The 56,005-nt window shown below is 71.1% G+C and carries 51 protein-coding genes, 1 tRNA gene and 1 pseudogene (1 of these 53 only partly in view); 22 read left to right on the top strand and 31 right to left on the bottom strand.

Annotated elements, in window-relative coordinates; genetic code table 11:
- The coding region (locus GA0111570_RS18255; protein ID WP_092607059.1) for a DUF4082 domain-containing protein at positions 1-3,791 on the bottom strand (3,791 nt) is incomplete at its 3' end.
- A gap of 622 nt (positions 3,792-4,413) precedes the next feature.
- On the opposite strand from GA0111570_RS18255, the gene GA0111570_RS04805 reads away from it, so the two are divergent.
- Complete coding sequence (locus tag GA0111570_RS04805) at positions 4,414-4,905, top strand: HEAT repeat domain-containing protein (RefSeq protein WP_092607056.1); 492 nt, start codon at positions 4,414-4,416, stop codon at positions 4,903-4,905.
- Positions 4,906-4,977: 72 nt separating this feature from the next.
- Here GA0111570_RS04805 and GA0111570_RS04800 read toward each other — a convergent pair whose 3' ends face one another.
- The 3 genes from GA0111570_RS04800 to GA0111570_RS04790 all read right to left on the bottom strand — a co-directional run bounded on the left by GA0111570_RS04800 (position 4,978) and on the right by GA0111570_RS04790 (position 7,844).
- The gene (locus tag GA0111570_RS04800; protein WP_092607053.1) at positions 4,978-5,853 is read right to left on the bottom strand and encodes a DMT family transporter; all 876 of its coding nucleotides are present in this window, start codon (positions 5,851-5,853) and stop codon (positions 4,978-4,980) included.
- A 68-nt stretch (positions 5,854-5,921) separates the two neighbouring features.
- Complete coding sequence (locus GA0111570_RS04795) at positions 5,922-6,824, bottom strand: AEC family transporter (protein ID WP_217634015.1); 903 nt, start codon at positions 6,822-6,824, stop codon at positions 5,922-5,924.
- Positions 6,825-7,040: 216 nt separating this feature from the next.
- Positions 7,041-7,844, bottom strand: a complete 804-nt coding sequence (locus tag GA0111570_RS04790; RefSeq protein ID WP_139283147.1) for a glycosyltransferase — start codon at positions 7,842-7,844, stop codon at positions 7,041-7,043.
- Between the two features lie 53 nt (positions 7,845-7,897).
- Between GA0111570_RS04790 and GA0111570_RS04785 the strand changes: the two genes are divergently transcribed.
- Positions 7,898-9,055: an MFS transporter gene (locus tag GA0111570_RS04785; protein ID WP_139283146.1), complete on the top strand. Its 1,158-nt coding sequence runs from the start codon at positions 7,898-7,900 to the stop codon at positions 9,053-9,055.
- A 249-nt stretch (positions 9,056-9,304) separates the two neighbouring features.
- Here GA0111570_RS04785 and GA0111570_RS04780 read toward each other — a convergent pair whose 3' ends face one another.
- The 3 genes from GA0111570_RS04780 to GA0111570_RS18010 all read right to left on the bottom strand — a co-directional run bounded on the left by GA0111570_RS04780 (position 9,305) and on the right by GA0111570_RS18010 (position 11,856).
- A complete protein-coding gene (locus GA0111570_RS04780) occupies positions 9,305-10,363 on the bottom strand; it encodes a Gfo/Idh/MocA family protein (RefSeq protein WP_092607044.1) in 1,059 nt (352 codons plus the stop codon).
- Positions 10,364-10,474: 111 nt separating this feature from the next.
- Complete coding sequence (locus tag GA0111570_RS04775; RefSeq protein ID WP_092607041.1) at positions 10,475-11,644, bottom strand: sensor histidine kinase; 1,170 nt, start codon at positions 11,642-11,644, stop codon at positions 10,475-10,477.
- Positions 11,645-11,676: 32 nt separating this feature from the next.
- Positions 11,677-11,856, bottom strand: coding sequence for a hypothetical protein (locus tag GA0111570_RS18010; protein WP_245703019.1), 180 nt, complete (start codon positions 11,854-11,856; stop codon positions 11,677-11,679).
- Between the two features lie 95 nt (positions 11,857-11,951).
- Here GA0111570_RS18010 and GA0111570_RS04770 point away from each other — a divergent pair, with 95 nt between their 5' ends.
- The gene (locus GA0111570_RS04770) at positions 11,952-12,647 is read left to right on the top strand and encodes a response regulator (protein ID WP_245703017.1); all 696 of its coding nucleotides are present in this window, start codon (positions 11,952-11,954) and stop codon (positions 12,645-12,647) included.
- Between the two features lie 64 nt (positions 12,648-12,711).
- On the opposite strand, the gene GA0111570_RS04765 is transcribed toward GA0111570_RS04770, so the two are convergent.
- The 5 genes from GA0111570_RS04765 to GA0111570_RS04745 all read right to left on the bottom strand — a co-directional run bounded on the left by GA0111570_RS04765 (position 12,712) and on the right by GA0111570_RS04745 (position 16,092).
- Positions 12,712-12,785: transfer RNA gene (locus GA0111570_RS04765), tRNA-Gly, on the bottom strand.
- 69 nt (positions 12,786-12,854) lie between these two features.
- Positions 12,855-13,691: an inositol monophosphatase family protein gene (locus GA0111570_RS04760; RefSeq protein ID WP_092607038.1), complete on the bottom strand. Its 837-nt coding sequence runs from the start codon at positions 13,689-13,691 to the stop codon at positions 12,855-12,857.
- Position 13,692: 1 nt separating this feature from the next.
- Positions 13,693-14,532, bottom strand: a complete 840-nt coding sequence (gene surE, locus GA0111570_RS04755) for a 5'/3'-nucleotidase SurE (RefSeq protein ID WP_092607035.1) — start codon at positions 14,530-14,532, stop codon at positions 13,693-13,695.
- Between the two features lie 38 nt (positions 14,533-14,570).
- On the bottom strand, positions 14,571-15,260 hold the full coding sequence (locus tag GA0111570_RS04750) for an IMPACT family protein (protein ID WP_092607032.1): 690 nt from the start codon (positions 15,258-15,260) through the stop codon (positions 14,571-14,573).
- A 16-nt stretch (positions 15,261-15,276) separates the two neighbouring features.
- Entirely contained in the window at positions 15,277-16,092 is an 816-nt protein-coding gene (locus tag GA0111570_RS04745) for an aldo/keto reductase (RefSeq protein WP_092607029.1), read from the bottom strand.
- Positions 16,093-16,204: 112 nt separating this feature from the next.
- Here GA0111570_RS04745 and argS point away from each other — a divergent pair, with 112 nt between their 5' ends.
- Complete coding sequence (argS, locus tag GA0111570_RS04740; RefSeq protein ID WP_092607025.1) at positions 16,205-17,845, top strand: arginine--tRNA ligase; 1,641 nt, start codon at positions 16,205-16,207, stop codon at positions 17,843-17,845.
- Positions 17,846-18,064: 219 nt separating this feature from the next.
- Here the strand turns inward: argS and ppgK are convergent.
- The 9 genes and pseudogenes from ppgK to pgi form a co-directional block, all read right to left on the bottom strand.
- Positions 18,065-18,865 (bottom strand): annotated as a pseudogene (ppgK, locus tag GA0111570_RS04735) (polyphosphate--glucose phosphotransferase); the annotation flags it as partial.
- 9 nt (positions 18,866-18,874) lie between these two features.
- Complete coding sequence (locus GA0111570_RS04730) at positions 18,875-20,383, bottom strand: PH domain-containing protein (RefSeq protein WP_139283145.1); 1,509 nt, start codon at positions 20,381-20,383, stop codon at positions 18,875-18,877.
- Positions 20,380-20,901: a PH domain-containing protein gene (locus tag GA0111570_RS04725; protein WP_092607016.1), complete on the bottom strand. Its 522-nt coding sequence runs from the start codon at positions 20,899-20,901 to the stop codon at positions 20,380-20,382. Before GA0111570_RS04725 ends, GA0111570_RS04730 begins: the two co-directional genes overlap by 4 nt.
- Positions 20,885-21,532 (bottom strand): DUF1707 SHOCT-like domain-containing protein, encoded by a 648-nt coding sequence (locus GA0111570_RS04720; RefSeq protein ID WP_092607012.1) that lies wholly within the window; start codon positions 21,530-21,532, stop codon positions 20,885-20,887. Before GA0111570_RS04720 ends, GA0111570_RS04725 begins: the two co-directional genes overlap by 17 nt.
- A 118-nt stretch (positions 21,533-21,650) precedes the next feature.
- Complete coding sequence (locus GA0111570_RS04715) at positions 21,651-22,274, bottom strand: type II toxin-antitoxin system PemK/MazF family toxin (RefSeq protein WP_092607009.1); 624 nt, start codon at positions 22,272-22,274, stop codon at positions 21,651-21,653.
- Between the two features lie 215 nt (positions 22,275-22,489).
- A complete protein-coding gene (locus tag GA0111570_RS17265) occupies positions 22,490-22,645 on the bottom strand; it encodes a Flp family type IVb pilin (RefSeq protein WP_139283144.1) in 156 nt (51 codons plus the stop codon).
- A gap of 55 nt (positions 22,646-22,700) precedes the next feature.
- Complete coding sequence (locus GA0111570_RS04710) at positions 22,701-23,360, bottom strand: SanA/YdcF family protein (RefSeq protein ID WP_092607006.1); 660 nt, start codon at positions 23,358-23,360, stop codon at positions 22,701-22,703.
- On the bottom strand, positions 23,341-24,738 hold the full coding sequence (locus GA0111570_RS04705) for a uracil-xanthine permease family protein (protein ID WP_092607003.1): 1,398 nt from the start codon (positions 24,736-24,738) through the stop codon (positions 23,341-23,343). Before GA0111570_RS04705 ends, GA0111570_RS04710 begins: the two co-directional genes overlap by 20 nt.
- Before the next feature lie 272 nt (positions 24,739-25,010).
- Positions 25,011-26,681 carry a glucose-6-phosphate isomerase gene (gene pgi, locus GA0111570_RS04700; protein ID WP_092607000.1) on the bottom strand — a complete coding sequence of 557 codons (1,671 nt, stop codon included), beginning with the start codon at positions 26,679-26,681 and terminating at the stop codon, positions 25,011-25,013.
- Between the two features lie 145 nt (positions 26,682-26,826).
- Here pgi and GA0111570_RS04695 point away from each other — a divergent pair, with 145 nt between their 5' ends.
- From GA0111570_RS04695 to GA0111570_RS04655, 9 genes are all read left to right on the top strand, one after another.
- Positions 26,827-27,744: a D-hexose-6-phosphate mutarotase gene (locus tag GA0111570_RS04695; RefSeq protein ID WP_092606997.1), complete on the top strand. Its 918-nt coding sequence runs from the start codon at positions 26,827-26,829 to the stop codon at positions 27,742-27,744.
- Between the two features lie 2 nt (positions 27,745-27,746).
- Positions 27,747-29,348 (top strand): deoxyguanosinetriphosphate triphosphohydrolase family protein, encoded by a 1,602-nt coding sequence (locus GA0111570_RS04690; protein WP_092606994.1) that lies wholly within the window; start codon positions 27,747-27,749, stop codon positions 29,346-29,348.
- Positions 29,349-29,466: 118 nt separating this feature from the next.
- Positions 29,467-30,675: a thiolase family protein gene (locus GA0111570_RS04685; RefSeq protein WP_092606991.1), complete on the top strand. Its 1,209-nt coding sequence runs from the start codon at positions 29,467-29,469 to the stop codon at positions 30,673-30,675.
- Positions 30,676-30,677: 2 nt separating this feature from the next.
- Positions 30,678-31,478, top strand: a complete 801-nt coding sequence (locus GA0111570_RS04680) for an enoyl-CoA hydratase/isomerase family protein (protein WP_092606988.1) — start codon at positions 30,678-30,680, stop codon at positions 31,476-31,478.
- Between the two features lie 17 nt (positions 31,479-31,495).
- On the top strand, positions 31,496-32,389 hold the full coding sequence (locus GA0111570_RS04675) for a 3-hydroxyacyl-CoA dehydrogenase family protein (protein WP_217634014.1): 894 nt from the start codon (positions 31,496-31,498) through the stop codon (positions 32,387-32,389).
- 13 nt (positions 32,390-32,402) lie between these two features.
- Entirely contained in the window at positions 32,403-32,876 is a 474-nt protein-coding gene (locus GA0111570_RS04670) for a PaaI family thioesterase (RefSeq protein WP_092606985.1), read from the top strand.
- Positions 32,877-32,995: 119 nt separating this feature from the next.
- Complete coding sequence (locus GA0111570_RS04665; RefSeq protein WP_092606981.1) at positions 32,996-33,460, top strand: DUF6328 family protein; 465 nt, start codon at positions 32,996-32,998, stop codon at positions 33,458-33,460.
- Between the two features lie 149 nt (positions 33,461-33,609).
- Positions 33,610-35,682, top strand: a complete 2,073-nt coding sequence (gene paaZ, locus GA0111570_RS04660) for a phenylacetic acid degradation bifunctional protein PaaZ (RefSeq protein ID WP_092606978.1) — start codon at positions 33,610-33,612, stop codon at positions 35,680-35,682.
- 496 nt (positions 35,683-36,178) lie between these two features.
- On the top strand, positions 36,179-37,222 hold the full coding sequence (locus GA0111570_RS04655; RefSeq protein WP_139283143.1) for a hypothetical protein: 1,044 nt from the start codon (positions 36,179-36,181) through the stop codon (positions 37,220-37,222).
- Positions 37,223-37,427: 205 nt separating this feature from the next.
- Here GA0111570_RS04655 and GA0111570_RS04650 read toward each other — a convergent pair whose 3' ends face one another.
- From GA0111570_RS04650 to GA0111570_RS04640, 3 genes are all read right to left on the bottom strand, one after another.
- Complete coding sequence (locus GA0111570_RS04650; protein WP_092606972.1) at positions 37,428-38,129, bottom strand: TetR/AcrR family transcriptional regulator; 702 nt, start codon at positions 38,127-38,129, stop codon at positions 37,428-37,430.
- A gap of 118 nt (positions 38,130-38,247) precedes the next feature.
- Positions 38,248-39,600: an AMP-binding protein gene (locus GA0111570_RS04645; protein ID WP_092606969.1), complete on the bottom strand. Its 1,353-nt coding sequence runs from the start codon at positions 39,598-39,600 to the stop codon at positions 38,248-38,250.
- A 1-nt stretch (position 39,601) separates the two neighbouring features.
- The gene (locus GA0111570_RS04640) at positions 39,602-40,021 is read right to left on the bottom strand and encodes a PaaI family thioesterase (protein WP_092606966.1); all 420 of its coding nucleotides are present in this window, start codon (positions 40,019-40,021) and stop codon (positions 39,602-39,604) included.
- Positions 40,022-40,362: 341 nt separating this feature from the next.
- Between GA0111570_RS04640 and paaA the strand changes: the two genes are divergently transcribed.
- The 6 genes from paaA to GA0111570_RS04610 all read left to right on the top strand — a co-directional run bounded on the left by paaA (position 40,363) and on the right by GA0111570_RS04610 (position 45,111).
- Positions 40,363-41,355, top strand: coding sequence for a 1,2-phenylacetyl-CoA epoxidase subunit PaaA (gene paaA / locus GA0111570_RS04635; protein ID WP_092606963.1), 993 nt, complete (start codon positions 40,363-40,365; stop codon positions 41,353-41,355).
- Between the two features lie 3 nt (positions 41,356-41,358).
- Positions 41,359-41,676, top strand: coding sequence for a 1,2-phenylacetyl-CoA epoxidase subunit PaaB (gene paaB / locus GA0111570_RS04630; RefSeq protein ID WP_092606960.1), 318 nt, complete (start codon positions 41,359-41,361; stop codon positions 41,674-41,676).
- A complete protein-coding gene (gene paaC / locus GA0111570_RS04625) occupies positions 41,673-42,515 on the top strand; it encodes a 1,2-phenylacetyl-CoA epoxidase subunit PaaC (protein ID WP_092606957.1) in 843 nt (280 codons plus the stop codon). Before paaB ends, paaC begins: the two co-directional genes overlap by 4 nt.
- Before the next feature lie 13 nt (positions 42,516-42,528).
- A complete protein-coding gene (gene paaD, locus GA0111570_RS04620) occupies positions 42,529-43,095 on the top strand; it encodes a 1,2-phenylacetyl-CoA epoxidase subunit PaaD (protein ID WP_092606954.1) in 567 nt (188 codons plus the stop codon).
- A complete protein-coding gene (gene paaE / locus GA0111570_RS04615) occupies positions 43,095-44,249 on the top strand; it encodes a 1,2-phenylacetyl-CoA epoxidase subunit PaaE (protein WP_092606951.1) in 1,155 nt (384 codons plus the stop codon). The genes paaD and paaE overlap by 1 nt, the downstream gene beginning before the upstream one ends.
- A gap of 82 nt (positions 44,250-44,331) precedes the next feature.
- Positions 44,332-45,111: an enoyl-CoA hydratase/isomerase family protein gene (locus tag GA0111570_RS04610; RefSeq protein ID WP_217634013.1), complete on the top strand. Its 780-nt coding sequence runs from the start codon at positions 44,332-44,334 to the stop codon at positions 45,109-45,111.
- A 200-nt stretch (positions 45,112-45,311) separates the two neighbouring features.
- Here the strand turns inward: GA0111570_RS04610 and GA0111570_RS04605 are convergent, their stop codons facing one another.
- The 3 genes from GA0111570_RS04605 to GA0111570_RS04595 all read right to left on the bottom strand — a co-directional run bounded on the left by GA0111570_RS04605 (position 45,312) and on the right by GA0111570_RS04595 (position 48,275).
- Positions 45,312-45,704: a PaaI family thioesterase gene (locus GA0111570_RS04605; RefSeq protein ID WP_092606948.1), complete on the bottom strand. Its 393-nt coding sequence runs from the start codon at positions 45,702-45,704 to the stop codon at positions 45,312-45,314.
- A 65-nt stretch (positions 45,705-45,769) separates the two neighbouring features.
- On the bottom strand, positions 45,770-46,327 hold the full coding sequence (locus GA0111570_RS04600; RefSeq protein ID WP_092606945.1) for a TetR/AcrR family transcriptional regulator: 558 nt from the start codon (positions 46,325-46,327) through the stop codon (positions 45,770-45,772).
- Complete coding sequence (locus GA0111570_RS04595) at positions 46,320-48,275, bottom strand: MFS transporter (protein WP_217634012.1); 1,956 nt, start codon at positions 48,273-48,275, stop codon at positions 46,320-46,322. Before GA0111570_RS04595 ends, GA0111570_RS04600 begins: the two co-directional genes overlap by 8 nt.
- A gap of 151 nt (positions 48,276-48,426) precedes the next feature.
- Between GA0111570_RS04595 and GA0111570_RS04590 the strand changes: the two genes are divergently transcribed.
- A complete protein-coding gene (locus GA0111570_RS04590) occupies positions 48,427-49,149 on the top strand; it encodes a M50 family metallopeptidase (protein ID WP_092606942.1) in 723 nt (240 codons plus the stop codon).
- A gap of 10 nt (positions 49,150-49,159) precedes the next feature.
- The gene (locus GA0111570_RS04585) at positions 49,160-49,531 is read left to right on the top strand and encodes an FKBP-type peptidyl-prolyl cis-trans isomerase (protein WP_092606939.1); all 372 of its coding nucleotides are present in this window, start codon (positions 49,160-49,162) and stop codon (positions 49,529-49,531) included.
- A gap of 108 nt (positions 49,532-49,639) precedes the next feature.
- On the opposite strand, the gene GA0111570_RS04580 is transcribed toward GA0111570_RS04585, so the two are convergent.
- The 3 genes from GA0111570_RS04580 to GA0111570_RS04570 all read right to left on the bottom strand — a co-directional run bounded on the left by GA0111570_RS04580 (position 49,640) and on the right by GA0111570_RS04570 (position 53,882).
- The gene (locus GA0111570_RS04580; protein ID WP_092606936.1) at positions 49,640-50,509 is read right to left on the bottom strand and encodes a VldE C-terminal domain-containing protein; all 870 of its coding nucleotides are present in this window, start codon (positions 50,507-50,509) and stop codon (positions 49,640-49,642) included.
- Positions 50,510-50,740: 231 nt separating this feature from the next.
- Positions 50,741-53,293, bottom strand: a complete 2,553-nt coding sequence (locus tag GA0111570_RS04575) for a DEAD/DEAH box helicase (protein ID WP_092607167.1) — start codon at positions 53,291-53,293, stop codon at positions 50,741-50,743.
- A 274-nt stretch (positions 53,294-53,567) separates the two neighbouring features.
- On the bottom strand, positions 53,568-53,882 hold the full coding sequence (locus GA0111570_RS04570; RefSeq protein WP_139283142.1) for a hypothetical protein: 315 nt from the start codon (positions 53,880-53,882) through the stop codon (positions 53,568-53,570).
- Between GA0111570_RS04570 and GA0111570_RS04565 the strand changes: the two genes are divergently transcribed.
- A complete protein-coding gene (locus GA0111570_RS04565) occupies positions 53,869-54,057 on the top strand; it encodes an LPXTG cell wall anchor domain-containing protein (RefSeq protein ID WP_092606931.1) in 189 nt (62 codons plus the stop codon). The two genes, GA0111570_RS04570 and GA0111570_RS04565, sit on opposite strands and share 14 nt — an antisense overlap.
- 85 nt (positions 54,058-54,142) lie before the next feature.
- Here the strand turns inward: GA0111570_RS04565 and GA0111570_RS04560 are convergent, their stop codons facing one another.
- Positions 54,143-56,005, bottom strand: the 3' portion of a protein-coding gene (locus tag GA0111570_RS04560) for a heavy metal translocating P-type ATPase (protein ID WP_425438607.1). It continues 633 nt past the right edge of the window; 1,863 of the gene's 2,496 nt are visible here — the last part of the coding sequence; the start codon falls outside the window, past its right edge; it ends in the stop codon at positions 54,143-54,145.

Below are 56,005 nucleotides of genomic sequence, written 5' to 3'. Positions count from 1 at the left end.
AACACCGTCGAGGACGACACCGTCGCCGGATCAATCGCCTCATCGAACACCGCCGACACCCCAGACGACACACCCACCCCCGTCGCACCCGACACCGGACTCACCGACACCACCTTCGGCGCCGTCGTGTCCGCCACGGGGGCGCCGGTGTCCAGCACGACGTCCACCCAGTAGTTGCTGGAGCGCCAGGTCTGCGTCGGGAAGGTGCTCGTCGAGCTGTAGGCATAGACCCCGTCGGCGCCGTCGAGGCCGTCGCGCAGGGCGTGCAGCGGAGGGTTGTCGACGCCGGCGGTGGCGAAGGCATCGTTGTCCCCGGCGTAGTTGCCGCTGGTGGTGTGGTACGAGGCGACGTACGTCGTGCCGGCGGTGATGGCCACCGGCGTGGAGAACTTGACCTCCTGCCACCCGGAGGCGGTCTCGTTCGAGAAGACCGCGCTGGCGAGGCGGGTGCCGGTCGTGGTCCACAGGCTGCCGGTGTGCGTGCCGGTGTTCTGCGTGCCCTTCCAGAAGCGGATGCCCGTGACGTTGCCCGCCACGTCGCTGCGGAAGCGTACGCCGAGCTCGACGGCGTTCGGGTCGCTCACCGAGGGGGTGGCCGGCGTCGCGCTCGCGGGCCAGATCGTGAAGGGGCCGGTCGGGGCGCTCTGGGTCGTGAAGGTCCAGGTGACGCTGGCCGCCAGCCTGTTCCCGGCGAGGTCGGTGACGGCCGGGCCGTCACCACCGCCGGAGATCGTGGCGGTGTACTTCGTGTCGGCGGCGAGGGAGGAGGTGGGAGCGAGCCGGATGCTGTTCGAGGTGGCGTCGTAGCTCACCGTCGCAGGCACCTGGTTGGACGCCGGATCGAGGAGCCGTACGGTCGATCCGGTGACCGAGGCGGGGTCCAGTGCCTCGCTCGCGGTAGCCGTGACCGCAGTGCTCAGGGCGACGTTGGTGGCACCGGCGGCGGGACTGGTGGACCCGATGGTGGGTGCCGTGGTGTCTGCGCTGTAGGTCGCGACGTAGCTGCCGGACGTGGCGTTGACGAAGGCGTACCTGATGCCCTTGATCGTCCGTGTGGTGAAGGATGCCGGGACTCCGTCCACGGTCACCGATGCGAGGGAACCCGTCGACGAGTTGGTGGGGATCATCATGTCGAGGTTCCTGGCCCCGGCGCCGGGGGCCACGGTGAACGCGAGCCGGTTCGCACTCCAGGAGAGGTTGGCGAAGGACGAGCTGTTGCGCCCGTCGAGCCAGGTGAGCATCTGCTTCGCCGTGACGACGGGGACGCCGTGCGCCTTGGCCGAGGCGACCACGGCATCGGCCTCGACCGAGTCGGTGGTGTCGGTGTGCGCGTTGATCGTGTAGACGCCGTAGTAGCCTTGGGGCCCGTTCGCGCTGTCGAGCAGCGAGTCGATGGTCCGCGGCCAGGTCTGGCCGGACTCGTCCGTCATCTGGCTCGTCGCCTGGTAGACGTCGGTCATCGCCCCGGTGGAATCGGCGAATCGCATGGGCATCGCCGAGCCGGTGAAGTCACCGGGCCGGTCCTGGATCCAGCTGGATGGCCAGTAGTAGTAGTTGGTGTCCAGCCGGATGTTGTTCTCCCGCTCGACCGTGGCCTGGGTGGACCAGTCGCTCCAGACGATGCAGTGCGTACGGTTCGTCGTCGGCGCGGGGATGCCGGTGTACTTGGAGGCGAAGGAGGCCAGCTGGCTGGAGTAGTCCGAGCGCAACGAGGTCGGTGTCCAGTCGGAGCAGTTCGTGGTCACGTGCAGCCCGACCTCGAAGCCCTGCGCGTCGTAGGCGGCTGCCTGATTGTTCGTGAGCGGGGTGGAGGGGTAGATGTACGACGTGCCGCGGATGCACTCCCAGTCCGCCACCGAACAACCGGCGGGGCTGTCCGCGAGGAACTTGTCGAAGCGGCCGGCGGTCCCGCCGTTGCCGTGGTCGTCGCCGGTCATGACGACGGCGGCGTTCAGGCCCCGGGGCAGGTACCAGAAGCGGGGCAGCGGCTTCCGGTCGGCGTTCATCGTGAGGACCAGGTTGGCCAGCAGCCGTTGCTGCTCGTCCGCCTGGGGGATGCCCACCTTGGACAGGTCGACCCAGTCGCGCTGCGGGTTCTTGGTCGTGGCCCCGAAGTAGAGGTCGTCGCTGCGGATCGGGGTGTAGCCGTCGCGCTCCTGCCCGCTCCAGGCCGGGTTGCCCTGCCGGCTGTAGACGACGGAGCGGGCGAGGTCGTACGTGAAGGCGGCCGCCTCTCCCCCGTTGGTCCCGACCGAGCGCAGGGTGACCGCAGGGTTCGTGGTGGCGGTGGTCGCGTCGGAGTAGAGCGTGGCGACCGCACGTGCGCCCGCCAGGGCATACCGATCGGCAGTCCCGTGGAACTGGATCGTCTCGCCGACGATGCCGTTGCCGGGGGCACGCGAGGTGTCCACCTGAAGGTAGCCGTCCGCGAGGGTGCCCGTGCTCGGGGCGAGCCCCAGCAGGCCGGCGAGGTCTGCGTCGGGGCGCATGGCGATGAGGTTGCCGCCGGTTCCGACCCAGTCGCTGAACGTGGTGGCCTGGGCGGAAGTCAGTGCTGCGGCGCCCAGGACGACGACGTCGTACGAGGCGAGCCCGGCCGCCGTCACGGTGCTGAGGTCAGCCGTGGCGAAGTTGTTGAGGCCCTCGGTCCGCAGGATCTCCGCGTAGTAGGTGCTGTACGGGTCCGTGGCGTCGGTGACGACCAGGATGGGGCCCCCGGGTCCCTGGCTGAGGCTCGCGGCAGTCGGCCCCACCTGGGCCTGCGGCGTCAGGGTCCCCGTCCCCGGCTCCGGTGTGGGCGCGGGAGCGGCGGTGATGTCGATGGAGCGCTGCAACTGGTTGGTGGCGGCACTCCACGTACGTACCTGGCCGTCGCGCCGGCCGCCGGCGATCGACGTGCCGTCCGGGCTGACCGCGACGGCCCGGACCGGGACCTGCTGGTTCCTGAGGACGCCGATCTCGGCACCGCTGACGGGGTTCCAGACCCGGACCGTGCCGTCCTCACCGGAGGTGACGATCGCCCGTCCCTTGAGCGCGAAGCCGACGCCGGTGAGGGCACCGGTGTGGCCCTTGAAGGCGCGCCGCTCGACACCGGCCCCGACGTCCCACAGCTTGGCGGTCGAATCGGCGCTGGCCGAGACGAGGGAGGTGCCGTCCGCGCTGAAGGCGATGCTCGTGATCTCGGCGGAGTGGCCACTCATCGTGCGCTGCTGGGCACGGCTGGCGGCGTCGTAGAGGTAGATCCGGGCATCCTTGGATGCCACGGCGATCCGCTTCCCGTCGGGACTCGTCGCCACGGCTGTCACGAAGTCGCGGATGCCCGTGATCGCAGCCTCGGCACGACCGGACCCGAGGTTCCAGAGGAGGACGCGGCTGTCCTCGCCGCCGCTGACCAGCGTACGACCGTCCGGGCTGAACGCCACTGCTCGTACGGCGGCCTCGTGACCGGTGAGCACGCGCGACTGCTCGCCGGTCGCAGGGTTCCACAACGTGATGGTGCTGTCCCGGCTGCCGACGGCGAGGACCTGGCCCTGGGGGTCGAACGCGAGAGACGTCACCGGCTGGGTGGACGCGCTGTCCAGGGTGCGCAGCAGCGCTCCGCTGCTCGGGTCGTACAGGAGCACCCGGGAGTCCTGGGTGCCGACCGCGAGAAGCTTGCCGTCGGGGCTGTAGGCCATCGCATTCACCGGTGGTGCCGGCTCCGCGGCATGGACGGGAGACGCTCCGATCGCCCCGAGAAACGCCAGCAGGGCGACGAGGAGGAGGGCGATCACCCTCCGGACCCGGAGCATGCCCACGGGATCAGATACCGATTCCACTGCGAAACTCCCCCCAGGAGACCCGTACGGGTCACATTTCGCTCCATCACGGACCGGTCCGAGGACCTCGCCCGGTACGACAGTTGATCGGTAGAGCAGACCTGCTCCCGAACCTGGATCCTGCACGCAAAGACCGCCGTTGCAGATGAGACCTGACTCCCCATCGAACCGTGGAGTGACGTGCCGTCATGTCCATCCGCACTGGACAGAAGTAACTAGGGCCAGCGAACTGCACCTGCACATCAGGGTCAACCGCGATGGGATACCTCATCTCCACTGGCATCGGCCCGCTCCCAGCGGCCCCACCACTCGTTGTCGGTCCCGATGACCGGACCGGGGCGAGTGGGCCGGCCAGCGCTGACGCCCCGCCCGATACCCTTCCGGCGCCGGCACCCGTCCGGTACCTTGTGGATAGATGCCCTGAAGACGCCGACGGGCCCTTGGCCTCGTCGTACGCCCCGACGATGACGTCGCGCAGTCGATCTGCGGGCGTCCCTGCCCCGTCGGGGCCCACGAGCCGGATCGTACGGGTCACTGGCGCCCCAGGCCGAAAGGCGGTCGACACCATGGTTGGCAGCTGTCTCGGGAGTGCGCCATGACCATGAGCCGTGAGACCGTCCTGGCCGCCCTCGGCCCGGAGGAGATCGGCTACCCCACCGTCGCAGCCCTGATCGGCCCCGGCGCGATCCCGATCCTGCGCGATCTCGTCGTCGACGGCGACCCCGTCCTTGCTCCGAAGGCCGCCTACCTGGCCGGTGCGATCACGGGTCAGGACCGGGCCATGCCTGCGGAGGTGCTCGAGGTGGCGGAGGTTGCCGCGGCCTCCCCGGACCCGGTCGTACGGATCGCCGGCGCTGTCCTCGCTGCCCAGCTCGGCTCGGACACGGCACCGCTCGTGCTCGAGCGTCTGCTGGACGACCAGGACCCCGCGGTCCGCAAGCAGGCGCTGGCGACCGCCGGGCAGTTCCTGAGGGTTCCGGCGATCCGCGAGCGCCTGGAGGAGCGGGCCGACCGGGAGCCGGTGGAGGAGCTGCGCGAGACCGCCCACCGGTTCCTGCAGAGCGAGAGCGCCCATCACTCCCTGTAGTAGCGAGCGCGGCGCTCCCCGTGCTCCGCTGGCCCGTGCTCCGCTGACCCGTGCTCCGCTAGCCGCGCTCCGCTAGCCGCGCCGTGCGCTGGTCAGTGCGACCCCACCGATCACCAGCGCGCCACCGATCACCTCGGCCGGCTGCAGCGCCTGGCCCATCAGGACCGCCGCAATAGCGGTGAACACAGTGATCAGGTTGAGGTACACCCCTGCCCGGCCGGGCTCGATCACCGTCAGCGCCCGGTTCCACAGGAGGTAGGAGAGCACCGAGGGGAAGATCGCGATGAAGGCCAGCGACCACGTCCCGGCGGTGCTGCGCGGGACCTCGAGCCCGCCGGCCAGCACGAACGGCGTCGTCGCCAGCAGGGTGACCAGCGCCTGTGCCGCGGTCGACGTGATCGGCGGCAGCTTCGGGCCCCGGCGCCCGATGATCGTGTACGCGGTCCACACCCCGATCGCGCCGAGCATCAGCAGTTCCCCGGGTCCGAGCCGGAACCCCTCCAGCCCTGCCAGCGTGCCCTTGGTCAGGACCACGAGCACCCCGACCAGGGCCAGCAGGACGCCGCCGATCCCGCGCGGGGTCAGCGGCTGGCGGAGAAACAGCGCCGAGGCGAGCAGGATCAGCGCCGGGTTGAAGGCGTTGATCAGCGAGGCGTTGAACGCGTCGGTGTACTGCAGCGCCGCGTACAGGAACAGGTTGTAGCCGGCCAGCCCGGTCAGGCTGAGCACCACGATCCAGGGCCAGCGGCGCAGCACGGCGCGCCAGTCGGGCCGCTCGGTCAGCTGGGCCAGGACGACCAGGGGCACCAGGGCGAGCAACCAGCGCCAGAACACCAGGCTCACCGGGCCCATCTCGCCCACGGCGACGACCCCGACCACGTAGTTTCCGGCCCAGAACACGGTCGCCCCGACCAGGGAGACCATGGCTACCACGCGACGACGGTCCATGGTGCTCCTCCTGGTCAGTGCTCGAATCTCCTTGCGCCCTCGGCGGGCCCGTACGAGTGTCGCACCGGTCAGACCACCGAGGCAGGGATCACCGAGATCACGAACGCGAGCGTCGCGATGCTCAGCACTGTGCTCAGTGCCACCGCACTGGCAGCGGTCTCGGGGTCCGATCCGTACTCGCGGGCCAGCATGAACGCGTTCACCGCGGTCGGCATCGCGCTCGCCAGTACCAGGCTGCTGGTCGACAGGGCATCCATCTGCAGCAGCCGCGCCACCCCGACGGCGAGCAGCGGGACACCGACCACGCGCAGCGCGACGGCGGTGAGCACCGGCCGGGTCAGGTGCAGGCGGCGGGACTGGGCCAGCTGGACGCCGAGGGCGAGCAGCACCATCGGCACCGCTGCGCCGGCGAGCAACTCGATGCCCCGGGTGACGCCGACCGGCAGTTGCCAGCCCAGCAGCCGCAGGATGGCGGCGAGCGCCATCGCCCAGGTGACGGGCAGCTTGGCGAAGTTCTTCAGGCCGGCCAGCAGCCCGCCGCCCGACCCCATCAGGATCGGCCCGACGGTGAACATCACCACGAGCGAGAACAGGAACAGGATCATCGCCTGGTCCAGGCCGGCCTGGCCCAGCGCCAGCAGGGCGATCGGCAGGCCGAAGTTCCCGTTGTTGCCCAGGATCACCGCGCCGACGACACCACGTTGGGTCCCGCGGGCGGACCGGAACGTGGCGAGCCACGCAACCACGGCGGCCAGGGCGGTGACGAGCAACAGCCCCCCACCGAGGACGAGGCCCTCGGAGAGGGTCACCTTGGTCTTCATCAGGCTGTCGAAGGCCAGCGGCGCGGTCAGTCCGTAGAGGTTGATCTTGCCGATCGTGTCGGGGTCGAGCCGGAAGTTGCGCGCCAGCAGCATGCCGACGGCGGCCACGATCACCACGGGCAGGATGACCTGGAGCAGGGCGGCGAGCACGGGGACCTCCTCAGGTCAGGCAGAGCGGAACGCGATGGCGGACGACGCCGGGCGCGTCGCACCGCCCTTGTCTATCCCACTGCCGCCGGCCTGCCAACCGCGGGTTCAGTCCGACGAGGCACCCGGTGCCCACCGGACGTTCCCGCGGGAACGCCCCTCGACGAGGGACCGGCGGTCGAGCACCCCGGCAGGGCGCGGTCCCGGCGGGTCGGACGGTCAGCGTGGGTGCCTCCACAGCGCGGATCGCGCGTACTCGAGAGCGGCCAGCGTCGCGAACCACAGGCGCGCGAGCCGGAGGACCATCGGGGTGAGCGGGACGGCGTCGGTGCGGACCAGCCGGACCGGGGCGGCCCGCTGCCGTAGCGTCCACGCGTCCTCGTACGTGGCCAGGCCCTCGGCCCAGGCCCGGGCCTCGTTGATCCGGCTGGTGGATTCGGTCCGGCGGTGGGTCGTCGTCGCGTGCCGGTGCTCCAGCACGAGCCCGCTGCGCCCGTCGAGGACGACCGCCCCCCACAGGGCCCGCCGGGTGATGTCGTTGTCGCAGTAGACGCCGGTGAACCTCGGGGAGAACAACCCGAACTTCTCGTAGAACGCGCGCGAGACGATGGGATGCCTCATCAGCGTGTCCGTCGCGGGGTTCTGGGCGGACGTGACGTCCAGCGCCTTGACCGCGAACGGCACCCGGACCGGGTCGAGCCTGGGTCCGATGATGCCGGCGAGTCGTACGTCCCAGTGTGGCGGCGGGTACAGGTCATCGGCGATGACGACCAGCACGTCCCCGGTCGCCGCCGCTGCCGCCGCGTTCCAGTTGCGGACCGCGGTGACCTCACCGGTCGGCGGCGAGACGACCTGCCGGTGGCCCTCGACCCACGCCAACGTACGAGAGTCATCGGCATCGAGGGCGAAGATGTGCTCGATCGCAGCGGGATCGGCGGCCGCGGACAGCCAGGCATCCTTGACCTCGACCGGCGACTCCCCACGGCGATAGGTGGCGTGCAAAAGCGAGTACCGCGGGGTCATGCCGTCAGCCTATCGGGGCCGGCCCGAGGCCCACGGCCCCGTAGACTCCGCTGGTGCGGACGTGGATCGGTGGCCAGATGTTCCTGTTCCTGCTGTCCTGGGCGATCTACCAGTCCTATTGGGCGGTGTTCCTGCTCGGCCGCGGCGTGTCCCCGCAGGACGTCGGGCTCGCGGTGACCGCCGGGCTGCTGGCCCGCAGCGTCTCGGTGGCGGTGCTCTTCCCGCTCGCGAATCGCTCGGCCGACCTGTTGACCATCCTCCGCGTCCTGCCATGGCTTGCGGTGGCGTGCGCCGCAGTCTTCCTGCCGCACGGGTCGGTCGGGCTGCTGGTGGTCGCCGCGGTCGCGCTGGGCATGACGTACCCGGTGATCCAGCCCGCGCTGGAGACGATGGCCACCCTCGCCGCGGCCCGCGGGCTGTTGTCGTACGGGCCGACCAGGCTGCTCGGCACGCTCGGGTTCGTGGTCGGCACGTTCGTGGCCGGCGGCCTCCTGACGGTCTGGGGCAGTGAGGCGCTGCTGTGGGCGTTCATCGTGGCCTGCGTGCTGATCGGGGCGCTGATGTTGCTGCCGACCGGCGAGACCGCCGTGGGTGGCCAGCGATCCGGGTCCGGCCGGGACTGGGCGGCCCTGTTCCGGCGTCGCAGGGTGGTGGTGATGCTGCTGGTGATGACCGCGCTGCACGCCTCCCATGCTGCCTACTACACCTTCGGCGCGGTGCGGTTCGCCGAGCTCGGGGCCTCCCCCACCGTGGTCAGCGCGCTGCTGGTGCTGGCCCCGGCCGCGGAGATCGTGGTGCTCTGGCTCGCACCGCGGTTCGAGCTAGGACTGTCGGTGCGGCTGATGCTGGTGATCGCCCTGGTCGCTGCGGCCGTACGGTGGCTGGTCCTCGGCCTGGCCGGTTCGCTGGTGGTGGCGGCGCTGACCCAGCCGCTGCACGGACTGACGTTCGCGATCGCGCAGGTGGCGTTCGTGCGGTTCCTGACCGAGCAGGTCCCCCCGGAGCTGACCGGTGCGGTGCAGGGCATGGTGATGGCGCTGGCGCTCGGGCTGGGGACGGCGGTGATGACGGCCGTCGCCGGCGTGCTGTGGGACCGTTCGGTGCTGGTGGTGTTCGCGGTGATGGCCGCGGTCGCGCTGGCAGGCCTGCCATTGCTGACCGATCGGGCACTGGGACGTTCCCGCGGGAACGTCCCAGCACGCGGTCGGTGAGCTCCGGACGGCTCGGTGCGGCGGGCCGGAGCCGGCTCAGCCGATGACCCAGTCGCTGTGGTTCATCCGCCGTGGTTCATCCCGGGCATGTCGGCGGGCATCGGGCCGGGGCCGTTCCAGGTGGTCGCGGGTGCCCAGCCGAGCAGGGTCGGGTCGAGCATGCCGACCGCCGGTGTCCAGCGCGGTGGCGCCGGTCGCGGCCACCTGCCCTGCGACCACTTTCCCGCGACCGGACGTCTGGAGGGCGGCTCACTCCCCCAGTCGTACGACCTGGCCGGTCTCCGCGCTGCGCAGGGCGGCGTCGAGCACCTCGGTGATGTGCACGACGTCCTGCGGGGGAACCGGCAGACCGGCGGACGGCTCGGATGAGCGCAGGGCCGTGAACAACTGCCGGTAGAACTGGCTCCAGTCCTCGGCGATGGTCGGCACCGGCACCCGGTGCGGGCCCCCGTACAGCCAGCCGCACGAGCCGGGGGCATCGTTCAGGTCGGGGTAGGTCGGCTTGTCCTTGCCCATGTCGTCGAAGTCGTCGTAGACCCACGTGCCGGCGCTGCCGATCAGCCGCATCCGGGGGCCGGGCGCGGCGACCAGGGTGCACACGTCGAGGTGGGAGACCCGGCCCCCCGCATGGTGTAGGGCGACGTGCGACTCGTCGTCGCCGACCTGGCGCCGGGCCTTGACCTCGGCATAGACCGCCTCGACCGGACCGAACAGCTGCACGGCGAGGTCGACCATGTGCGGGCCGAGGTCGAGCAGCTTGCCGCCGCCCTCGGAGCTGGGGGTGTCCTCGCGCCAGCGGTGCTTCGGCTCCGGGACCCAGCGCTCCCAGCGGAACTCGAACCGGTAGACGTCACCCAGCCGGCCCGAGGAGACGAGTTCGCGGGCGACCTGGTGCGAACTGTCCCAGCGGCGCTGCAGGTAGCAGGTCAAGGGCACACCGGCAGTACGAGCGGCGTCCACGACCTCGCGGACCTCGGCCAGGTCGACCCCGAGGGGCTTCTCGACCACGACCGGCAGTCCGGCGCCGATCACCTGCATCGCATGGTCGTGGTGCATGCCCGAGGGGGTGCCCAGCACGACCGCATCCAGTCCCGGCTCACGCAGCAGGGCGTCCAGGTCGTCGACGACGCGGACCCCCGGGTTCTCGGCCTCGGCCTGGGCGCGGCGCTCCGGGTTGCGGGTCGCGACCGCCACGACGACGCCGCCGGCGGCGCGGATCGGTCCGGCATGCAGCCAGCTGGCGGTCGAGTAGCCGGCGATGCCGACGCGTACGGGAGTGCTGGGGGTCGGGCTGGTCTCAGGTGCCATACGCCTCATTGTGCTCTGCGACACGAGCCGACGGACACCGACACCACGCCACCACGCCACCGACACCGATCCCGTACGTCCGGGGCGGGCCGTACGTCCGGTTCGAGGCTGTCAGGGGTTGAGCGGGATCTCGACCTCGACGACCCAGCGGTCACCGCGGGAGCCGGCGCGGATGTTCCCGTGCAGCAGGTCGACGCGTTCGGTCAGGCCGATCAGGCCCAGCGATCCGGAGCCGGCATCGTTGCGCCTGGCCCCCGGGGCGATCTGGTTCTGCGCCCGCAGCCGGATCCAGCCGTCCTTCACCTCACCGCGCAGTCGGCAGGCCGATCCGCGAGGAGCGTGCTTGATGATGTTGGTGACGGACTCCTGGAGGATGCGCGAACAGGTGCTGAGCAGGGTAGGGGTCAGCTTCTGGGTGCCGTCGTCGTGGCAGGACCACTTGGCCGGGTAGCCCAGGTAGACCAACTCGTTGGCCAGCGACTCCAGGATGGCGGCAAGGGTGGGCTCCTTGGACGTCGGATCGACCCCCGTGCCGACCAGGCCCTCGTCGCGCAGCAGCACCAGCATCTTGCGCAGCTCGTTCAGTGCGGCGTGGGCCGAGTCGTCGACCACGGCCAGCACCTCATGGAGTTCGTCGGGGTCGCGTGAGGCGCGACGGCCCATCACCTGCATGGTGATGACGGTCAGCTCGTGCGCGACGACGTCGTGCAGCTCCCGCGCCAGCGCTGCCCGCTCCTCCCGGCGGATCTTGGCGTTGAGCCGCTCCAACTCTTTCACCTTGGCGGCCTGCCGGACCTGACGGGCGATCAGGAGCCGCAGCCCGAGGCCCACGGCGACACTGACCAGGACGAGCAACATGATGGTCCACAGGACCAGGAGGTGCTCGCTGGGTTTACGGACACGCAGGGAGGCCGCGATCGCCCACACAAGGCTCACGCCGACGTGCGTCACGAGCATCGTCCGGGTACACAGGGAGGCGGCCACGATGGAGGCCGCACAGGCGACGAGCAGGTGCAAGCCGTAGCTCTCCGCCGACAGGGAGTACGCCAGCGAGAGCCAGGTGAGCATAATGCCCAGCGGTGGCCGGAACCCGAGAACCGCAAGGGCCCCGTAGGCCAGGACGAGTCCGAGTAGTTCCAACACCCCTTGGTCGGTGAAGGGAGCGCTGAAGTAGGTCAGTGCGTCGCTGAAGAACGCGACGACGGAGAGGAGTGCCAGCGAGACACTGGGCCACAGCGGCAGCGGCGTGCAATCGAGGGCGGCGGTGACGCGGGCCCGCATGGTCGTGGGCCCGACCGGAGGACTGGATGCCCTCAGCACAACCACGGGAGGTAGTAGCACATCACCAGCTGCAGCCCCGCCGGCTGGGGTTGCGCGGCCTGGGCCGGAGAGGCGCCGCCCACCACACCCCCGGTCGCAAGGACGAGGGACGCGACGACACCGAGAACGGCGCGCTTCGTCGACGAGTTACGTGAGCCTGAAGAGATCGCCATGCAATGAGTCTAAGGCGGCACTTGCCGACAAGACCATACCTTCGGCCAGTGTTCACCTTGTCTTCCTTCCAGCCCCCGTGCGTCATACTGGCGGGGTGACCACACCCCACTCGCTGCTCCTGGTGGAGGACCATCCGTTGATGGTCCAGGCACTGACCAACTTCTTCGCCACCAGCGAGGAGTTCGAGGTCGTGGGGACAGCCACGGACGGCGTCGAGGGCCTCGCCGCCTGCCACGAACTGGGGCCGGAACTGGTGCTGATGGACCTCCAGATGCCGCGGATGAACGGGGTCGAGGCGACCGGCCGGATCGTCGAGGAGTGCCCCGGGGTGAAGGTCGTCGTCCTGACCACGTTCGCCAGCCTGGACTTCGTCCTGCCGGCCCTGCGCGCCGGGGCCTCGGGGTTCCTGGTCAAGGATGCCGAGCCGGACCGGATCCTCAGCGCGCTGCGACTGGTGGCGAACGGGGAGGAGAACATGCCGATCTCCCCGCAGGTCGTCAAGCTGTTGGCCGACGAGGCGGTCGGTGGGAGCACCGAGCACAAGCGCCATGGCCGCGCGCCCGGGCCGACCGTACGACTCACCACTCGCGAGAGCGAGTTGTTGACCCTGCTCGCCCAGGGGCTGAACAACCGCGAGATGGCGGCCGGGATGGGCGTGTCCGAGGGCTCGGTGAAGGCCTACCTGGGCCGGATCTGCGAGAAGCTCGAGGTACGCGACCGGCTGCAGGCGCTGATCAGGGCGTACGAGCTGGGTCTGGTCAAGCCGAAGCTGGCGGGCGAAGAGGACTGAGGGAGATCCGCTGCTACTCGCACCTGCTGCTACTCGCACCTGCCGCTGACAAGGGCGGATGCTGTGGAGCGGATGACGGGAATCGAACCCGCGTTCTCAGCTTGGGAAGCTGATGTTCTACCATTAAACTACATCCGCGTTTGCTGCTGGGACAGCTTAGCAGCACCCCCAGCAACTGGAAAGTTGACCCCTGCCGACCGGTCCTCGTCAGCGATCCTGCTCCGCCAGCGGCTCGGCGCCTGCTGCCAGCAGCGCCTCCTCCAGCGGTCCGGCGATCACCGGGTTGCAGGCCAGGTAGAACGCCTCTCCCGCACCGTTCCCTCGCAGCCCGCTGACGTGGGCCCCGGCCTCCCGCGCGATGACAGTGCCCCCGGCCAGGTCCCAGGGGTGCAGCCCGGTCTCGTAGTAGGCGTCCAGGCGCTGCGCCGCCACCGAGCAGATGTCGAGGCTGGCCGCGCCGGCCCGTCGGATGTCGCGGACGACGCCGAGCAGTCGAGCGACGACCTGGCCCTGCACCAGCCGTCGCTCGGCCCGGTAGCCGAAGCCGGTGCCGACCAACGTACGCGGCAGGTCGACCTCCTTGGCGATCTGCAGCGTACGGCCGTTGACCCGGGCGCCGCCGCCGAACCAGGCCTCCCAGGTCTCCCCCGTCATCGGGTTGACCACCACGCCGGCCAGACCCGTCCAGGTCTCCGGCTGCGGATCACCCTCGACGACGGCTACCGAGACGGCCCAGGACGGCAGCCCGTACGCGTAGTTGACCGTCCCGTCGATCGGATCGACCACCCAGGTCAGGCCCGAGGCGGACCCTGCGGCATCGGACTCCTCGCCCAGGAAACCGTCCTGCGGGCGGGCGACGGCGATCGCGTCCCGGATGGCCGTCTCGACCGCCCGGTCGGCCTCCGTGACGATGTCCGCCACCGAGGACTTGCGGTCGGCGATGGCTACCCCCGCCTCGCGCATCTCCCGGGCCATCCGGGCGCCGTCCTGCGCGACCGCCAGGGCGAGGGCGTGGATCTCGGTGAGCAGTGCCGGTGCAGTCATGTCATTCACTCCAAGGGGGTCGGCGGTGGACGGCGTGCAGCCGCGAATGGATCGGGAAGACCTGTTCGAGTGGGGGCAGGTGGACCCCGGAGAAGTCGTCCACCATGCCGCGCAGCATGGTGGCGGTGACCCAGTCGCGCTCGAGCAGGTAGTGGTCGGTGCCGGGCTCCAGCCGGGCGAACTCCGGCTCGAACTCCACCGGCACGCGCCGGACCGCCGACACCGGGTCGTCGGGGAAGTCGATGTCGGCCGCCTGCAGGGCCCCGAACATCGCCAGCGGCGCCTCCCGCAGCCCACGCAGCCGGTACAGCGGCACGTCCGGGATGTTGACGTTGAGGATCCGGCCGTCCGAGGGTTGGAACTCCGCCCACTCCATCATCCGTACGGCGACGTCCTCGGCGGTGTCCCAGTGCACCGGGTCGGTGCCGTTGACGGAGACGGCCATCGTACGGATCCCGAGGACGGAGGCGGTCAGCGCGACACCGATGGTGCCGGAGTGCAGGATCGCGCGACCGGTGTTGGCACCGGCGTTGATACCGCTGAGGACCATGGCCGGCCCTGGGCCCGGACCGAACTCGCCCTGCGCGGCCAGGTAGACGATCTGCGCCGGCGTCGCCTCGACCACCAACGAACGGACCCCCTTGGGCATCCCGTCGGGGTGTTCCTCCTGGACGATCGGGCGGCCGTTGTGGGTGCGCATCCCGATCGAGGCGCTGGCGCCGGAGGAGGGGCGGTCCGGTGCGACGACCAGCACCTGGTGTCCCCGCCGGATCGCGGCCCGGGCCATCGCTGCCAGACCCGGCGAATCGATGCCGTCATCATTGGTGATCAGGATCTGCATGCCGAGGCCCTCACTCGCCGGTCTGGACCTTCCCCACCCTACTCCGCGGCCCCGGCCCGGACCGGTCGCTCGGTGACGGTCCGGCCGGCCGGTTGCAGAACGCCGGTGCCGCGGGTCAGCGCGGCCAGCGTGGCGGCGAGCCCGTCGGCATCGTTGTCGGCCAGGACCAGTTCGACCCCGGCTGCACCGTACGCGATGTCGTGCACGAGGATGCCACGGTCGCGCAGCTCGGCCTCGACCCGGCCGGCCTCGGCGTGCGGCAGGGTGACCCGCCACAGCGCCGAGGACACCAGCCGGACCCGGGGCGCCAGGGCGAGCGCACCGCTGACGGCCTCGGAGTAGGCGCGGACCAGGCCGCCGGTGCCCAGCAGGGTGCCGCCGAAGTAGCGCACCACGACCACCGCCACATCGGTCAGTCCGGACCCGACCAGCACGTCCAGCATCGGCCGACCCGCCGTACCGCTGGGCTCCCCGTCGTCGGAGGAGTGCCAGAGCGGCTGGGCGTCCGGGACCGAGATCACCCAGGCGCTGCAGTGGTGCCGGGCGTCCGGGAAGGTCTCGCGGGCGTCGGCCAGCAGCCGGCGGGCCTCCGCCTCGTCCCCTGCCCGACGCAGCCAGGTGATGAAGCGCGAACGCTTCACCTCAAGTTCCGCGACGACGTCGGGTCCGTACGGGACGGTCAGCCGGTCCGGGGTGGGGGCCGCGCCGCGGTCCGGGGTGGGGGGCATGCTCACGGGAGCAGGCTCACATCGTGTCCGGGTCCGGGCCGAGGCGGTTGCCCGCGTCGACCGCGTCGACCCGGGCCAGGTCGTCGGCGGTCAGCTCGAAGTCGAGCACGTCGAAGTTCTCCCGGATCCGCTCCTCGCGGACCGACTTGGGGAACACGATCCGGCCCTGCTGCAGGTGCCAGCGCAGGATCACCTGGGCGGGCGTACGACCCAGCTGGTCGGCGATGGAGCGGATCCCCTCGTCCGCGAGGTCGGCGCCGCGGCCGATCGGGGCCCAGGCCTCGGTGGCGATGCCGTGCCCGGTCCCGTACGACTCCAGGTCCTTCTGGGTGAACGAGGGGTGCAGCTCGACCTGGTTGACCACCGGCACCTCGCCGACCTCGTCGAGCAGGCGCTGCAGGTGCGGGACGTTGAAGTTGCAGACGCCGATCGAGGTCGCCAGGCCCTCCTCGCGCAGGGCGACCATGTCCCGCCAGCACTGGACGTACGTGTCGGCGGACGGGTGCGGCCAGTGGATCAGGAACAGGTCGACGTGGTCGGTACCGAGCTTGGCCAGGCTCTCCTCCAGCGAGGCGCGAGCCTCGAGCTGGCGGTCGTTCCACACCTTGGTGGTGAGGTACAGGTCCTGCCGGGCGATGCCGGAGCCGGCGAGGGCCTTGCCGATGCCCGCCTCGTTGGCGTAGAGCGCAGCCGTGTCGATGTGCCGGTAGCCGATCGCCAGGGCCTGCTCCACGCTGGCCTGCGCCTCGTCGTCGGTGATCTTCCAGGTGCCGAAGCCCAACTGCGGGATGGTGGTGTCGTCACGGAGGGTGATGGTGGGGACGTTGCTCATGTCGCCACCTTATGGCGCGGCGCTGACCATTCTCCCGGCGCCTGACCTGGCCGGACGCCCACCAGACATCACCAAAAGGCCGATCCGGGCCCGTCGTGGAAGAATGACGCGCATGTCCTCCCTTGCAACCCGGTTGAGTGAACGGTTCGCTGCGGTCACCGGTGGCGTCGACCCCGAGCTGCGTCCCGCGACCAAGCCGCAGTTCGGCCACTTCCAGTGCAACATCGCGATGCGGCTGGCCAAGCAGGAGGGGGCCAAGCCCCGCGACATCGCCCAGCGGATCGTGGACGAGATCCGGGTCGACGACCTGTGCGAGCCACTGGAGATCGCCGGCCCGGGCTTCATCAACATCCGGCTGAAGAACTCGGTACTCGCCGAGGAGGCCAACCGCCTGGCCACCGATCCGGCCCATGGCGTCCCCCAGGACCCGCACGCGCGTCGTACGATCGTCGACTACTCCTCCCCCAACGTCGCCAAGCAGATGCATGTCGGCCACCTGCGCTCGACGATCATCGGCGACTGCTTCACCCGGGTGCTGCGGGCGACCGGCTCGACCGTGAAGCCGCAGAACCACATCGGCGACTGGGGGACCCAGTTCGGCCAGCTGGTCGAACAGATCCTCGAGGAGGGCACCGACGTCTCCGCCCTGGACCTCGCCGGGGCCGAGGCGCTCTACAAGCGGGCCTCGGCGCACTTCAAGGCGGACGAGGACTTCGCCGACCGCGCGCGCCGCCGGGTGGTGGCGCTGCAGGCCGGCGACGAGCAGACCCTGGGCATCTGGCACCAGTTGATCGACGTGTCGCTGGCCGGCTTCAACGCCACGTACGAGCGGATGAACATCCTGCTCACCGACGACGACCTGGCCGGCGAATCGACCTACAACCAGGCGCTGCCGAAGGTCGTGGAGGACCTCAAGGCGATGGGGCTGGCCGTGGAGGACGACGGCGCCCTGGTGGTGTGGGTCGAGGGATTCGACGCGCCGATGATCGTGCAGAAGCGGGACGGGGGCTACGGCTACGACGCCACCGACCTGGCGGCACTCCGGCACCGGGTCGACGACCTGGGGGCCGAGCGGATCATCTACGTGACCGACGCCCGGCAGGCCCAGCACTTCGCGATGGTGTTCGCGGTGGCGCGGCGGGCCGGCTGGCTGCCGGACAGCGTGTCGGCGGAGCACATCGGCTTCGGCATGGTGCTCGGCGCGGACGGCAAGCCGTTCAAGACCCGCGACGGCTCGGCGGTGACCCTGTCCTCGCTGCTCGACGCGGCCGAGGAGATCGCCGCCCCGCCGATCGCGCTGGCCGCGATCAAGTACGCCGACCTGTCGAACGGCCTGAACAAGGACTACGTGTTCGACGCCGAGCGGATGGTCCAGACCACCGGCGACACCGGGCCCTACCTGCAGTACGCCCATGCCCGTACGTGTGCGGTGATGCGCGAGGCCGAGGCGAAGGGCCTGTCGCTGGACACCACGGTGACGGTCCTGGACGACCCGACCGAGCAGGCCCTGGCGCTGCAGCTGTCCCGCTTCGGGGAGGCCGTGGTCGAGGTGGCCACCACGCTGCAGCCGCACAAGCTGTGCACCTACCTGTACGAGCTGGCCCAGCACTACTCCGCGTTCTACCAGCAGTGCCCGATCCTGAAGTCCGAGGGTGCGGTGCGCGACTCTCGGCTGGGGCTGTGCCGCGCGGTCCGTACGGTGCTGGCGACGGGGCTGGACATGCTCGGGATCGAGGCGCTCGAGCGGATGTGAACGGGCGGCGGGGTGGGGACCACGGCCTCGGGGCCCCGAGCCATCCGACCTGGGCCCCGAGGATCAGTCCTGCTCGGCCGGCGCATCCTCGGCCGGCGGGGCCTCGACCTGCTCGTCGACCTCCACCTGCTCGTCCGCATCCACGGCGGTCACGCGGTCGTCCCGATCGCTGTCCGAGTCTCCCACGACCGGGACCTCGGGCTGCTGGGACCGCTCGATGGCGCGCCGGTTGGCCTCCGCCACGCTCTCGGTGTCCGCGTCGTGCTGCTGGCGGTAGACCGCCATCCACGCCGCCCCGATGATGCCCGCCTTGTTGCGCAGCGTGGCCGGCACGATCGGGGTGTTGAGCTTGAGGTAGGGCAGGAACTTGTCCGAGTCCTTGCTGACGCCGCCACCGACGACGATCAGGTCGGGCCAGATCAGCCGCTCGACCGTCTGGAAGTACTTCTCGATCCGGGGGATCCACTGCTTGTAGGACAGGCCGAGCTTGTCCTTGACGCCGGAGGAGGCCTGGGTCTCGGCGTCCTTGCCGTCGATCTCGATGTGGCCGAGTTCGGAGTTGGCGATCAGCACCCCGGCGTGCACCAGCGCGCTGCCGATGCCGGTGCCCAGCGTGCTGAGCAGCACCAGTCCCGGATGCCCCTTCGCCGCACCGTAGTGCGCCTCGGCCAGGCCCGCGGCATCGGCATCGTTGAGCATGACGACCTTGCGACCGAGCAGGTCCTCGAACATCTTCTCGGCCTCGAAGTCGATCCAGCCCGGGTCGATGTTGGCCGCACTGCGGGTGACACCGTGGGTGACCACAGCAGGGACGGTCAGGCCGATCGGCCCGTCCCCGATGAGCTCGGCGAAGTGCTCGACGATCTCCGCGACGGCGGCGCCGACCTTCTTGGGGGTGGACTTCTTGGGCGTCGGGATCCGGAGCCGCTCGGCGGCGAACGTGCCGGTCTCCAGATCCACCGGGGCGCCCTTGATCCCCGAACCGCCGATGTCGATGCCCAGTACAGGTCGCGTGGTCATGCAACGAGCCTAGCGAGAGCGCGTGTCCACGTCACCAGTCCCCGGGGGTCGTGTCCGCGGACCGGCCGGGGGTCCCGCCGATGGCCCCACCGGGGTCCGCACCCCGCTCCCGGAGCGCCGCGCGGCACTCCCCCAGGCCAGCAGCTGCTCGGCGTACGGGCGGGCCTGCTCCACCGGCAGGTGCCGGGCGACATGGTGGACCGGGCCCGGCGTGGTGTCCAGGTGCACACTCGCGACGCGCAGCAACCGTTGCAGCGGCCCCTGCGTGAGGCGTACGGACTGGAACTTGTGCAGCGGGACGATCTCCCCGTGCCGCACCAGCAGCCCGGAGTCCGCGATGGCGGCCTGGGGAGTGGCGCCCCAGCGCAGGGTCTGCTGGTCGAACCACCGGATCCACCGCACCCGGGCCGGAACGCGGTGCAGTTGCACCGCGCCCAGGTCGATGCCGGGCAGCACCTGGGCCAGTACGAACCCCAGCTCCCCCGTGGTACCGGCCGGCAGGACCGTCGACTCGCGCCGGTCCTCGCCGTCCTCGTTGCCGGCGGAAACGCCGACCATGTCGATGTCCGCCTGCCACCAGCCGGGGATCCGCCACAACAGCGACTGGCTGATCCGTACGCCCTGGATCCGGTCCAGCGGCAGGCTCTGGCTGCCGAGGCGGGTCAGGCCGGCCGTGACCCGCAGGCCGCCGAGCGGCGTACGCAGCAGCCGGAAGTTGTACTGGTGGACCAGCCGCCGGCTGATGGCCGAGACCAGGCCGAGCGCGAGCGGGAACAGCGCGGCCAGCGAGATGACCTCCACCCCGAGGCCCCGGCCGACGCCAACGACCACGACCCCGAGCACGACCGACCACCACAGTTCGGCGGAGAGCAGGAAGGCGCCGACGATCCGCGCCGGCGACATCGCCAGCAGGACCCGGTCCGCCGCGGACGCGTCGACCAGGGCGCCGGCCTGCGGGCCCTGGCCGACGTCGGCCACCGTGGCGCGTTGCCCGACGGCGCGCTGCAGCAGGTAGTCGCGCAAGGTGTACGCGCGGGTTCGCTGCAGGTAGCGCAGCCGGGTGGCGCTCTCCCCCGCGCCGGCCTCGATCCGCAGTTCGGCCAGGCCGAGCAGGCGGGCGGCCAGGGGCTGGTCGACGTCGACGGACTGGATCCGGTCGAACGCGACCCGGCGCGAGCGGCGCTGCAGCCAGCCGGTCTCCACCCGCACCTCGTCGTCGTCGATCACGAAGCGGGTGAACCACCACGACGCGAGTCCGGCCAGACCGGCGGCGACGGCCACCAGCAGGAGCAGGCCGACCAGCACCCACCACGGGGGGAGTTCGGAACGCCCGGACATGATGTCGGTGATGTTCTGGCTGAAGCCGAAGATGCCCGCCACCAGCACGATCCAGCCGCGGACCAGTGGGGTCAGCGGGTGCGGGCGCTCCAGCACGGGCCGGTGGGGTGCCGGGACGCCGGGCGGTTCGGAGCCGGTGGGTGGCGCGTCCGGCGCAGAGGGCTCGGTGGGACTGCTCACAGGCCGGACCCCTGCGAGTCCCCGCGGGCGGTGAGCTGGTCGCGCAGCCGGGTCGCCTCGGCGTACGGCAGGCCGGGGATGTGCGCATCGGAGTCGGCAGAAGCGGTGACCAAGGTGACCGCGGCGAGCCCGAAGGCCCGCTGGAGCGGACCGGCGTTGACGTCCACGACCTGCAGGCGCCCGTACGGCACCACCGTGAGGGAACGGAACAGCACCCCGTGCCGCACCCACAACTCGTCGGCGGTCTCCGCATAGCCCCACGCGGGCCAACGCCGCAGCACCAGCCACGCGTTCCACAACCACAGCGCCGCGACGAGGGCGATCGGGACCAGGGTCAGCTCCCAGCGACCGAACACCAACTGCACCGACACCCCGAGCACCACGACGGCGACCAGTGCGGTGATCCCGGAGGCGAGCCAGTGGACCGTACGCCACCGGGGCGAGATCGGGCGCCACTCCACGTCCGGACCGGCGAACAGGATGTCGGAGGTCCGGCCGGTGTCAGGACGAGGCGACATCGCCGGGGGCCTTCGCGTCGTCCTCGCCGGCGACCTTCACGTCGACGCCGCCGAAGAGGGCCAGGCCGCGCAGTTCGATCGTCGGGGCGCTCGGGTCGGAGATCCGGGCCTTGGAGGACACGCCCCCGAACAGCGGGACGACCTTGTTGACCACGCGTACGCCCGGCGGCACCGTGATCTCCACGCCCCCGAAGACCGCGCCGATGTTGAAGCTGACGGTGCGGGCCTCGAAGACGGCCCCGCTGAGGTCGAAGCTCACCCCGCCGAACAGGGCGATGGCGTTCGTGGTGGCCGGCACCCGGTGGATGCCGGCACGCTCGGTGCCGCCGAAGATCGCGATGGCCGTGTCCGCCGGGCTCTGGTGCGAGGTGTCGACGCGCACGCCACTGGGGTGGCCGTACGGGGTGGGCGCCAGGGATCCGGACGGGACCGCCATGCCCTGGTGCGGCGCGAGGTCGACGGTGAGCGGGGTCAGCTCGGCGAACGTCCGGGCGGCCAGGGCCCGGTCGACGCGCTGCTGGTGCTCGTCGAAGGTGAGGCGACCGTCGGCGTACGCCACGTCGAGGAGTTCGGTGACGCGGGCGCGGTCGTTGTCAGAGGCACGCAGGTTGTCGGGCAGGTCGGCAGACATGCCTCCAGAGTACGAGTCGGGGTGCCGGGGCAGCCGGGGCCGGGGTGGGGGCGAGTGCTCCGGGCGGTCGGGCGGTCGGGCGGTCCGGCGGTCCGGCGGCCCGTCCGGAGCCAAGTGGTCAGTAGTACCGCTCGACCCCGCGGGCGACGGCCGTGAAGCGTCCCTGGTCCAGGCGGGCAGCGGTCCGGCGGACGGCGTCGGGGTCGATCCGGATGATCCGGTTGAGCCGGACCTCGCTGGCCCTTCCCTCGCGATCCCAGGTGCCGGTCCCGATGTCCATCCAGTAGCGGCCCGCCGAGGCCTCCTGGGCGGCGTCGCGGTCATGGTCCTGCGAGGTGAGCTGCAGGCCGAGCAGCCAGGGCCCGTCGGACCCGATCAGCAGCACGGGGCGGTCCTTGCCCCGGGAGTGGTCCTCCTCGTACGGCACCCAGGTCCACACGACCTCGCCCGGATCGGGGCGCCCGTCCTCGCGAGGGGCGTAGGTCAGCGTGGGGCGGCCGGTGAAGTCGCCGGGGTAGCCGCCGGGCTGCGGGGTCCTGTGTTCGGAGGTGTGCGGCGCCGAGGGACGCGGTGCAGAGGTACGCGGTGCGGAGGTGTGCGGCGCAGAGGCGTGCCCCTGCTTGGAGCGCGGCTGGGAGCGCGGCTGGGACCCGGAGGAGCCGGCCCTCTGCAGGGATGTGCGGACGGCCTCCTCCACCGCTTTGCGCAGCGCGTTGCCGATGATCTGTTTCCAAGCAGCCATGGCAGCCACCGTAACGGCCTCCGACGACAAGTGTGGCCCGGGCCATGTCAGGACCATGCCGGTGCCACCGACCGATGCTGCCCGGGTGACGTCCGCCGGCTGTCTCTGCCGTCTCCCGGTTCTCGATCCTCCGTTGTCTCGCACGGGCAATCAAGAACCGAGGGGCGCGGCACGATGGGCAATCTAGGAATCCGGGTTACGCCGCGGGTGGCCGATCACGGCCAGTTGTCCACCGCGAGCTGGAAGAGCCCGTTCACGCTGGCCCCGAACGCCGTGACCGCCACGATCGCAGCGATCGCGATCAGGCTGGCCAGGATCGCGTACTCGGCCGCGACCGCCCCGCGATCGGACCGCTGGTCCCCTTCGTCCATGTCTTCCCCCCGGTTCCGACCTCGGGCCTGCCGCCCGAGTCGAACGCTAGCAGGATCAGCCCTGTTCGGGCGTCGCCGACGGAACTGGCCGCACACCCAACCGGTGCCCCAGCAGGTCCCCGACCATCTTGACGTTCGCGGCGATCTCGCGCCGTACGCTGCGCCGCCACGCCTTCGGCGCCGCGCGGCGTACGGACGTGTCCCCCACCCCGTACGCGTCCAGGCCGATCAACCGGCAGATCGTCAGCGTGCGAGGCAGGTGGTAGTCCTGGCTGATCATGGTGACCTGCTGCAGGCCATACTCGCCCTGCGCCCGGGCGCACGAGGCGTACGTGTCCACCCCCAGCGGGTCGAGGATGACGTCGGCCTCGGGGACACCGTGGTCGACCAGGTAGCGCGCCATCACGCTGACCTGGTCGTGGGAGCCCTCGTCGCCGGAGGCGATCAGCGCCCGGACCTTGCCGGCCCGGTACAGCCGCACCGCGAGGTCGAGCCGGGCGCGCAACGAGGGGGCCGGCGTACGGTCCTCGTACGTCTCCGCACCCAGCACCAGCCCGACGCCGGTCGGCGGAACCGTCTCGACGGTGCGCCGCCGGGCGCGGGTGCCCAGCAGCGTCCACGCCGCCAGCGCGCCCAGCGACATGACCCCGACGAGGGCCACGCCACCGACGATGATGGCGATCGCCCGCAGCGGGCTACAGCCGGTCAGGATCATCCTCGGGCGTACGCCGCAGTTCACCGGGATGGAGTTCGGCACCGGCCGGGGCCGAGGCCGGCGAGGCCGCCTCGATGCTGGTCCCGCGCCAGCGCGAGAGTCTCCGCATCACGTGGTAGATCAGGATCGCGCCGAACGAGCCGAGCGCGATGCCGTTGAAGACCACGCCGCCGACCTGCTGGCCGCCGACGACCGATCCGCCGATCACCCAGGTGAAGTTGCCGATGCCGACGATCAGGGCGATCGCGGCGGTGTTCAGGTTGACCGGATCGGAGAAGTCGACCCGGTTCTGCACCCAGATCCGTACGCCCAGCATGCCGATCATGCCGTAGAGCACGGTGGCCGCGCCGCCGAGTACGCCGGGGGGAATGGTCGCCACCACGGCGCCGAACTTGGGGACCATCGACAGCAGCAGGGCGAACAGGCCGGCGACCATGTACGCCGCGGTGGAGTAGACCCGGGTCGCGGCCATCACGCCGATGTTCTCCGCGTACGTGGTGGTGCCCGACCCGCCGCCGGCGCCGGCCAGCAGGGTCGAGAGGCCGTCGGCGAACAGCGCGCGGCCGGTGACGCCGTCCAGGTTGTCACCGGTCATCGCGGCGACGGACTTCACGTGGCCGATGTTCTCGGCGATCAGGACCACCACGACCGGCAGGAACATCGCCAGCACCGAGGGTTCCCAGGTCGGGGCGTGGAAGGTCGGCAGGCCGACCCAAGCGGCGTTGCTGATGGTGGAGAAGTCGACCTCGCCCCGCAGCACCGCGACCACGTAGCCGACCAGCACGCCGATCAGGATGGACAGACGTCCGACCATCCCGCGGAAGAGGACGGTGACCAGCACGATCGAGGCGATCGTGACGACCGCGGTGACCGGGGCCTTCTGCACGTTCCCCCACGCGGCCGGCGCCAGGTTGAGGCCGATCAGCGCGACGACCGCGCCGGTCACTGTCGGCGGCATCACCCGGTTGATCCAGTGCGCGCCGGCGAAGTGCACCACCACGCCGACCAGGGCGAGCAGCGCACCGACGGCCATCACGCCGCCCAGCGCCGAACCCATGCCGTGCGAGGCGGTCGCGGCGGTGATCGGGGCGATCAGCGCGAAGCTCGACCCCAGGTAGCTGGGCACCCGCCCCTTGGTGATGACCAGGAACAGCAGGGTGCCGATCGCGGAGAAGAACAGCGTGGTCGAGGGCGGGAAGCCGGTGATCAGCGGGACCAGGAAGGTCGCGCCGAACATTGCCACCACGTGCTGCATGCCGATGCCGATGGTGGCCGGCCAGGCCAGCCGCTCGGACGGGCGGACGACCTCGCCGGGTCCGATGTGGCGTCCGTCCCCGTGGACCGTCCATCCACGTACGTCGCGCTTTTCCCTGGACAACGTTCCTCCGATCGCGGCGCGGCCCGTGCGTACGCCGCGGACATCCTAGACCGCGGCGGAGGGCTGGCCCGACGCACCCCGGAGGAGACGCGGCACGGCCAGGCACGACGAAGCCGCGGACGTTGGCGCCTGTTGCGGACCTTCTAAGGTCCGCAACGGAGCGCAACGTCCGCGGCTAGGCGGCGGGCAGCACGTCCGCGGCTGTGGGCCGGCAGCTCCGCGGCTGGGGGCCGAGCTCCCCGGCTGCCTGGTCTACGGCGCCGGAGCAGCCGTCAGCCGTGCCGCTCCGCGCGGTAGTACCGGATCAGTGCCTTGGTCGACTGGTCCTGGGCCTCGATCGCGGCCTCGTCGCCCGACACCGCCGGGGTGAGGTCCTTGGCCATCGCCTTGCCGAGCTCGACGCCCCACTGGTCGAAGGAGTCGATCCCCCACACCACGCCCTGGGTGAAGGTGATGTGCTCGTACAGCGCGATCAGCTGGCCCAGCACCGACGGGGACAGCTCGGGCGCCATGATCGAGGTGGTCGGCTTGTTGCCGGCGAAGACCCGGGCGCTGACCAACTCCTCGCGGACGCCCTCGGCGCGCACCTCGTCGGCCGTCCTCCCGAACGCGAGCGCCTTGGTCTGGGCGAAGAAGTTGCCCAGGAAGAGCTCGTGCACGTCGTTCTCGCCGTCCCGGGTCGGGTTGGCGGGGTTGGCGACCGCGATGAAGTCGGCCGGGATCAGCCGGGTGCCCTGGTGGATCAGCTGGTAGAAGGCATGCTGGCCGTTGGTGCCCGGCTCGCCCCAGAAGATCTCACCGGTGTCGGTCGTCACCGGGGTGCCGTCCCAGCGGACGCTCTTGCCGTTGGACTCCATGGTCAGCTGCTGCAGGTACGCCGCGAAGCGGTGCAGGTACTGCGCATACGGCAGCACCGCGTGCGACTGGGCGCCGTGGAAGTTGTTGTACCAGACGTTCAGCAGGCCCATCAGGGCCGGTACGTTCTCCTCGATCGGCGCGGTCCGGAAGTGCTCGTCCATCACGTGGAAGCCGGCCAGGAACGCCTCGAAGTTGTCCGGGCCGATGTAGACGGCCAGCGAGGTGCCGACGGCCGAGTCCACCGAGTAGCGCCCACCGACCCACTCCCAGAAGCCGAACGCGTTGGCCGGGTCGATCCCGAACGCCGCGACCTTGTCCAGGGCCGTCGACACCGCGACGAAGTGCTTGGCGACGGCCTCGTTCTCCTGGCCCTCGACGATCGCGCCGCGGTCCCGCAGGCTGGTCAGCAGCCAGCTCTTGACGATCCTTGCGTTGGTGAGGGTCTCCAGCGTGGTGAACGTCTTGGACGCCACGATCACGAGCGTGGTCTCCGGGTCGAGCAGGAACGTCTTCTCGGCCGCGTCGGTCGGGTCGATGTTGGAGATGAAGCGGCACTCCAGGCCCAGCTGGCCGTACGGCTTCAGCGCCTCGTACGCCATCACCGGGCCCAGGTCGGAGCCGCCGATGCCGATGTTCACGATCGTACGGATGGTCTTGCCGGTGACGCCCCGCCACTCGCCCGAGCGGACCCGACGCGCGAACGCGTACATCTTCTCCAGCTCGGCGTGCACGTCCGCGACCACGTCCTTGCCGTCGACGACCAGCGAGTGGCCGGCGGGCTTGCGCAGCGCGGTGTGCAGCACGGACCGGTCCTCGGTGACGTTGATCCGGTCGCCGCGGAACATCGCGTCGATCCGGTCGGTCAGGTGGACCTGGTCGGCGAGGTCGACCAGGGCCTCCTGGACGCTCCCGTCGATCCAGTTCTTGGACAGGTCCACGAACAGGTCACCGGCGGTGTGGGTGAGACGCTCGGTCCGCCCCGGATCCTCGGCGAACCAGGTCCGCAGGTCGGGTCGGTAGTCATGGGCCAGGGCGCTCAGCCGCCCCCAGGCCTCGGTGGTTGTGGCATCAACGGGAGACTGCATGGGGCCAGACTAGGGCGGCGGCGGCCCCCGTGTCCGGGCGGGGCCACGAGTACGTCGGAACCGGGTCCGTCGGAACACTGCTCCGGATCCCCACCCATCGGCCCGGTGATACCGCACCGGCCCGGAAAGCTATACGTTGGCCATCATGGACTTCAATCAGCTCCCGGACGGAGTCACCGTCGGCGAGGGTCGCGGTGGTCTGCCCGTCGTACGCGTCGTCATCGGTTCCTGCACGGCGGAGGCCTACCTGCACGGTGGCCAACTGACGTCCTGGCGGCCGGCCGGCCAGGAGCCGGTGATCTGGCTCAGCGAGCGCTCACACTTCCTGGAGGGCGCGGCGATCCGCGGCGGCGTACCGATCTGCTTCCCGTGGTTCGGTGCCGGCATCGACGGGCGGCACTACCCGCCGCACGGCGTGGCCCGGCTCTCGGCCTGGGAACTGGCCGAGGTCACCCCGGTCGCGGACAGCATCCGGCTGCGCTTCCACCTGGACGGCCACCAGGCCATCGACATCGAGGGCCTGGACCGCGACTGGTCCGCCGACATCTCGTACACGGTCGGTGAGGTGCTCGACATCGACCTGCGGGTCGAGGCGTACGGCAACCGCGCCACCCCGTTCACGTACGAGGAGGCGCTGCACACCTACCTGGCGGTCGGGAACGCGCGCAAGATCACCATCGAGGGCCTGGACGGCAGCCGCTACCACGACAAGGTGGTCGACGGTGACTTCACCCAGCGCGGCAGCCTGGTGGTCCTGGGCGAGACCGACCGGGTCTACGAGCACGAGGGCGACGTCACCGTCAAGGACCCGAACCTGCGCCGGACCCTGGGCATCACGAAGCGCGGCTCGGCCCGGACGGTGATCTGGAACCCGTTCGTCAGCAAGGCGGTCAAGATGGGTGACTTCGGTGACGACGAGTGGCAGGAGATGATCTGCGTCGAGGCGGCCAACATCGGTGCCGCGGCGATCACGCTGTTCCCCGGCCAGTCGCACACCCTGCACCAGCGCATCGCCATCGACCGGAACCAGCGACCCTCCGGTCTGCGCCGCCGGTTGCTCTGAGCATGGCCGGTGATCGGGCCCGTACGGACGCGGCCCACGGGGACCCGCCCCGTACGGGCGTCCGTTCGGACGCCCGAACCGATGCGCGGATGCAGCGGGCCCGCGCCGAGGACGGCATCGCCCGACCGCTCGCGGCGGGCTCGGACTCCGAGTTCCGGGTCGACCTGGAGCGGATCCGCTTCTCCCCCTCCTTCTCCCGGCTCGCCGAGGTGACCCAGGTCGTCTCGGCGGGCACCACCGGCGGAGTGGTGCACAACCGCCTCACCCACACGATCAAGGTCACGGCGGTCGCCCGGGCCATCGCCGTACGCCTCGAGGAGTCCGCCGGACCCGGCCGGCTGGCCCGCCTCGGCGGACTCCACCACGTGGTCGCCCAGGCCGCCGCCTGTTCGCACGACCTTGGCCATCCGCCGTTCGGGCACCTGGGCGAACAGGTGCTGGACCGGGTCGCGCGCGAGCGGTTCGGCCTGGCCGACGGCTTCGAGGGCAACGCGCAGACCTTCCGGGTGCTGACCGAGCTGGAGGTGCACGGTCCCGGCGACGACGGCCTCAACCTCACCACCGCGGTCCGCGCGTCGGTGCTGAAGTACCCGTGGGGGCGCTTCCACTGGCCCGACCCGCACCCGCGGACCTGGTCCGAGCTGCCCCGCGGCGCCCGCCCCGACCGCACCGGCGGGTCCTCGAAGTTCAACGCGTACGTTCCCGACCTGGACGAGATGATCAAGGTCCGCGAGGCCTACCCGTCGGTGCGCCCCGACCAGCAGACGCTGGACTGCGCCGTGATGGACCTGGCCGACGACGTCGCCTACTCGCTGCACGACCTGGAGGACTTCCACCGCTCCGGGGTGCTGCAGTTCTCGGCGGTGTCCGGGGAGTTCCGCAGTTGGGCCCAGCAGGCCGAGAAGCTCGCCATGCTCTCCGACCGGCAGGTGGCGTCGGCGGGCACCGATCCCGGAATCGGGCTGGAGGCGCTGCGACGGCGCCTCGCCAGCCGGGACGACTGGATCTTCGACGAGGAGGAGTTCCTCGACGCGGTGCTGCGGGTCGGCGAGGAGTTCGTCGAGGGGGTGCTGGCGATCCCGTACGACGGGTCGATGGCGGCCGACCGCTCGCTGTCCGGCTTCACCTCCACCTGGATCGACGAGTTGGTCGACTCGGTCCGGCTGGTCGACGACCCGCCCGTACGCGGCTCGTCGGTGACCCTGTCGCCGGACGCCTGGCACCGGGTCCAGGTGCTGAAGTTCATCCACCAGCACTTCGTGCTGCACCGGGCCGACCTCGCGCTGATGCAGCGCGGGCAGGCGAGTGTGATCCGCCAGGTCGTGGAGGCCTTCGACGAGTGGCTCTCCGACGACCTGGACGCGACCCGGGCGCCACGCCGGCTGCTGGACCTGATCGTGGCTGCCGGCTTCGGCTACGCCCGGGTCGCGCGCGAGCACCCGGACTGGCTCGACGGCCAGACCTCCGCCGCCGACATCGCGCGGATGGCACGCGGCCGCGGGATCGTGGACTTCGTCGCCGGGCTCACCGACCACCAGGCCGAGGCGACCGCCTCCCGGCTGCGCGGTGGTTCGGGGCTGCTGTGGGGTGGCGGCTCGGTCTGAGCCGGAACCGCCGGTCCGCAGGGGCGCACCCACCCTTGACCTCGCAGTGAGACCCATGTCACCCTTTGGTGACCGAACGGTCGGCAATTAATCCGACCTGCGCACCGAGAGGCCTCGTATGTCCCAGACCACCCCCCAGGCATTCCTCGTCGGCGGCACCCGTACGCCGGTGGGCCGCTACGGCGGGAGCCTGTCCTCCGTACGCCCCGACGACTTGGCGGCCCTGGTCATCGAGAAGGCCGTCCTCGGCGCCGGGATCGACCCGGCCGACGTGGACGAGGTCGTCTTCGGCAACGCCAACGGCGCCGGCGAGGAGAACCGCAACGTGGCCCGGATGGCGTGGCTGCTCGCGGGCTTCCCGGACAGCGTCCCCGGCTTCACCGTCAACCGGCTGTGCGCCTCCGGGATGACCGCCATCACGATCGCCTCCCAGATGGTGAAGTCCGGCGCGGCCGACATCGTGGTGGCCGGCGGGGTCGAGTCGATGTCGCGGGCGCCGTGGGTGCTCGCCAAGCCCGACAAGCCGTTCGCCAAGCCCGGTGAGGTGGTGGACACCTCGATCGGCTGGCGCTTCACCAACGAGAAGCTCGCCGCGATCGACAAGATGACGTACACCATGCCGGAGACCGCCGAGGAGCTCGCGACCGTCGACAACATCTCCCGTGAGGACGCGGACGCCTTCGCCGTACGCTCACACGAGCGGGCCCTGGCGGCGATCGCCGCCGGACGGTTCCGCGACGAGATCACCCCGGTCGTCATCCGCGACCGCAAGGGCGAGCGGGTCGTCGACACCGACGAGGGGCCGCGCGCCGGCACCACGATGGAGGTGCTCGGCAAGCTGCGCCCGGTGGTGAAGCCGGGCGGGGTCGTCACCGCCGGCAACTCCTCCTCGCTCAACGACGGCGCCTCGGCGGTCATCATCGCCTCCGAGCGGGCGATCCAGAAGTACGGCCTGACCCCGCGCGCGCGGATCGTCGAGGGCGTATCCGCCGGCGTCCCGGCCCCGATCATGGGCATCGGCCCCGTCCCAGCGACCCAGAAGGCGCTCGCCCGCGCCGGCTGGAGCCTGGACGAGATCGGTGCGATCGAGCTCAACGAGGCCTTCGCCACCCAGTCGCTCGCCGTGATGCGCCGCCTCGGGATGGACGAGTCCGTGACCAACCGCGACGGCGGGGCGATCGCCCTGGGGCACCCGCTCGGTTCGTCCGGTTCCCGGATCACACTGACCCTGCTGGGCCGGATGGAGCGCGAGGGCGCCGACCGCGGCCTGGCCACCATGTGCGTCGGCGTCGGACAGGGCACCGCCCTGCTGCTGGAGCGGGTGTGACGATGAGCGACTCCACCACCGGCGCGTCGCACACCCTGGCCTCCACCCGTACGTTCGAGACCATCCGCCTGCGCGAGAGCGACGACCGGCTGCACGTGGCCCTCGACCGGCCTGAGGTCCGCAACGCCATCGACCTGACCATGGTCGAGGAGCTGCACGCCGTCTGCGACCACCTCGAGCGGCAGCCGAAGGTGCTGATCATCTCCGGCACCGAGGTCAACGGCAAGGGCGTCTTCGCCTCCGGGGCCGACATCGCCCAGCTGCGCGAGCGCCGTCGCGACGACGCACTGGCGGGCATCAACTCGCAGGTCTTCTCCCGGGTGGCCCGCCTGCCGATGCCGGTGATCGCCGCCCTGGACGGCTGGACCCTTGGCGGTGGCGCCGAGCTGGCGTACGCCGCCGACTTCCGGATCGCCACCCCGCGGGTGCGGATCGGCCAGCCCGAGACCAACCTGGGCATCATGGCCGCCGCCGGCGCCACCTGGCGGCTGCGCGAGCTGGTCGGCGAGCCGCTGGCCAAGGAGCTGTTGCTCGCCGGCCGCGTCCTCGACGCCGACGAGGCGCTGGCCGCCCGCCTGGTGACTGCACTGCACCCCCCGGAGGAGCTGCTGGCCGCCGCCGACGCGCTCGCGGACCGGATCTGCGCCCAGGACCCGCTGGCCGTACGGCTCTCCAAGGCCGTCTTCCACCTGCCCGAGGCCGCGCACCCGATGGTCGACGAACTGGCGCAGGCCGTGCTGTTCGAGTCCCCGGCGAAGTTCGACCGGATGCAGGCCTTCCTCGACCGCAAGAACACCAAGTGACCACCGAAGGAGTCGGTATGACCACGAACACGATGGACCGCGACGAACAGACCACCACCCCGCTGGTCCCCGCCCGCGTGGGCGTCCTGGGCGGCGGCCGGATGGGCGCCGGCATCGCGCACGCCTTCCTCACCAACGGTTCCGAGGTGACTGTCGTGGAGCGCGACCAGCCCTCGGCCGACGCCGCGTACGGCCGGGTGGTCCGCGACGTGGAGAAGTCCCTGGAGCGCGGCCGGCTGCAGGGCCGCCTGACCGACTGGACCTCGCGCCTGTCGGTGGCCACCGACCACGCGGCCTTCCGTGGCTGCGACCTCGTCATCGAGGCGGTCCCGGAGGACTGGGACCTCAAGTGCGCCTCGCTGCGCTCGATCGAGAAGCACACCGACGGGCAGGCCTGGATCGCCTCGAACACCTCGTCGTTGTCCGTCGACGGGTTGTCCGACGAGCTCAGCCATCCGGACCGGTTCATCGGGCTGCACTTCTTCAACCCGGTGCCGGCCTCCAAGCTGGTCGAGGTCGTCGTCGGTGTCCACACCAGCCCGGAGCTCAAGGAGGGTGCCCTGGCCTGGGTCGCCGCCCTCGGCAAGACCCCGGTCGTCGTCAACGACGCCCCCGGCTTCGCCTCCTCCCGCCTCGGCGTCGCCATCGCCCTGGAGGCCATCCGGATGGTCGAGGAGGGCGTCGCCGAGCCGCGTGACATCGACAACGCGATGGTGCTCGGCTACAAGTTCCCGGTCGGCCCGCTGGAGCTCACCGACATCGTCGGCCTCGACGTACGCCTCGGCATCGCCGAGTACCTCGAGTCGAAGCTCGGCCCGCGTTTCGCCCCGCCGCAGCTGATGCGCGACATGGTCGCCCGCGGCGAGCTGGGCCGCAAGAGCGGCCGCGGCTTCTACTCGTACGACGACTGAGGAGGGCGGCACCATGGCGGAACAACCCACGGCGACCATCGCCCCCGAGGGCGTCCCCACCTCGGCCCCCCGCACGGGCGACGCCGCGGGGACGTACGAACCCTGGCGGATCGTCCTCGGCGAGCTGGACGAGCGGATGGGCGTACGCGTCCTCGAACAGTCCGTCGAACGAGTCGTCGCCACCATGCCGGTGGCCGGCAACCGGCAGTCGCTCGGCCTGCTGCACGGCGGGGCGATGCTGGCCCTGGGTGAGGCCGTCGGGTCGTGGGCCGCGCTGATCCACGCGTCCACGCGCGGCATGGTGTGCGTCGGGGTCGATGCCAACGCCACGCACCACCGTTCCGTCCGCGAGGGGATGGTCACCGCTGTCGCCACGCCGATCCGGCTCGGTGGCACGATCACCTCCCACGAGGTCGTGATCAGTGACGAGGACGGCAACCGGCTGTCGACGTTCCGGATCACGAACCTGCTGCGTCCGGCGAAGTGAGGCAGGGTCCGACCCGATGACACGAGGGTGCGAGGCCCAGGCGGGACCGGCCGGAGCGGGCCGGCCGTGTGATCATGGAAGGACATCCAGCCTCGCCCCTCGGACCGGAGGTAGCCGCCATGGAGCCGGAGCGCCACGAGACCAACGCGGAGAAGATGGACCGCAACTGGGGTGAGCTGCTGCAGGAGCTGCGCGTCACCCAGACCGGCGTACAGATCCTTTCCGGCTTCCTGCTGACCCTGCCCTTCCAGAACCGCTTCACCACCCTCGACCAGGGCCAGCGCACGCTGTACCTGGTCACCGCCGTGCTCAGCGTGGCGGCGGCCGGACTCCTGGTGGCCCCCGTGAGCGCGCACCGGCTGCTGTTCCGCCGTGGCCAGAAAGCGGCACTCGTCGACGAGGGCAGCACCTTGGCCAAGGCGGGCCTGACCGCGCTCGCACTGACGGTGATCGCGGTCCTGGGCCTGGTCTTCAGCATGGTGCTGGACATGACGGCCGCGATCGTGGCCAGCGCGTGCGCGTTCGTCTTCTTCCTCGTCTTCTGGGTGCTGGTACCTCTGGCGATGCGACGCAGGAAGCGCTGAACCCAGCACGGAACCATGCCTTGCGCAGTGACCCGGATCACCTTTACGCTGCTTAAGTAACCGATCGTTCAGTTAGTTAAGCCGGGCCAGCCCCGGACGACACCCCTGGTGAGGCCCCGTGCCCCAGGCCACGGAAGGAATCAACGCAGATGGCCCAGAGCGTGCTCCCCAGCTACCTACGGGATTCATGGTGGACCCCCACCGCCCCCCAGCGCCCCACCGAGGTCGCCGACGCCAGCACCGGAGCCCCGGTGGCCCTGGTCAGCACCGAGGGACTCGACACCGCCGCCGCCGTCGAGCACGGCCGGACCGTCGGCCAGCGCTCGCTCGGTGAACTCACCATCCACGAGCGGGCCCTGCTGCTCAAGGAGATCGCCGCGTACCTCAACAGCCGCAAGCAGGAGCTGTACGACGTCTCGTACGCCACCGGCGCGACCGACAAGGACCACCTCTCCGACATCGACGGCGGCATCGGCACGCTCTTCACCTTCTCCTCGAAGGGCCGCCGGGAGCTGCCGAACAGCAACGTGATCGTCGACGGACCGGTCGAGGTCCTCGCCAAGGACAAGAGTTTCCAGGGTGAGCACGTCTACACCCGCCGGCCCGGTGTCGCGGTCCAGATCAACGCCTTCAACTTCCCCGTCTGGGGGATGCTCGAGAAGTTCGCGCCGGCGTTCGTCGCCGGCGTCCCGACGATCGTCAAGCCGGCCACGCCGACCGGCTACGTCACCCAGGCCTGCGTACGGATGATGGTCGAGTCGGGCCTGCTCCCCGAGGGCTCGCTGCAGCTCATCGCCGGTTCGGCGCGCGACCTGCTCGACCACCTGGACCACCGTGACTTCGTCGCGTTCACCGGATCGGCGACCACGGCGCGGATGCTCCAGGAGCACCCGGCCGTACGCGAACGCGGCCTCACCTTCACCGCGGAGACCGACTCCCTCAACGCGGCCGTGCTCGGTCCGGACGCCGTCCCCGGCACGCCCGAGTTCGACGCGTTCATCAAGGCCGTGATGGTCGAGATGACCTACAAGGCCGGCCAGAAGTGCACGGCCATCCGCCGCGTCATCGTGCCGCGCGAACAGGTCGAAGCCGTCGTGGAGGCGCTCGCCGACCGGCTGAACGCGCGGGTCACCGTGGGCGATCCGCGTACGCAGGGCACCACGATGGGCCCGCTGGCCTCCATCGAACAGCGCGACGAGGTCGCCAGGGCGGTGGACCGGCTCGTCGCGGCCGGCGGTGTCGTACGCCTCGGCGGCAGCGGCAGCGTCGAGGGGGCTCCGGCCGAGGGCGCCTTCTTCGCCCCGACCATCCTCGGCTTCGAGGACGCGGACACCCCGGCCGTACACGAGGTCGAGGCCTTCGGGCCCGTCACCTCGGTACTCGGCTATGCGGACGTGGCGGACGCCGTACGCCTCGTCGCCCTGGGCGGCGGCTCACTGGTGGCCACGGTCTGTACGCACGACCCGGAGACGGCGCGGGCCTTCGCCGAGGGCATCGCCGCCCACCACGGGCGGCTGCACTACCTCGACCGCGACGACATGAGGACCTCCACCGGCCACGGCTCCCCGCTGCCGCACCTGGTGCACGGCGGACCGGGTCGTGCCGGTGGCGGTGAGGAACTGGGCGGCATCCGTGGCGTCAAGCACTACATGCAGCGGACCGCGGTCCAGGGGTCCCCTGACCTGCTGACCGCGATCACAGGCATCTGGCACCAGGGTGCGACGGCCAACACCGCGACCCGCTCGGCGGTCGAGGCCGGGGAGGTCGAGCACCCGTTCCGCAAGTCGCTGCGCACGTTGCGGGTCGGGGACCAGTTCGTCTCCGACCTGCGCACCGTCGGGCTGCAGGACATCCTGGACTTCGCCGCCGCAACCGGGGACACCTTCTACGCCCACACCGACGCCGAGGCCGCGGCCGCGAACCCGTTCTTCCCCCGCCAGGTCGCCCACGGCTACCTGCTGGTGGCGTGGGCCGCGGGCCTGTTCGTCGACCCGGCGCCGGGCCCCGTGCTGGCCAACTACGGCCTGGACAACCTGCGCTTCGTCACGCCGGTCACCTGGGACGACGCCATCCGGGTCACCCTGACGGCCAAGCAGATCACTCCGCGGGTGACCGACGAGTACGGCGAGGTGGCCTGGGACACGGTGATCACCAACCAGCAGGACGAGGTCGTCGCCACGTACGACGTGCTCACCCTGGTGTCGAAGGAACCGCGGGGCTGAGCGGCGTCGCGCGGTTGAGGATCCCCGCGCCCCGGGTCACCGCATGGGGGGACCCGGGGCGCGTGATCCTGCCGGGCGGGAGCGCACTGGTAGCGCCGCACGGTGATGGGGCCGGTCCTGGCGCTGGGGCGGCGTTGCGCGGGGGCCGGTCCAGGCGCTGGGGCGGCGTTGCGCGGGGGCCGGTCCAGGCGCTGGGGCGGCGCTACGCGGGGGCCGGTCCAGGCGCTGGGGCGGCGCTACCCCGAGCCGCTTCGCTTCCGACCAGCCGCTACGGGCCGGCCTGACGCGGCTGGCTGAAGGCGACGCGGCCCCTGTTCGCGGGTCACCCGAGCGAATCCGACCGCGCCACCTCGATGTCCGGGGGTTGTCCCGCGACCCGCTCGTGTTGTCCATGGGCCGTGCGGTGTTGTCCCGTGACCGTGCGGTGTTGTCGGTTCAGGGCGCGGTGTTGTCCGTCCATGCCGCGCCCTCGCCATCAGCACCGTAGGCCGGTTCGATGGAGGACATGGAGCTTCCCCGGTTCACATTGCCCCTCGTCCGGACCCGCCACGAGCTGCTCGACCAAGGTCGTGATGACGCCCAGATCCGGGCGGCGCTGAAGGCCGGGACGTTGGTGCGGGTGCGCCGAGGGTGCTACGTGGACGCGCGGCCCGAGGGGTCGATGGCGCGAGGCTCCTCCGCGGCAGCGCCGGTGCGCGCCGTGCCCGCCGTGCCGGCCGTGTCCGCCGCGGCGGCCACGGCAGCCGTGGCCGCGCAGCTGGGCCCGGTGGTCTTCAGTCACGCCACCGCGGCGGCCCTGTGGCAACTGCCCTTCCTCGGCGCCCCGCCCGAGGCGATCCACCTGACACTTCCCCGGGAGGCCGGCGGGATCGTACGGGCCGGGGTGCACCGGCACACCGGCGCCCTGGCCCCCGAGGAGGTTGTCGAGCACCGCGGGATCCGGCTCACCTCGCTCGCCCGCACGCTGGTCGACGTGGCGCGGACCGACGGCTTTCGTGACGGCCTGGTGATGGCCGACCACGCCCTGCACGGGAGCCGGGACCCGGAGGCCCTCCGCCAGGCGATGAGCGCGAGCATCAGGCGCCTGCGCGGGGCGGTCGGGATCGGGAACGCCCGTCGGATGGCCGACTTCGCGGTGGTGGCTGCGGAGAGCCCCGGGGAGTCCCTGAGCCGCATCGTGTTCCGGGAGCAGAAGGTGCCCGAACCGCTGCTCCAGTTCCGGCTCTCGGTCCCGTTGCCGGGTGGCGCGCGGGGTGACTTCATCACCGACTTCGCCTGGAAGCACCTGAAGGCGGTCGGCGAGTTCGACGGCCGGGTCAAGTACGGGCGCTACCTTCGCGAGGGCCAGACGCCGGGTGACGCGGTGTTCGAGGAGAAGGGCCGGGAGGACGCCATTCGATCGGTGGGGTGGCTGGTGCTGCGCTGGACATGGGAGCAGCTCCAGAGTCCCGAGGTACTCGGGCGGCGAGTGCGCGAGACCCTCGCCGCGCGGGCCCGAGAGCTCGGAGTGCGCCCGTCGGAGTTGACCCCTGGGAGCTGAGCCTGCCTCGAGCCGGGCCTGCCTCGAACTGGGCCTGCCTCGAGCCGACGGCATTCGGAGCCGCTTCGCCTTCAGCTAGCCGCTACTCGTCGACCCGTAGCGGCTAACTGGAAACGGAGCGGCTGAGGTTGCGTACCCGTCCCAAGCCTGGGTGCCGGGGCCGACCAGCAAGTGGCGCGCCCTACTCGCCCGGGCCCCCACGCCCCTACTCACCCCGGGCCCCGGCACCCCCGGCACCCCCGGCACCCCCGACGTCCCCCGCGTCCCCGGCATCCCCGGAGGCCAGGACACCCTCGAAGAGGATGCCCACGACCGCATCCGCCACTGCGTCGGCGTCGTCGCGCTCGGGGCGGTACCAGTCGATCATCGAGTTGATCATCCCGAACACCAGCCGGGCCAGGTGGCGCGCACTCACGTCGGCCCGCACACCACCCTCCTGCTGGGCGTTCTCGAAGCGGCCCTCGAGCTCCCGGGTCAGGGCGCGGCGACGTTCGAGCGCGTGTTGTTCCAGCGGGTTGTTGCCGCGCAGGCGCAGCAGCAGGGTGACATGCGGGCGTTCCTCGACCAGCGCCCGGACGCTTCCGCGCACCAGCAGCTCCAGCCGCGTACGGGCCGGCCCCTCGGTCGCCCGGGCGTCCGCCACCACGCGGTCGAGCCGGCTCAGCGCCCGGTCCAGCGACAGCGAGAGCAGCTCCTCCTTGGACTTCACGTGGTGGTAGATCGCCGCCTTGGAGATGCCGAGCTCCTCGGCGAGCATGCCCATCGAGGTGGCGTCGTACCCGTGGCGGTTGAAGACGTCCACGCACACCGCCAGCAGCGTCTCCTGGTCGTAGCCGGGTCGCCCCCGTCGCGCACCGTTGGCCGGGGCATGGCCCGCCCGTTCCTCGTGGTCCACCGGCTGCGCCATCCGTACTCCGCCTCTCGTCATGGTGTGGTGAATTGAACCACAGGGCCCCTACCACCCCATCGTGGCAGGAGCCCTGCGTCATGCTCGGTGTTCCCGGCCCGCAGGACCGGGAACGGGGTCAGACCGTGCCGTGCACCGGCGCCTCCGGGCGCAGGTCGTAGATGCGCTTCGCCTTGCCCTCGGAACGCGGCAGGCTGTTGTGCTCGACCACCATCACGTTGGCGGTCGAGCCGATGCGCACCTTGATGTCGCGCTGCAGCCGCAGGCCCGCGTCGCGTGCCTCGGCCACGCTGAACTGCGGACGCGGCTCGACCTTCACGGTCAGCTCGTCCATCCGGCCCGGCCGGGTGATCTCCAGGATGAACTGCGGGCCCAGCTCGGGCTGCTCCAGGGCGAGCTCCTCGACCTGGGAGGGGAACAGGTTCACGCCGCGCAGGATGATCATGTCGTCCGAGCGGCCGAAGATCCGCTCCATCCGGCGGTGGCCGGGACGTACGCTGCCCGGCAGCAGCCGGGTGAGGTCACGGGTGCGGTAGCGGATGATGGGCAGCGCCTGCTTGGCGAGCGAGGTGAAGACCAGCTCGCCCGACTCACCGTCCTCCAGCACCGAGCCGCTGTTGGGGTCGATGATCTCGGGCAGGAAGACGTCCTCCCAGATGTGCGAGCCGTCCTGGGCCTCGGCGGACTCGCCGGCCACGCCGGGGCCGAGCACCTCGGACAGCCCGTAGATGTCGCAGGCGCTGATGCCGAAGAGGTCCTCGATCTCCCCGCGCATCTGCTCCGACCACGGTTCCGCGCCGAGCACGGCCGTACGCAGCGAGGTCTTCCGCGGGTCGATGCCCTGGCGCTTCATCGCGTCACCGATGGTGAGCAGGTAGGTCGGCGTGGCGAGGATCGCGGCCGGCTTGAAGTCCTGGATGATCTGGACCTGCTTGTCGGTCTGGCCGCCGGACATCGGGATCACCGAGCAGCCGAGCTTCTCGGCCCCGTAGTGCGCGCCCAGCCCACCGGTGAACAGGCCGTAGCCGTACGCGTTGTGGACGATGTCCCCGGCGCGGATGCCGGAGATCCGGAAGCAGCGCGCAACCAGCGAGCCCCAGACGTCCAGGTCCTCCTGGGTGTAGGCGACGACGGTCGGCTGGCCGGTCGTGCCCGAGGAGGCGTGGATGCGCCGGACCTGGTCCATCGGCACCGCGAGCGTGCCGAACGGGTAGTTGGCCCGCAGGAACTGCTTGTCGGTGTAGGGGAAGTACTTGATGTCCTCCAGCTCCCGCAGGTCGTTCGGGTGCACCCCCGCGGCGTCGTACAGGTCGCGGTAGGCCTTGACGTTGTCGTACGCATGGTGGAGTGACCACTGCAGGCGGCCGAGCTGGAGGGAGCGGATCTGCTCGCGCCCCATCCGCTCCTCGGGGTCCAGCTGGTTGGTGTCCAACGGCGACGGCGACTTCACCGGTGCGGGCATGGGGTTCATATCAGGCTCCCTTGCTCTGATCGAAACGGTTGGGGATCGTACGGCAACGCCCCCGGAACTCGGCGATGACGGTGTCACCGGCCAGGACCTGGACGTCGTAGAGACCGCTGCGCGGCCCCTGGAAACGGACTTCACCGCGGGCGGTGAGTTCGGCGCCGAGCGGCGCCGAGCTGATGAACTCGATATCGGCGCCCTGCGCCACGGTGATGGTGCTGCCGTCCCCGGCGGGGTCGTTGCAGGCCATCGCGAAGCACGAGTCGGCGAAGGCGAAGAGCATGCCCCCGTGGGCCATGCCGAAGCCGTTGAGCATTTCCTCACGGACGACCATCCGGATCTCCGCATGGCCGTACGAGGCGCTGACCACCTCGATACCGAGCCAGGCGCTCGCCTTGTCGGCGCGGAGCACCGGGTGCTGATCCATGGTTGTGACATGAATGGACATCTTTGTGACCCACCTCACTTACCGACTGAATGGTCAGTAGGTTTTCCCACTTCCGGTCATCTGTCAACCCCCGTGGAGTCACAGGCAGCATGGCCTGCCGGTCGATCCGCCCACCGGCGCCGATCCGGGCGCCCGAGGTTCCGGCATTCCTGCCCGCCCTGACCCGCCCCGACCCGCCCCGGCGCGGATCGCACCACCCGGATCGCACAACCCGGATCACACCACCACGCGGAACCCCCTTGACGCTGTGACGCCCGCCACATATGGTTACCGAACGATCAGTCAGTTAATCGGACTGACCCGAGACCGAGGAAGCCACCATGACCGTGACGGACAGTTCACAGATTCCGGTCGACCGGGCGGAGATCGAGCGTGCCGGCCAGGAGCACTTCGACCGCATCGTCGCGGCCGACTCCCGCATCGAGCCCCGCGACTGGATGCCGGAGGGCTACCGCAAGACCCTGACCCGCCAGATCTCGCAGCACGCACACTCCGAGATCATCGGCATGCAGCCGGAGGCCAACTGGATCACCCGCGCCCCCTCGCTGAAGCGCAAGGCGATCCTGATGGCCAAGGTGCAGGACGAGGCCGGCCATGGTCTCTACCTCTACTCCGCCGCCGAGACCCTGGGCACCCCGCGCCGCGAGCTCAACCAGCAGTTGCTCCACGGGCGCGCCAAGTACTCGTCGATCTTCAACTACCCGGCCCGGACCTGGGCCGACATGGGCGCGATCGGCTGGCTCGTCGACGGCGCCGCGATCGCCAACCAGGTGCCGCTGTGCCGCTGCTCGTACGGCCCGTACGGCCGCGCGATGGTGCGGGTCTGCAAGGAGGAGTCGTTCCACCAGCGCCAGGGCTGGGAGATCCTCCACGCCCTCTCGCACGGCACCCCCGCACAGAAGCAGATGGCCCAGGACGCCGTCGACCGGCTCTACGCCCCGGCGCTGATGATGTTCGGCCCGCCCGACTCCGACTCGTCGAACTCCGACCAGAGCATGGCCTGGAACATCAAGCGGTTCAGCAACGACGAACTGCGCCAGCGCTTCGTGGACATGATCGTCCCCCAGGCCGAGGCCCTCGGCCTCACCCTGCCCGACCCCGACCTGAAGTGGAACGAGGAGCGCGGCCACTACGACTTCGGCCCGCTCGACTGGGACGAGTTCTGGCGGGTCGTGAAGGGCGGGGGCCCGCTGAACGCCCAGCGCATGCAGCGCCGCCGCGAGGCCCACGCCGAGGGCGCCTGGGTCCGCGAGGCCGCCGAGGCGTACGCCGCCAAGCACACCACCACCACGACCGCCCTGATCGGAGACTGACCCATGACTTCCAGCCAGCAGGACACCACCCGGGCCACCGACGCGGACTGGCCGCTGTGGGAGGTGTTCATCCGCAGCAACCGCGGACTCTCCCACGTGCACGCCGGCTCGCTGCACGCCCCGGACGCCACCATGGCCCTCCGCAACGCCCGCGACCTCTACACCCGCCGCAACGAGGGCACCTCCGTGTGGGTCGTGCCGTCCGAGGCGATCACCGCCTCCGATCCCGACGCCAAGGGCGGCTACTTCGAGTCCGGCCAGGGCAAGTCCTACCGCCACGCCACGTACTACAAGACCAGCGAAGGGGTGCCGCACCTATGAGTTTCGCCACGATCGATTCCGCCACCAAGCAGAGCGCCGGGACGGCCATCACCGCCGAGGAGATCGCCGAAGGCCTGCACGAGGGCCACACGGCGTCGCCCGACGTCGCCCGCTACGCCCTCACCCTCGGTGACGACGCCCTCATCCTGGCCCAGCGCCTGGGCTGGTGGATCTCCCGCGCCCCGGAGATGGAGGAGGACATCGCCCTGGGCAACATCGCCCTGGACCTCCTCGGCCATGCCCGCTTCCTGCTGACGTACGCCGGCTCCGCCGACGGCCGCACCGAGGACGACCTGGCCTACTTCCGCACCGAGGAGGAGTTCCGCTCCTGCCGCCTGGTCGAGCAGCCCAACGGCGACTTCGCCCACACGATCGCCCGCCAGCTGCTGTTCTCCCAGTACGCCTACCTGCTCTACCGGGAACTCGCCGGCTCCGCCGACAGCGTGCTGGGCGCCATCGCCGACAAGGCCCTCAAGGAGGTCGCGTACCACCGGGACCACGCCACCCAGTGGACCCTGCGGCTGGGCGACGGCACCGAGGAGTCGCACCGCCGGATGCAGGAGGCCATCGAGCACGTGTGGCCGTACCTCGAGGAGTTGTTCACCGACGAGGACCTGCACGACCGGCTGGAGGGGATCGCCGTACGGCCGTCCTCGCTGCGCGCCGAGTTCGACGCGCACGTGGCCGACGTGCTGGCCGCCGCGACCCTGGAGGTCCCGCAGGTCCCGCAGGCGATGGCGTACGGCGGCGTACGCAGCGGAGCGGCCAGCGAGCACCGCGGTTTCATCCTGGCCGAGATGCAGTCCCTGGCCGTGCGCCATCCCGGCGCGACCTGGTGAGCGAGGCATCCCCATGGCTCCGCTGAACGCGCAGGCCCACCCCTCGGACGCGGCCGACCCGGACATCGCGACCCGCCCCGTCGACCCGGCGGCGGGCGCCGTCTGGGACCTGCTCTCGGCGGTGCACGACCCGGAGATCCCGGTGCTGACCATCGCCGACATCGGGATCCTCCGCCGGGTCGAGGTCGCCGCCGACGGGCACCCGGTGGTCACCATCACGCCCACCTACTCCGGATGCCCGGCGATGGACACGATCAGCCAGGACATCCATACGCACCTGGCGGCCCATGGCCACCCGGACGCCGAGGTCCGTACGGTCCTGCTGCCCGCCTGGACCACCGACTGGATGACCGAGGACGGCCGGACCAAGCTCGAGGCGTACGGCATCGCCCCGCCGACCGGACGATCCGCCGTCCACGGCTCAGGCTCCGGACCGATCTCGCTCACCCTGTCCGTCCGCTGCCCCAACTGCGGCTCGACCGACACCCGCGAGATGTCGCACTTCGGCTCCACCTCCTGCAAGGCGCTGTGGGTCTGCCAGGCCTGCGCCGAACCCTTCGACCACTTCAAGGTGCACTGATGACCGAGACCACCACCCGCCGCCGCGCCACCTTCAACACCCTCGAGGTCACCCGCGTCCGCCCGCTCACCGACGACGCCGTCGAGGTGACCTTCGCGGTGCCCGACCACCTGGCCGACGAGTACAACTACCTACCCGGCCAGTACGTCGCACTGCGGGCCCAGATCGACGGCCGCGAGGTGCGCCGCTCCTACTCGCTGTGCACCGAACCGATCCCCGGCGAGATCCGGGTAGGCATCAAGAAGGACCTCGGGGGCATCTTCTCGACCTGGGCCAACGAGGAGCTGCGTCCCGGTGACACGCTCGACGTGATGAACCCCCAGGGCGCCTTCATCTCCCAGCACCCGCTGTCCAGCCTCAACAATGCCGAGACGCTGGCCGCCGAGCAGATCAACGCCCACCCGCGCCTGCACCTGGCCGCCATCGCCGCCGGTTCCGGCATCACCCCGATCCTGGCGATCGCCCGGGCCGTGCTGGCCGGCGCCGACCACACGACGGTGGAACTGGTGTACGCGAACAAGTCGGCCCAGGACGTGATGTTCGCCGAGGAGATCGGTGACCTCAAGGACCGCTACCCCTCCCGCTTCGCCGTACACCACGTGCTGTCCCGCGAACAGCGCGTCAACCCGCTGATGAGCGGCCGGATCGACGCCGAGAAGCTCGGCCTGATCCTCGACAACGTGCTGCGCACCGCCCAGGTCGACGAGTGGTTCCTCTGCGGCCCGTTCGAGCTCGTCCAGCTCTGCCGGGACACCCTCGCCGAGCGCGGGGTCGGCGAGGCCGACGTACGTTTCGAGCTGTTCAGCACCGGTCGTCCCGACGAGCAGCAGGGCGACCGCGGCCGTCCGGTTGTCGCCGACCCGCTCGGCGACAACGTCACCATCCGCTTCCAGCTCGACGGGACCTCCGCCGAGGTCGAGTCGCCCAAGCGCGCCCACGAGACCGTGCTGAACGCGGCGTTGCGTACGCGCCCCGACGTCCCGTTCGCCTGCGCCGGCGGCGTCTGCGGCACCTGCCGGGCCAAGGTCACCGAGGGCGAGTTCACGATGGACGAGAACTACGCCCTCGAGGCCGACGAGATCGCGCGCGGCTACGTGCTGACCTGCCAGACCCGCCCGACGGGCGACCGGCTCTGCGTCGACTTCGACGCCTGAGCCGACCGGCCACCGGCCACCGGCCACCGGCCACCGCTCACCGCTCACCAGCGCAATCCCTCGCCCCGACCAGGAGGAACGCATGGCCATGATCGAGTTGTCCGTCGACGGCGACGTCGCCGAGATCGTCCTCAATGCCCCGCACAAGATGAACGCCCTCGACGAGGAGGCGCTCGGCGAGCTGGGCGCGGCGTACGACGCGGCCGAGCGGGCCGGCGTACGTGCCCTGCTGCTGCGGGCCGAGGGGCGCGGCTTCTGCGCAGGACGTGACATCAGCCGCGTCGACCCGGCCACCGACGACGCGTACGGCTACCTGGCCGGCAAGGTCACCCCCTTGCTGCGGCGGATGGCGGAGTTCCCGGCGCCGACCTTCGCCGCCGTCCAGGGGGCCTGCCTGGGCGTCGGGCTCGGGCTGGCGATCGCCACCGACGTCGTGTACGTCGCGGAGAACGCCAAGATCGGCTCCCCCTTCGCCGCACTGGGGGCCACCCTGGACTCCGGTGGCCACTGGCTGTTCACGGAACGGCTCGGGCCGCACCGTGCCCTCGACCTGATCTACACCGCGGAGTTCCTCTCCGGGGCCGAAGCGGTCGCGGGCGGGTTGTTCAGTCGCGCGGTGCCGGCCGAGGAGCTGCTGGCCTTCACCCGCACCCGGGTCGAGGCGGCAGCGCAGGGCGCGACCTCGGCCTTCCTCGCCTCCCGCAAGCTCGTCGCGCAGATCCGCGACCACCGGCTCGGGCTGTGGGAGTCCGTCGAAGCGGAGAACACCGCCCAGGGGCAGTTGTGCAACGGCCCCGACTACCACGAGGGCTTCCGAGCCTTCCAGGAGAAGCGGCGGCCGGTCTTCACCGGAAGGTCCTGAGCGCTCCTGCTCCCGTGCACCGCCTCACGTCCGCGCGTGGTGTGGTGGCCCCGAGCTCGTCCAGCCGCGAGCTGGGGTGGTCGGGTGGCTCGGCTCCCCAGCCGCGTCGCTTCCAGTCAGCCGCGGCCCGTCGACCTGACGCGGCTGGCTGGGACCGAAGCGACTGGGAGAGCTGTTGGGTGCCGCCGTCCCTCCCCGCCTCAGGGCCGCGGATCGACCAGCAGGCAGGTGATCGCGAAGCTGGAGACCAGGTGGTCGTGGTCGTCGCGGATGTCCACCGCGTACGAGGCGACGCGTCCGCCCAGGTGCTTGGGAACCGCCGTCGCGGTGACGATGCCCCGCCGGGTGGCCCGGTGGTGGGTGGCCGAGACGTCCAGCCCGACGCAGACCTTGCCATGGGCGTGGGCGTGGAAGCCGGCAGCGATCGAGGCCACCTCCTCCCCCAGCGCCAGCAGCGCACCGCCGTGCAGCAGCCCGTGCGGCTGGGTGTTGCCCTCGACCGGCATGGTCGCCACGGAGCGTTCGGCACCGACCTCGAGCAGCGTGATGCCGAGGCGGGCGCCCAGGGCGCTGGGCTGGCGGGGGACGGACACGGAGGCCTCCTGGGTGACCGGCGGGCGGGATGAGCGAGCAGGACGAGCGGGCTGAGCATAACCCGCTAGGCGGATCCGCCCCCCTCGCTCCCCTGTGGGGTGCCCTGGTCGATCACGGCCTGCACCAGCGCGCCGTACCGGGCGACCAGCTGCTCGGACGCGATGGTCGCCTCGTCGAGCTGGCGGTACAGCCGCACCGACACCGACAGTCCCGCGAGCAGCGCGATCACCGTCTCCGCGGTCGCCTGGTCCAGGCGCCGGGCCAGCGGCTCCACGTACGCCTCCCGGACCAGGCGCCGGATCTCCTCGGGATCGGGGGCCGGCAGGAGCAGCACGACGGCGCGGGCGAGGACGTCAGGTTCGGCGGCCGCGCGTCGGCGCAGGATGTCGGCGACGAGGGCGCGCCCGAGCCCGGCCAGCGGCACGTCGACCAGCAGGGGCTGCGGCTCGAAGCGGGTCGAGGCGCGGAAGAGCCCCTCCTTGCTCCCGACCAGTTTCATCACCAGGGACGGGGAGACCTCGGCCTTCGCCGCCACGTCCCGGATGGACACCGCCGAGTACCCCCGCTCGGCGAACAGGCGCCCCGCAGCTTCGATGATCCGGTCGCGCGTGGTCTCAGGCACTCACCATCTCCTTGTCGCCGGCCAGGTCGACGTCGATCGTACGCGCCGCCCCGGTGAGCAGCACCGCGACGGAGGCCGCCTCCGCGCCGGGGATGTCCGCAGCGGTGAGCACGTGCCGGCCGGGCGCCCGCAGCGGGAGGTGGTAGCCGCCGGCACCGTCCGTACGGGTGGTCGACTCCAGTTCTCCGGAGGCCCTGGTCAGGGTGACGAGGGCATCGGCCACCGGCCGACCGGCCCGGGTGACGGTACCGGCCAGCTGCAGGCGCGGGCCGAGTTCGACGGCCAGGTCCTCGGGTCCGGCGACCTCGACGACGGCACTGACCGGCTGCCACCCGTCGGCCGCGGCCACCCGCAGGTACCGACCGGCTCCCGGCAGGGCGACGCGGTAGCTGCCGTCCGGGTCGACCCGGCCCCAGTCGAGCTGTTCGCCGTCGGGGGTCAGCAGGGTCACCACGCCGTGGCGTACGGGGCGTCCGCCGCTGGTCACCGTGCCGGCCCAGACGTGTTCCCGGGCGGCCGTGGTGGCCTTCACCATGCTGCGGGCGCGCGGCAGGAAGACGATGATCAGGGCGGCCACCAGGGCGGCCGCGGCGTCCAGCCAGAAGTTGTAGAGGAAGGCGTCGACCCCGGGCAGGGTGCTGGTGCCGACGGTCATCGTGACGTCGGTCAGCAGGGCCGCCAGCAGGGCCGAGGCGGCGGACGTGCCGACGGACCGCAGCAGCACGTTGAGTCCGTTGGCGGCAGCGGTCTCGGTGATCGGCACCGCGCCCATGATCACCGTCGGGATGGCCGCGTACGCCAGGGCGGTGCCGGCGGAGGCGATCACCGAGCCGAGGATGATGTGCCAGACGTGGTCCATCACGATGATCCGCTGGATGTAGCCGAGGGCGAGCACGACCCCACCGACGATGATCGTGTTGCGGGCGCCGATCCGGCGGACGAGGACCGCGCCGATCGGCGAGAAGACGACCATCGCCAGGCTCGAGGGCACCATCGCCAGCCCGGTGACCAGGATGGACAGCTCGAACCCGTAGCCGGTGGCCCGCGGCAGCTGCAGCAACTGGGTGGTGGACTGCATGTTCCCGAACATCGAGAAGCCCAGCAGCAGGGTCGCCAGGTTGGTCAGCAGCACCGGGCGCCGGACGGCGGTGCGCAGGTCGACCATCGGGTTGGGCGTCCGCAGTTCCCACGGCAGCCAGGCCGCCAACAGCACCACCCCGAGCAGGACGCAGAGCAGGGTCGTGTGGCTCCACCAGCCCCAGTGGCCGCCCTTGGTCACCGCCAGCAGCAGGCTGACCAGCGCCCCCGACAGCAGCACGGCACCGACCAGGTCGAACCGCCCGGGCGTACGTACCGAGGACTCGGGTACGAACAGTGCGACCAGCACGACCAGCACCGCTGCCGCCGCCGCGGAGACCCAGAACAGCGCGTGCCACGAGTAGTGCGCCGTGATCAGGCCGGCCGTCGGCAGGCCCAGCGCCGAGCCGATCCCGATGGTGGAGCTCATCAGCGCGACCCCGCCGCCGACCTTCTCCCGCGGCAGCTCGTCGCGCATGATCGACATCCCGACCGGGGCCAGCCCCGCCGCCAGGCCCTGCAGTGCGCGGCCGGCGACCACCAGGGCAAGGCTGTTGCTCAACGCCCCGAGCACCGACCCGATCCCCATCAGCACCAGGCAGGCCAGCACCATCCGCCGCTTGCCGTACATGTCGGCCAGCTTGGACACGATCGGGGTCGCCACCGCGGAGGTGAGCAGGGTCGCCGTGACCACCCAGGAGACGTTGTCATACCCGGTGCCCAGCAGCTTGGGCAGCTCGGGCAGCAGCGGGATCAGCAGGGTCGGCTGCAGGGCCACCATCACGCCGGTGGCCGCGAGGATCGTGATGAGCAGGGAGTCGGGCGTACGGCGGTCGGTGCGGGTGCGAGGTGCCATGGCGGGGGTCAGCACGTTTCCTTCAGGGGGGTGAACAAGCGTTTACCCCCGGTAGGTTACGCCTCCGGGTGGCGTACGCCACACCGCCGTTCCGCCGCGGCAGGCCCCGTCCAGGGCGGCCGTGGGACAACAGCCTCCGGTTGGGCCGGGGCGCCAGACTGGAGCGGTGGACACCCTGAGCACCTTCCTGGAGCGGATCGCCGCCGTGCAGCCCCTGCCCTCACCGCAGCTCGTGGTGGTGCTCGGGGCCCTGGCCCTGGTCCTGGTCGGCCTCCCGGCACTGTGGCGCCCCACCAGGATGCTGGTCACGATCACCCACGAGGCCGGCCATGCCGTCGTCGCCCGGGTCTGCGGCCGGGAGCTGCACGGGATCCAGCTGCACCACGACACCTCCGGGGTCACCGTCACGCGGGGCCGCCCGAGCGGCCCGGGGATGGTCGCCACCCTGATGGCCGGCTACACCGCCCCCGCAGTGGTCGGCCTGACCGCTGCGGCGATCCTGGGCACCGGCCACGCCACCGCACTGCTGTGGGCGTTCCTGCTGGCGCTGGCGCTGATGCTGCTGGCGATCCGCAACCTCTACGGGCTGCTGGTGATCCTGGTCGTCGGCGGCGGACTCGGTGCCGCGACCTGGTACCTGCCCGTGGAGTGGCAGGGCCTGCTGGCGTACCTGTTGTGCTGGGTGCTGCTGCTGGGTGCCGTACGCCCCACCCTGGAACTGGGCCGGACCCGGGACCGCGGCTCCGACCCCGCCCAGCTGGCCCGCCTGACCCACGTCCCCGCGGTGCTGTGGACATGGCTGTTCGTGGTGGTGGCGCTGGCCGGCCTGGTGGCCGGCGGGCTGGTGCTGTTCCAGGCGTCCGGGGTGCACCTCCGGCTTCCCTTGTAGGCTCGCCCCCATGACTGATATTCCCGAGATCGATCCGCCCGAGGGCCCGGCCCCGTCCGAACTGCAGATCATCGACGAGGTCGTCGGCGAGGGCACCGAGGCGAAGAAGGGTGACGTGGTCGACGTGCACTACGTCGGCGTCGCCTACTCCACCGGCGAGGAGTTCGACTCCTCCTACCGCCGTGCGCAGCCGCTGGCCTTCCAGCTCGGCGTCGGCCAGGTCATCCAGGGCTGGGACCAGGGTGTCCAGGGCATGAAGGTGGGCGGCCGCCGCAAGCTGGTCATCCCGCCCCACCTGGCGTACGGCGACCGCGGCGCCGGTGGCGTCATCGCGCCCGGCGAGACCCTGATCTTCGTCTGCGACCTGGTCAACGTGCGCTGACCCCGACCCGACAACGAGAACGAGGACGACCCCCCGGCGTGCCGGGGGGTCGTCCTGTCAGGTGCGATCGTCGGAGCCGTTCCGGTGGGGCATGGCTCCGGTGGGACGTCAGCTGACCGACACGTGCACGTGGTCGTAGTGGTTGGCGGTCGTGCTGCCGCGGTCCGACATCGGGCGCCAGCCCTCGGAGGAGCGCTGCACGGTCCAGATCTTCTGCTGGTAGATGACCTCGGTCACGCCCAGGCGGGAGGCATTCGCCCGCATGTAGGCGGCGATGGCCAGCCCGCGGTCGCCGGAGATCATGATGTCGATCGCGTTGCCGGTGCCGTGCTCACCCGGGTCACCGGGGCGGGCGCCGCCGTACGCCGAGACGTACGGGAAGTTGATGCAGCTGGCCTCGTAGACCTTCTGGGCGTTCGGGCCGAGCCAGCCGGTCGGGGCCGGGCAGTTGGCCACCGAGCCGGTCGCCTTGGCCGTCGTGGTCTTCGTCGTGGCCTGGGCCGGGGCCTTGGTCGGCGCCTTGGTCGGGGCGGCCGTGGCCTTCGGGCTGCTGCTGGTGGTCGCCTTGCTGGTGGCAGACGCGCTCGCCTTGGCCGTCAGTGAAGGGGCGGGCGACGGCTTCGGGGTGAAGGCGGAACCGCCCAGCTTCTGGGGCTGCGCGCTCGGGGTGCCGGCGCTCGGGGTCGCAGTCGGCATCGCCGAGGCACTGGGGGTCTGGGTGGCGGCCAGCGGGCGCTCCTCGGAGCGGCTGGTGCCTGCCGAGTCACGGTCCGGGAGGGTCGCGGCGGCCGGTACGGCCTGCAGCTGCGGGTCATTGGTGCCGGCCAGGGCGAACGCGGTGCCACCGACGGCGACGGCCGCGGCGATCCCGGGGACGACCAGGCGGACCACTCGTCGCTGGGAGCCGGCCCCGTAACGGTCCTCGGGATCCTCCATCACCGCGTAGGTGGCCCGAGGGGCGTGTGCGCTGGAGGTCACTAGGTGCCGTAGGTGTTGCAGGGGTCCGCGTGCTGCGGCTCGTCGTGCCTGGGTCACGGTCAAAACTTCCGATCCGGGGGGTGCTTCCTGAACGGATCCTAAGTGACGGGACAGAAATATCACAAATTGGTCACGGCGATGTGCCACCGGGGTCTGCCCGGACCCACCCCGAGCCGACCCCTGCTCGCTCCGGACCGGACTCCGAATCGGACCCCGGACCAGGAACCCGACTCAGCCCATCCGGTCGAAGGACTCGGTCAGCACGACAGGTTCGCCGGCCTCGTCACTGGCCCGCAGGTGCACGGTGGCCAGGAACGACCAGTCGTGGTCGCCGGCGGGGTCGTCGACCACCTGGCGCACCTCCCAGACGCCCTCGCGAGGCTTCTCCTCGATCCGCAGCAGCGCCGGACCGCGGGCCGCCGGGCCGTCGTTGAGCGTCTCGTGGTCGTCCCAGTAGTCACCGAGCGCGTTCTCCCAGGCGGCCTCGTTCAGCGGTGCGCGGGTGCCGAGCAACTCTGCGGCGTACGCGTCGAGCCGGGCAAGTTCGGCGAACCGGTCGGCCGCGGCGAGCCGGACCTTCTGGAACATCGCGTTGCGGATCATCACCCTGAACGCCCGGGCGTTGCCGGTGATCGGGCGGGTCGGGGCGATCTGCTCCCCCGCCGCCACCCGCGCGGCGGCCTCGGCGACGGCGTGTGGGTCGGTCAGGGCCTCCCACTCGTCCAGCAGCGAGGAGTCGGTCTGCCGGACCGTCTCGCCCAGCCACTCGAGCAGGTCCTCGGTCTCCTCCGTACGCCGCGCCTCCGGCACGGTCTGGCGCAGGGTGCGGTAGGCGTCGGACAGGTAGCGCAGCAGCAGCCCCTCGCTGCGGGCCACCCCGTAGTGGCTGACGAACTCGGTGAAGGTCTGGCCCCGCTCGTACATGTCACGGACGACGGACTTCGGGGACAGCTGGTCGTGCGAGACCCACGGGTGGGTGTGCGCGAACACCGTCAGCGCGCCCTCCAGCAAGTCGGCGAGCGGGCGCGGCCAGGTGACGTCCTCGATCCGCTCCATCCGCTCCTCGTACTCGATGCCGTCGGCCTTCATCTCGCCGATCGCCTCGCCGCGGGCCTTGTGCTGCTGCTCGTAGAGCACGGCGAACGGGTCGTCGAGGATCGCCTCGATGATGGAGACGGTGTCCAGCACGTACGTCGGGGACTCCGGGTCGAGCAGGTCCAGGGCGGCCAGCGCGAACGGCGCCAGCGGCTGGTTCAGGGCGAAGTCGTCCTGCAGTTCGGGGGCGATCTCGTACGTACGTCCCGAGGCGTCGGCGGCCGGCAGCCGGACCAGGACACCGGACTGGACCAGGCCGCGCCCCAGTCGCAGGGCGCGCCGGACCAGGCGGCGCTTGCCGCGCTCGTCCTCGTGGCAGCCCAGCAGCAGGTCGCGCATGTTGGCGACCGGGTTGCCGCGGCGGGCGACGACGTTGAGGATCATCGCCTCGTTGACGCGCATCCGGGACACCAGCGCCTCGGGCTCGGCCGCCTTGAGCCGCTCGAAGGTCTCCTCGGTCCAGGACACGAAGCCGTCGGGGGCCTTGCGGCGCTGGAACTTGCGGCGCTTCTTCGGGTCGTCGCCGATCCTGGCCAGCGCGCGCTCGTTCTCGATCACGTGCTCGGGGGCCTGGCAGATCACGTGGCCGGAGGTGTCGAACCCGGCCCGCCCGGCGCGCCCGGCGATCTGGTGGAACTCACGCGCCTTCAGCAGCCGGTGCCGGGTGCCGTCGAACTTGGTCAGGCCGGTGAACACGACCGTACGGATCGGCACGTTGATGCCCACCCCGAGGGTGTCGGTGCCGCAGATCACCTTGAGCAGGCCGGCCTGGGCGAGCTGTTCGACCAGCCGGCGGTAGCGCGGCAGCATGCCGGCGTGGTGCACGCCGATGCCTGAGCGGACCAGCTTGGACAGGGTCTTGCCGAAGCCGGTGTGGAACCGGAACGCGCCGATCTCCTCGGCGATCGCGGCCTTCTCCTCCTTGGATGCGAGCTTGGCCGACAGCAGCATCTGGGCGGTCTCCAGTGCCGACTTCTGGGTGAAGTGCACCACGTACGCGGGGGCCTGGTGGGTGCTGACCAGTTCCTCGAGCAGCTCGTGCAGCGGGTCGAGCGACCACGCGTACGTCAGCGGGATCGGCCGTTCGGCGTCGTCGACGACGGCGGTCGGCGTGCCGGTGCGGGCGGTGAGGTCCTCAGCGAAGAAGGAGACGTCGCCCAGGGTGGCCGACATCAGCAGGAACTGGCACTGCGGCAGGCACAGGATCGGCACCTGCCAGGCCCAGCCACGGTCCGGCTCGGCGTAGAAGTGGAACTCGTCCATCACGACCTGGCTGATGTCCGCCCACTTGCCCTCGCGCAGCGCGATGTTCGCCAGCACCTCGGCGGTGCAGGCGATGATCGGGGCATCGGGGTTGACCGAGGCGTCGCCGGTGAGCATGCCGACGTTCTCGGCGCCGAAGATCTCGCACAGCGCGAAGAACTTCTCGCTGACCAGGGCCTTGATCGGGGCGGTGTAGAAGCTCACGCCGTCCCGGGCCAGCGCCGCGAACTGCGCCGCGGTCGCGACCAGGGTCTTGCCCGAGCCCGTCGGGGTGGCGAGGATGACGTTGTTGCCCGAGAAGAGCTCGATCGCCGCCTCGTCCTGGTGGGGGTAGAGGTCGATTCCGCGGTCGTTCGCCCATCCCGTGAAGGCCTCGTAGAGGGAATCGGGATCGGGGCTTGCGGGAATCACGTCGGTGAGCATCATCACCGGCATTCTCGCAGGTCGGACAACCCTCGGGCGCCATGGTTCGGGAAGGCGGGCAGCACGCACGGTGCGACTGGCCCCTGATCCGTGAAACCATGGACAGGACCACTTGACGACCTGGGAAGGGATCGATGCGACCGACACTGCGCCAGCTGGGTGTTTCGCTGGCAGCCATCGGCGTCGTGGCCTCCGGTGTGACAGCTTCGGCAGTGCCCGCCCTCGCCGACCCTCCGCACAAGACCAATCCCTCCTCGACGAACGAGTCGTCGAAGAACTATTCCCCACCTGCGCCGTCGACGACGTACGTCCAGCCCAGCTCCCCCGCGCCGTCCGGGACGACCAGCACGTCGTCGTCCTCGCCGCAGGCCTCGACGAGCGTGGCACCGCAGTCGCCCTCGCCCTCGAAGTCGGTGACCCCGTCGGCGTCCTCCTCCTCGACGCCATCAGCATCCTCGTCCGCCTCACCCTCACCGGCCGCCTCGACCTCGGCCCTGCCGGTGATCGAGCTGCCGCAGCAGTCCAGCACGCCCTCGCCTCGCGCGGTCGGGGACCGTACGGCGGGCGGCCCCGCGCCGATGCCCACGTTCACGCTGCCCCCGGGCTTCGCCGCCACGAAGGTGGAGGCGTTCGAGAACGAGCGGCCCGCTCCGCGCGGCCCGTTGGCCCGGCTGCTGCCCAGTACCGGTGGCCCGTGGCTCCCGGTGGGTGTGGTCGGCCTCGTCGCGGTGGGTGCCGGCGCGTTCCTGCTGCTGCGTCGCCGCTGAGGTTCGGGCTGATGGCGTGGCACATCCGCGCCGCGACTGCGCCAACTCGCCCAGAGGCCCGGCCAACCCGCCCCACGCCCGGGGATCAGCGGGACTGGCCCGCCTCGAACTTGCGCAACCGCATCGAGTTGGTGACCACGAACACCGACGACAGTGACATCGCCAGCCCCGAGATCAGTGGGTTCAGCAGCCCGGCCGCGGCCAGCGGGATCGCCGCCACGTTGTAGGCGAACGCCCAGACCAGGTTGCCCCGGATCGTACGCAGCGTGCGGCGCGACAGGGCGATCGAGTCGGGAACCACCTGCAGGTTCTTGCGGACCAGGATGATGTCGGCGGACTTCATCGCCACGTCGGTGCCGGTCACGACGGCCAGTCCGAGGTTGGCGGTGGCCAGCGCCGCCGCGTCGTTGATCCCGTCGCCCACCATGGCGACGCGTCGACCGGCCGCCTGGAGGCGTTCGATGGTGGCGACCTTGTCGGTCGGCAGCACCCCGGCGATCACCTCGTCGACCCCGACGCTGTCGCCGACAGCCCGGGCGGCGCGCTCGTGGTCGCCGGTGAGCAGGACCGTATGCAATCCCATCGCCCGCAGCCGCGCCACGGCCTCGGCTGCGGAGTCCTTGATCCGGTCGGAGACGACCAGGGCACCGGCGACGCGTCCGCCGATGGCGAGCACGACCCCCGTACGTCCCTCGTCAGCGGCGGCCTCGAGGGCCCGGGCGATGTCGTCGGGCACGATGGCACCGATCTGTGCCATCAGCTCCGGCGTGCCGATCATCACCTCCTCGGTGCTCTCGCCCCCTGGGACCGCGTCCCCGGAGCGGACCAGCAGACCCCGGGCGCCCTGGCCGGGCAGCGCGGCGGCCTCGGTGACGACGTACGCGTCGCCCGCGTCGTACGCGTCGCCCGCGTCGTACGCGTCGCCCGCGTCGTACGCGCCGCCCGCGTCGTACGCGCCGCCCGCGTCGTACGCGCCGCCCGCGTCGCTGCGGACGTTGTCGCCAGCTGCGGACGTTCCAGCATCCGCAGCTGGCGACAACGTCCGCAACTGGGCACCCAGGCCAGGAACTGCCAGCCCGCGAGCATCGGCGGCGTCGGTGACGGCACGGGCGATCGGGTGCTCGGAGCGGCGCTCGATCGCCGCGGCCACCGCGAGTACGGCGTCCTCGTCTGCCAACGGTCCATCGGCGGCGACGACCGTACGTTCCAGCGCCATCCGGCCGGTGGTCAGCGTGCCGGTCTTGTCCAGCACGACGGTGTCGATCCGCCCGCTGGCCTCCAGGGCGTCCGGTCCCTTGATCAGGATCCCGAGCTGGCCGCCGCGGCCCACGCCGACCATCAGTGCGGTCGGGGTGGCCAGTCCCAGCGCGCACGGGCAGGCGATGATCAGTACCGACAGGGCGGCGCTGAACGATGTCCGGGCCCCGGCGCCGGAGAGGAACCAGCCGGCCAGGGTGAGCAGTGCGATCCCGATCACGACCGGCACGAACACCCCGACGACCTTGTCGACCAGGGTCTGCACGCTGGCCTTGCGGGCCTGGGCCTGCTCGGCGGTCGCTGCCATCTGCGCCAGCTGGGTGTGCGCGCCGACCCGGCTGGCCTCGATGATCAGCGCGCCGGTGGTGTTGATGGTGCCGCCCAGGACGGTGTCCCCCTCGGCGACCTGCTCGGGGACCGGCTCGCCGGTCATCATCGAGGTGTCGACCGCCGAGTTCCCGACGACGACGTCGCCGTCGGTGGCGATCCGTTCGCCGGGACGGACCAGGAAGCGGTCCCCGACCCGCAGGTCGCCCAGCGGGATGACCTCTTCGCGGCCGTCCCGGATCGCCCGGACCGTACGCGGAGCCAGGTCGGCCAGCGCACTGAGGACGCTGCGTGCCGAGCGCTTGGAGCGGGCCTCGAAGTAGCGTCCCGCCAGCAGGAAGGTGGTGACCGCGGAGGCCACCTC

The sequence above is a fragment of the Raineyella antarctica genome (assembly GCF_900092135.1).
Taxonomy (GTDB): Bacteria; Actinomycetota; Actinomycetes; order Propionibacteriales; family Propionibacteriaceae; genus Raineyella; species Raineyella antarctica.
This window is presented reverse-complemented; position numbering and strand designations above follow the sequence as displayed.

Excerpts from the sequence above, each read along its gene's own strand:
- GA0111570_RS04715 (WP_092607009.1), bottom strand. The coding sequence starts at position 22,274 with ATGGCTGCTTGGAAACAGATCATCGGCAACGCGCTGCGCAAAGCGGTG.
- GA0111570_RS04575 (WP_092607167.1), bottom strand. The coding sequence starts at position 53,293 with ATGATGCTCACCGACGTGATTCCCGCAAGCCCCGATCCCGATTCCCTC.
- GA0111570_RS04585 (WP_092606939.1), top strand. The coding sequence starts at position 49,160 with ATGACTGATATTCCCGAGATCGATCCGCCCGAGGGCCCGGCCCCGTCC.
- GA0111570_RS04685 (WP_092606991.1), top strand. The coding sequence starts at position 29,467 with ATGTCCCAGACCACCCCCCAGGCATTCCTCGTCGGCGGCACCCGTACG.
- GA0111570_RS17265 (WP_139283144.1), bottom strand. The coding sequence starts at position 22,645 with ATGGACGAAGGGGACCAGCGGTCCGATCGCGGGGCGGTCGCGGCCGAG.
- paaB (WP_092606960.1), top strand. The coding sequence starts at position 41,359 with ATGACTTCCAGCCAGCAGGACACCACCCGGGCCACCGACGCGGACTGG.
- GA0111570_RS04650 (WP_092606972.1), bottom strand. The coding sequence starts at position 38,129 with ATGGCGCAGCCGGTGGACCACGAGGAACGGGCGGGCCATGCCCCGGCC.
- GA0111570_RS04675 (WP_217634014.1), top strand. The coding sequence starts at position 31,496 with ATGACCACGAACACGATGGACCGCGACGAACAGACCACCACCCCGCTG.
- GA0111570_RS04720 (WP_092607012.1), bottom strand. The coding sequence starts at position 21,532 with ATGTCTGCCGACCTGCCCGACAACCTGCGTGCCTCTGACAACGACCGC.
- GA0111570_RS04665 (WP_092606981.1), top strand. The coding sequence starts at position 32,996 with ATGGAGCCGGAGCGCCACGAGACCAACGCGGAGAAGATGGACCGCAAC.
- GA0111570_RS04750 (WP_092607032.1), bottom strand. The coding sequence starts at position 15,260 with ATGCCCCCCACCCCGGACCGCGGCGCGGCCCCCACCCCGGACCGGCTG.
- GA0111570_RS04725 (WP_092607016.1), bottom strand. The coding sequence starts at position 20,901 with ATGTCGCCTCGTCCTGACACCGGCCGGACCTCCGACATCCTGTTCGCC.
- GA0111570_RS04695 (WP_092606997.1), top strand. The coding sequence starts at position 26,827 with ATGGACTTCAATCAGCTCCCGGACGGAGTCACCGTCGGCGAGGGTCGC.
- GA0111570_RS04780 (WP_092607044.1), bottom strand. The coding sequence starts at position 10,363 with ATGGCACCTGAGACCAGCCCGACCCCCAGCACTCCCGTACGCGTCGGC.
- paaE (WP_092606951.1), top strand. The coding sequence starts at position 43,095 with ATGACCGAGACCACCACCCGCCGCCGCGCCACCTTCAACACCCTCGAG.
- GA0111570_RS04565 (WP_092606931.1), top strand. The coding sequence starts at position 53,869 with ATGCCCACGTTCACGCTGCCCCCGGGCTTCGCCGCCACGAAGGTGGAG.
- paaC (WP_092606957.1), top strand. The coding sequence starts at position 41,673 with ATGAGTTTCGCCACGATCGATTCCGCCACCAAGCAGAGCGCCGGGACG.
- GA0111570_RS04655 (WP_139283143.1), top strand. The coding sequence starts at position 36,179 with ATGGAGGACATGGAGCTTCCCCGGTTCACATTGCCCCTCGTCCGGACC.
- GA0111570_RS04680 (WP_092606988.1), top strand. The coding sequence starts at position 30,678 with ATGAGCGACTCCACCACCGGCGCGTCGCACACCCTGGCCTCCACCCGT.
- paaA (WP_092606963.1), top strand. The coding sequence starts at position 40,363 with ATGACCGTGACGGACAGTTCACAGATTCCGGTCGACCGGGCGGAGATC.
- GA0111570_RS04640 (WP_092606966.1), bottom strand. The coding sequence starts at position 40,021 with ATGGATCAGCACCCGGTGCTCCGCGCCGACAAGGCGAGCGCCTGGCTC.
- GA0111570_RS04645 (WP_092606969.1), bottom strand. The coding sequence starts at position 39,600 with ATGAACCCCATGCCCGCACCGGTGAAGTCGCCGTCGCCGTTGGACACC.
- GA0111570_RS04670 (WP_092606985.1), top strand. The coding sequence starts at position 32,403 with ATGGCGGAACAACCCACGGCGACCATCGCCCCCGAGGGCGTCCCCACC.
- GA0111570_RS18010 (WP_245703019.1), bottom strand. The coding sequence starts at position 11,856 with ATGGCGATCTCTTCAGGCTCACGTAACTCGTCGACGAAGCGCGCCGTT.
- GA0111570_RS04745 (WP_092607029.1), bottom strand. The coding sequence starts at position 16,092 with ATGAGCAACGTCCCCACCATCACCCTCCGTGACGACACCACCATCCCG.
- pgi (WP_092607000.1), bottom strand. The coding sequence starts at position 26,681 with ATGCAGTCTCCCGTTGATGCCACAACCACCGAGGCCTGGGGGCGGCTG.
- GA0111570_RS04710 (WP_092607006.1), bottom strand. The coding sequence starts at position 23,360 with ATGATCCTGACCGGCTGTAGCCCGCTGCGGGCGATCGCCATCATCGTC.
- argS (WP_092607025.1), top strand. The coding sequence starts at position 16,205 with ATGTCCTCCCTTGCAACCCGGTTGAGTGAACGGTTCGCTGCGGTCACC.
- paaD (WP_092606954.1), top strand. The coding sequence starts at position 42,529 with ATGGCTCCGCTGAACGCGCAGGCCCACCCCTCGGACGCGGCCGACCCG.
- GA0111570_RS04760 (WP_092607038.1), bottom strand. The coding sequence starts at position 13,691 with ATGACTGCACCGGCACTGCTCACCGAGATCCACGCCCTCGCCCTGGCG.
- GA0111570_RS04790 (WP_139283147.1), bottom strand. The coding sequence starts at position 7,844 with ATGACCCCGCGGTACTCGCTTTTGCACGCCACCTATCGCCGTGGGGAG.
- GA0111570_RS04690 (WP_092606994.1), top strand. The coding sequence starts at position 27,747 with ATGGCCGGTGATCGGGCCCGTACGGACGCGGCCCACGGGGACCCGCCC.
- GA0111570_RS04610 (WP_217634013.1), top strand. The coding sequence starts at position 44,332 with ATGGCCATGATCGAGTTGTCCGTCGACGGCGACGTCGCCGAGATCGTC.
- GA0111570_RS04775 (WP_092607041.1), bottom strand. The coding sequence starts at position 11,644 with ATGCGGGCCCGCGTCACCGCCGCCCTCGATTGCACGCCGCTGCCGCTG.
- paaZ (WP_092606978.1), top strand. The coding sequence starts at position 33,610 with ATGGCCCAGAGCGTGCTCCCCAGCTACCTACGGGATTCATGGTGGACC.
- GA0111570_RS04805 (WP_092607056.1), top strand. The coding sequence starts at position 4,414 with ATGACCATGAGCCGTGAGACCGTCCTGGCCGCCCTCGGCCCGGAGGAG.
- GA0111570_RS04800 (WP_092607053.1), bottom strand. The coding sequence starts at position 5,853 with ATGGACCGTCGTCGCGTGGTAGCCATGGTCTCCCTGGTCGGGGCGACC.
- surE (WP_092607035.1), bottom strand. The coding sequence starts at position 14,532 with ATGCAGATCCTGATCACCAATGATGACGGCATCGATTCGCCGGGTCTG.